The organism is Alterinioella sp., from assembly GCF_058343375.1.
In genome coordinates this window covers 1-55,775 of record NZ_JBTUJH010000039.1, presented here as the reverse complement: position 1 = coordinate 55,775, position 55,775 = coordinate 1, and the positions used below count along the sequence as shown (strand labels likewise).

The following is a 55,775-nucleotide window of genomic DNA, read 5'->3' as shown; positions in this document are numbered from 1 at the left end:
TGATGGTCAGCGTCGATTTTCGCGCTGTTGCCGGTGTGGCGCGTCAGCCCAGGGGCCTGCTGATCACGCTGGCAATCAACTGGTTGATCAAACCCTTCACCATGGCGCTGCTGGCGGTTCTGTTTTTCGATTACGTCTTTGCACCCTGGATCGCGCCCGAAGATGCGTCGCAATATATTGCCGGGCTGATCCTGTTGGGGGCCGCGCCCTGCACCGCGATGGTGTTTGTCTGGTCGCAACTGACGCGGGGCGATGCCACCTATACGCTGGTGCAGGTGTCGGTGAATGACGTCATCATGGTGGTGGCCTTCGCGCCGATCGTGGCCTTGCTGTTGGGGGTGACCGAAATATCGGTTCCGTGGCAGACGCTGGTGCTGGCCACGGTTCTCTACATTGTCCTGCCGCTGATGGCCGGGCTGGCGACCCGGCGCGTGCTGGGCAGCGCCGAGGCAATCGAACGATTTACGGCGCGGGTGAAGCCGTGGTCGATCATTGGCCTGATCACCACCGTGGTGATTCTGTTCGGCCTTCAGGGGGGGGCCATCCTGAACCGGCCCACGGTGATCTTGCTGATTGCGGTGCCGATCCTGATTCAGAGCTATGGCATCTTTGCGCTGGCCTATGGGGCCGCCTATGTCCTGCGGGTGCCGCACCGGATTGCCGCGCCTTGTGCGATGATCAGCACCTCGAATTTTTTTGAACTGGCGGTCGCGGTGGCAATCTCGCTGTTTGGTCTGTCCTCGGGCGCGGCGCTGGCGACAGTGGTCGGCGTGCTGGTCGAGGTGCCGGTGATGTTGTCGCTGGTCGCCTTTGCCAACCGGACCCGCAACCGGTTTCCCGAAGCGGCCTGATCGCACCCTGCGCCGCCCCGGACGGATCGGGGTGGCGCGGGGTCTTTGGCGGGGCTCTGGCGCGGTGTCAGAAATCCAGGTTTTCGACGTTCAGCGCGTTTTGCTGGATAAATTCGCGGCGTGGTTCGACCACATCGCCCATCAGCTTGGTGAAGATGTCATCGGCCTCGGCATAATCATCGACCGTGACCTGCAACAAGGTCCGCGCCTCCGGGTCCAGCGTGGTTTCCCAGAGCTGGCTGGGGTTCATTTCGCCCAGACCCTTGTAGCGTTGCAGGCTGAGCCCCTTGGCCCCTTCCTCCAGGACGGCCGCCAGCAATTCGGTCGGCCCGTGGATCAACTGTTCGCGGTCCTTGCGTGCCAGATGCGAGGGGTCGCGGTAGACGCTGCGGCTGTCTTCGCTGACATGGGCCAGCTTGCGCGCCTCGCCCGAGCGCAGGACCGCGCCATCGAGCGTGCGAATCTCTTCGACGCCGCGCAAGATGCGGGACAGGCGGATGCCGTGATCCTGGGTGATCCGGCCCTGCCAGCCGCGTTCATATTCCGCCGCCACAAGGTCCAGCCGTTTGGCCACATCATTGGCCACAAGCTGCAGATCAGCGTCGGCGCGGCCCGCATCAAAGGCACCGGCAATCGCGGCCTGTTCCAGAATATGGCGCGGATAATGGGTCGGGAAGGCATCGAGGATGCGTTTGAAGGAGCGCGCCGCATCGACCACGCGGGCCAGATCGGTGCCGGCGATCTCTTCGCCGGTCTGCAGGCGCAGGATGGCCCCTTCGATGCCCATCTGCACCAGATAATCCTCAAGCGCGGCTTGATCCTTGAGATAGACCTCGGATTTGCCGCGCGCGACTTTGTAAAGCGGCGGCTGCGCGATGTAGAGATAGCCGCCTTCGATGATCTCGGGCATCTGGCGGAAAAAGAAGGTCAGCAGCAGGGTGCGGATATGGGCCCCGTCAACATCGGCATCGGTCATGATGATGATCTTGTGGTAGCGCAGTTTCTTTATGTCGAACTCATCGCGCCCGATACCGGTACCAAGCGCGGTGATCAGGGTGCCGATTTCCTGTGATCCCAGCATCCGGTCAAAGCGGGCGCGTTCGACATTGAGGATCTTGCCGCGCAGCGGCAGCACCGCCTGATCATGGCGCGACCGGCCCTGTTTGGCAGAGCCGCCGGCGCTGTCGCCCTCGACGATGAAAATCTCGGATTTGGCGGGGTCTTTTTCCTGACAATCGGCCAGCTTTCCGGGCAGCGATGCAATATCCATGGCCGATTTGCGCCGGGTCAGTTCGCGCGCCTTGCGGGCCGCCTCGCGGGCCAGCGCCGCCTCGACGATCTTGCCGACCACCACCCTGGCCTGGGCCGGGTTTTCCTCGAACCATTCCTGCAGTTTTTCGTTCATCAGCCCCTCAACCGCGGGGCGAACCTCGGAGGAGACCAGTTTATCCTTGGTCTGTGAGGAAAATTTCGGGTCCGGCACCTTGATCGACAACACGCAGGTCAGACCTTCGCGCGCATCATCGCCGGTGAAGGTGACCTTTTCCTTTTTCGCCAGACCGCTGGAATTGGCATAAAGGTTGATCGTCCGCGTCAGGGCACCGCGAAACCCCGCCAGATGGGCCCCGCCATCGCGCTGCGGGATGTTGTTGGTGAAGGGCAGCACGGTTTCATGATAGCTGTCATTCCACCACATCGCGACCTCGATCTCGATATCGTCGCGGGTGCCGGTGATGTAGATCGGTTCTTCCATCATGCCGGTCTTGGACCGGTCGAGATATTTGACAAATTCCTTGACGCCGCCCTCATAGAACAGCTCGGATTTCAGCGCGTCGGCGGGGCGCAGATCCTCCAGAATGATGCGCACGCCGGAATTGAGGAAGGCAAGCTCGCGCAGCCGGTTCTCCAGCGTCTTGAAGACGTAATCCAGGTTCGAGAATGTCTTGGTCGAGGCCAGAAAGCGGACCTCGGTGCCCTTGCGGCCATTTGCATCCCCGACGACCTCGAGATGTTTGACCGTGAAACCGCCCTCGAACCGGGCGTAATGTTCCTTGCCGTCGCGCCAGATGCGCAGTTCGAGCCAATCCGACAGGGCATTGACCACAGAAACGCCGACGCCGTGCAACCCGCCCGAGACCTTGTAGGAATTATCGTCGAATTTGCCGCCGGCATGGAGCTGGGTCATGATGACTTCGGCCGCCGAAACGCCTTCGCCCTCATGGATGCCGACCGGAATGCCGCGGCCATTATCGCGGACGGAAACCGAATTATCGGCATGCAAAGTGACGGTGACGGCATCGGCATGACCGGCCAGCGCCTCATCAATTCCGTTATCGACGACCTCATAGACCATGTGATGCAGGCCGGAGCCGTCATCAGTGTCACCGATATACATGCCGGGGCGTTTACGAACCGCCTCCAAGCCTTTGAGAACCTTGATGGAATCTGCACCATATTCAGCGGGTGCCTGCGCGTGTTCGGTCATGGATGACCCCTGTTATTCTTGCTGCTGTTTTATACGGGGGATGGGCGGGATTGTCACCCTTATGCGCAAGAATAAAGGCCTCTGGCAGGGTGATGACAGGCCGTCAGGAAACCGCGATCACCATGGCGACGCAGATCAGCAGCACGCCCGCCACCCGGTTGATGCGTTCCAGCGGTCCTGGCTGCCGGGGCGGCATGGAAGGCGCGCGACCGGGCCATATCGGTCACCCCAAATGTGATCAGCGTGATTGTTATGGTTGCACTCCCTTGATGGCCGATACGCCATTGCTTTCGGTTATTTCAAACCGCTGCGCGCGGCGGCCAAGATCGGCAAACAGCTCGGCCCCGGTGCCGGTCATCCAGGCCTGCCCGCCAAGGCCGCAGATCTCTTCGAACAGGGCCGCGCGGCGGATATCATCCAGATGCGCCGCGACCTCATCGAGCAGCACCAGCGGCGCGGTGCCCGTGTCCTCCTTCAGGGCGCGCGCATTGGCCAGAATAAGCGAGATCAACAGCGCCTTCTGTTCGCCGGTGGAACAATGGCGCGCCTCGGCCTGCTTGGCCACATAGATCGCGCCCAGATCGCTGCGATGCGGGCCGATCAGGCTGCGCCCGGCCATCATGTCGCGCGGGCGCGACGCGGCATGGGCGCTGGCAAAGTCATCGGCGGTGGTCAGACCTTGGCTGCCCTCGGCCTCGATCAGGGTAAGTTCGGCGGCGGGAAAGGCGGTTTCTGCACCGTCCTGCGCCCGTCGCAACCGATCCACCGCCTGCGCGCGATAGGCCAGGATGCGGGCGGCGGCATCAGACATCTGCGCCTCGATCGCCTCATACCACATGGTATCGCGGATCTGATCCCTGAGCAGGCGGTTGCGTTCGCGCATGGATTTTTCATGCGCCAGCACCGCATCGCCATGGTCGGGGAAAAAGCTCATGGTGATGCGATCCAGAAACCGCCGCCGCCCGTCCGCGCCCTCGATCCAGAGCCGATCCTGCGCCGGAACAAGCCAGACGATCCGCGCCAGAGCTGTCAGGGCCAGTTGCGGTGCGGGCTTGCCGTCAATGCGCAGGGTGCGGGCCTGGCCCGGCTCGGCCCCGGTTTCGACCTCATGGTCGCGGTGGCGGCCCTTAAGGTCGGCCTTGACCTTCCAGCCAAGCGCCTCGGGCCTTCGCGCCATTTCATCGGCCGCCGCCCGGCGCAGCCCGCGCCCGGGCGATAGCAGCGATACCGCCTCGAGAATATTGGTCTTGCCGGCACCATTGGGACCAAACAGCGCCACCGGGCGGCCATCGAGGTCAAGCCGGCCAAGCCGATGCGACCGGAAATGCGACAGGGCGAGGTGCCGGAGATAGATTCCAGCCATCCCGTTCCCTTTCCCTTTCATCTTGGCAAAAATACCTCCGCCGGAGGCATCAAAGTCGCAGGCAGCGCGCGGCCTTGTTCAGACTCGCATCGGCATCACGACATAGACGGCAGAAGTATCATTGCCTTCGCGCATCAAGGTCGGATCGCCGGAGGAATTGAACATGAACACGGCATTCTCGCGATCTACCTGGCTGGCAATTTCCAGCAGGTATTTCGCGTTGAACCCGATCTCAAGCCGTTCGTCGGAATAGGCCACGGTCAGTTCTTCCTGCGCTGCGCCGCTGTCAGGGGCATTGACCGACAGGATCAGGCGATCCTCGTCCAGGGCCAGCTTGACGGCGCGCGACCGTTCCGAGGAGACCGTCGCCACCCGGTCCACGGCTTTGGCAAATTCGGCGGCATCAACTTCCAGCCGCCGCGTATTGCCGGTGGGAATGACGCGGGTGTAATCGGGGAAGGTGCCGTCGATGACCTTTGATGTCAGCGTGATATCGGGCGTGGCAAAGCGGATCTTGGTATCCGAGACCGACACTGCGATGGTCATGTCATCGTCATCCAGCAGCTTGCGCATCTCGCCCACCGTCTTGCGCGGCACGATCACGCCGGGCATGTTTTCGGCCCCCGGTGGCAGGGCGGCATCGACCCGGGCCAGGCGGTGGCCATCGGTGGCCACGCAGCGCAGCACCCGCCCGTTTTCGCCATCGGCCACATGCATGTAGACACCGTTGAGGTAATAGCGGGTTTCCTCGGTCGAGATGGCGAATTTCGATTTGTCGAACAGGCGGCGCAGCACGGTGGCGGGGGCCGAGAAATTGGCGCTGTATTCCGAGGTCGTCATGACCGGGAAATCTTCGCGCGGCAATGTGGCCAATGAGAAGGATGAGCGCCCGGCATTGACCTCCAGGCGCCCTGACATGCCGTCATCGGCCAGTTGCACCAGCGCGCCGTCGGGCAGTTTGCGCACGATCTCGTGCAGGGTGACGGCCGACACCGTGCTGGCCCCGGCGCGTTCGACCTGGGCCGGGGCCTTGTCGAGCACCTCGATATCGAGATCGGTGGCCCGGAAGCTGGCGGTATCGCCTTCGGCCTCGATCAGCACATTGGCCAGAATCGGAATGGTGTTGCGCCGTTCGACGACCGATTGCGCCTGCGAGACGGCCTTCAAGAGGGCGGCGCGTTCAATACTGAGTTTCATGTCCTGGCTCCGGCGATAGGCGGGGCGGCGAGCCTACCCGACCGGCAGTCACGCACAAGTGTTTTGTTGGAGTTTCTCGATAGCGGCGGCGGCGTCAATGGGCAAGCGGGTTGAAATCAGCTGTGTGGTGCGGCTAGCGCATGGTTTGGGCGGTATTGTGGGGCTTCGGGCCTGCGGCGCGCTACGGGCCGGTCCTGGTGGCGGCACCGCCCCATGGCGGGGGCGGCACTGTTTTGCGGCGGTGGATTTGAGTATTTGGACAAAGAAGAAGGGCAAGGGGTGCCCGTATTCAGGCCTCCAGCATCCGGCGTAGCAATTCGGCATCCTCGGCGATCTGGCTGTCCAGCGTGATCAGTTCCTCGATCTTGCGCACCCCATGCAGGATGGTGGTGTGATCACGGCCGCTGAATTTGCGCCCGATCTCGGGCAGGGACCGGGTGGTCAGCTTCTTGCACAGATACATCGCCATCTGGCGCGGCCGGGAGATATTGCGGGCGCGGCTCGGGCTCATCAGATCGGTCTGGCGCAGGTGATAATGTTCGCAGGTCTTTCTGATGATCTGATCCATCGTGACCTTGCGGTCGGTGGCGCGCAGGATATCGCTGAGGCATTCCTGTGCCATATCCATCGTGATCTCGCAGCCGATCAGGTCGGAGAAGGCGAAGAGGCGGGTCAGCGCGCCTTCGAGAACGCGGATATTGGAGGAGATGCGATGCGCAATGAATTCCAGCAGGCCCGGCGCGATTTTCAGATCCGGGTGGCGGTCGCGTTCGGTCTCGACCTTTTGTTGCAGGACGCCCAGGCGCAATTCGTAATCTGTGGGGTGCAGATCAACCACCAGCCCGCATTGCAGACGCGATGCGATGCGGTTGTCGAGCTTGTCCATATCCACCGGCGCACGATCGCCTGAAATGACGATCTGTTTGCCCAGTTCGATCAGCGCATTGAACGTGTGAAAGAATTCTTCTTGGGTGGAGTTCTTGCCCGCGATGAATTGCACATCGTCGATCATCAGCACGTCGATCGAGCGGAAGGTTTCCTTGAAGCTGATCGTATCCTGATCGCGCAGGGCGCGGATGAAGCGATACATGAATTGTTCGGCCGAGAGATAGACCACCTTGAGCAGCGGCTGACGTTGGCGCAATTCCCAGGCGATGGCATGCATGAGATGCGTTTTGCCAAGGCCGACGCCGCCATAGAGGAACAGCGGGTTGAACGACACGGTGCCGCCTTCGGCCACCCGCCGCGCGGCGGCATGGGCCAGTTCATTGGGTTTGCCAACCACGAAATTGGTGAAGGTCAGATTGGGGTTCAGCGTCGATTCCGGCATCTCACAGGCTGCGGTCCGCAGCGCTGGCGCGCCGGTTCTTGCCGGGGTTCTTGCCGGGGTCGGCATTTTGGTCGGGGCGGAATTGGCATTGACCGGAGCCAGGGGCCCGCTGTCTGCGTCAACGGCGAAATGCACCCGGTCAACCGACAGGCCGGCCGAGATCAGGTGACGCAGGATGACATCGGAAAAATGCTGCGTCACCCAGGTGCCGATGAAATTGGTGGGAACATGAAAATGTGCGGTGCGGTCTTTGACGGCGTTGAAAGTGATCGGTTCGATCCATGCCGAGAAGTTGTTCTTGCCAACCGATTTCAGCAATTCGCCCCGGACGTGAGCCCATGTATCTTGTGTCATTCTGTTCCCGTTTTTTCATTTGACGCTGACCCTGAACACCACAAGGCGGGCCGGCGCGAGCGATGCGTGCGCCGCCCTGGTTATACTTCTTCGTCACAGCTGGTCAGACAGTCATCGGGTCCGCGCGCCTGGCTTTTGTGCCGTTATCGACACGATTATTGCCCCGCCAGGAGCCGACCCGTGGGCAGGCTGTCCGGGTTGGGACAGCCTGAAAAACAATCACCATGGATACGTCATTGCCAGCCCCGGAACACGCAGATTCCGGAGTGATTGGGCACGACGCCTCGCAAGGCAATGGTCTTTGGACATTCGGAGCTTTGCCGGGCCGGACGTTATGCCCGACCACCGACAAACCGATATGACGTTGCGGGATGATCTTCTATCCCCGTCACTCATTTTCCGACTGCAGACGATTTGGCGGGTTTCCACCGATATGTCCGACCCGAATTTGCGGCATGGCAGCGCCTTGCGGGATCGGCAGATTTAATCGTGTCGCAGCGTTATGTCCCCCCAGACTATGTGAATCGCTAAGACCCAAGCTAGCGGGACTCTGGCGGGTCTCGCAATCAATCATTGCGCTTGACTCAGGGCTTGGCGGAAACGAATCCCGGACCGGCCTGATAACCCTGCTGAAGGACAGGGAATTTTCAGAAAAGAAAAAAGGCGCCCCGGATGGGACGCCTTGCAAACAAGGGGTTTGAACCGGTTTTCAGCTCGTCAAAGCCTTAACCCGTGCCGATAGGCGCGAAATTTTTCGTGCAACGGTGTTCTTGTGCAACACCCCCTTGGTGACGCCCCGCATCAGCTCGGGCTGAACCTCCCGCAGAGCCGTCTTGGCGGCGCCCTGGTCGCCGGATTCGATGGCTTCCTCGAGTTTGCGCAGATAGGTGCGGATGCGCGACCGGCGCGCCTTGTTGACGGCATAGCGGGCTTCGTTCTGGCGGGCGCGTTTTTTGGATTGGGGTGAATTGGCCATGGTCTTCAGCTTCCCTTTGTGGGGTTCATGTAAATGTCAGACGCGCGCGCGTTGCCCCACACCGGGTTTTGGAACCGGCCGAATCTGGTCAAAGCGGACCGCACACGCATGTATCGGGCGCATCTAAGCGATTACGCGGCGAAAGAAAACCCGAAAATTCGGGGGCCGGCCTACTTGTCGCGGAACTGTGCTTCGCGTTTTTCCAGAAAGGCGGCCATGCCTTCCTTTTGATCCTCGGTCGCAAAGAGCGAATGAAACACCCGCCGTTCAAAGAGCAGGCCCTCGCTCAGGGTTGTTTCATAGCTGCGATTGACCACTTCCTTGGCGGCCATGGTCGCTGCCATGGATTTCTCGGCGATCTTTGCGGCGGCCCCCATGGCTTCGTCCAGCAGCTTCTTGGCGGGAACCACGCGGCTGACCAGGCCGCTGCGCTCGGCCTCTTCGGCATCCATGAACCGGCCCGTCAGGTTCATGTCCATGGATTTCGATTTACCGACGAACCGGGTCAGGCGCTGGCTGCCGCCCATGCCCGCGATGACGCCCAGATTGATCTCGGGCTGGCCGAATTTGGCGTTATCGGCGGCGATGATGAAATCACAGGCCATCGCCAGTTCGCAGCCACCGCCAAGCGCGTAGCCCGCGACGGCGGCGATGATCGGCTTGCGGATCCCCATCAGGCGGTCACTGGAATCGGCAAACAGGTTTTCGGCAAAGACATCGACAAAGCTCTTGTCCGCCATTTCCTTGATATCCGCCCCGGCGGCAAAGGCCTTGTCAGATCCGGTAATGACGATGCAGCGCACCTTGTCATTGGCATCCGCAATCTCCAGCGCGGTGCATAATTCACCCAATAGCTGCGTGTTCAGCGCGTTCAGGGCATCGGGGCGATTGAGCTTGATCAGGCTGATATGGTCGCTGCTGTCGATGATCAGGGTTTCGTAGGCCATGTCGGTCCGTCCCGGTGCTGTTGTCCTCAGATCGGCAGGGTTAGCACCCCTATCGGTCGGTTCAAGCTATCTTTGACAGCTGGGGCAGTAAAAACTTGATCGCCCCGCCTGCACGATCCGGCGGATTTCCGCGCGGCACCCCGGCGTCAGGCAGGGCGCGGCTTGGCGGCCATATACCTGAAAACTATGCTGGAAATAACCCAGTTCGCCATCCGTCCGGCGGTAGTCGCGCAAGCTGGAACCGCCTGCGGCAATTGCGTCATTCAGGACATCGCGAATTATCGGAACCAGGGCGGCGGCACGGGCGGGCGCGATGCGACCGGCCAGCCGTTTGGGCGAAATCCGGGCGCGATAGAGCACTTCGCAGACATAGATATTGCCCAGACCGGCAACGATTCGCTGATCCAGCAGCGCCGATTTGATCGGTGTCCTGCGCCCGGCCAGCGCGCCCGCCAGATAGGGGCCATCAAAGGCATTGCCCAAGGGTTCGGGGCCGAGGCTGGCAAGCAGCGGGTGGCTGTCGGCCTGGGCGGTGGCGATCAGGTCCATCGCGCCAAAGCGGCGGGTATCGTTGAAGGTGATGCGGGTGCCGGGGTCCATATCCAGAACCACATGGTCATGTTTCGCAGGCTCCGGCAGCGCGTCGAAGAAGGCCGCGGCGGTTTGATCGGCGGCCCTGGTGGCGATCAGCATCCGGCCCGACATGCCAAGATGGATCAGCAGCGTTTCACCACTATCCAGATCGGCCAGGATATATTTCGAGCGCCGCCTGAGGCGGTGCACCCGCGCGCCGGTCAGCCGGCGGGCCATGTCCTTCGGAAATGGCCAGCGCAGATCGGGGCGGCGGATATCGGCCCGCAATATCCGCGCGCCTTCCATCACCGGGGCAAGCCCGCGGCGCACGGTTTCAACTTCGGGAAGTTCGGGCATCCGCCCCTCATCATTTGTGTCGCGCCGGATGCTGCCCCGGTTTGGCTCTGGCAACAAGGATTCGAACAGCGATGGCTGCGGCAATTGATGGTTTGCCCCTTCGGGTGCAAAGGTATACCTCCGATCTCGACCAAATCAGGGCGATCAGGTGATGAACGGCGACACAGGCAAGACAACGCATTTCGGGTTTCGGACCGTGGGCGAGGAGGAAAAGGCCGGCATGGTCCATGGCGTCTTTTCCAATGTCGCCTCGAACTATGATGTGATGAATGACGCCATGTCGATGGGCATTCACCGGATCTGGAAAGACGCGATGATGGATTGGCTGGCCCCGCGCGATGGCCAGCGCCTGCTGGATGTGGCGGGCGGCACCGGTGATATTTCGTTCCGGTTTCTGCGCCGCGCGCCGCAGGCCAAAGCCACCGTTCTGGACCTGACCGAACCGATGCTGATCGAGGGCCAGAAACGCGCCGAGGCGGAAAGTTTCGCCGACCGGCTGGATTGGGTGGTGGGCGACGCCATGGCGCTGCCATTCGAGTCGGGCAGTTTCGATGTCTATACGATCAGTTTCGGCATCCGCAACGTCACCCGCATTGCCGATGCGCTGGCGGAGGCGTTTCGCGTTCTGAAACCCGGTGGCCGGTTGATGGTGCTGGAGTTCAGCAAATTGCCCAATGCGGGGCTGCAAAGCCTGTATGATCTGTATTCGTTCAATGTGATTCCGCGCCTGGGGCAGGCGATTGCCGGCGATCGTGACAGTTATCAGTATCTTGTCGAAAGCATCCGCAATTTCCCCGATCAGGAGATCTTTGCCGGCATGATCCGCGAGGCCGGGTTCAGCCAGGTGAAATACCGCAATCTCAGCATGGGCATTGCCGCCCTGCATTCCGGCTGGAAGATCTGAGCGATGCGCGGCCCGCATAATATCTGGCGGCTGATCCGCACCGGGGCCACCTTTGAGCGCACCGGCGCGATGAAGGTCGCACTTGAGGCGATGAGCGCGCCGCCCGCGGTGCGGATCGGTGCGCGCATTCTGGGCTGGCCGTTCAAATGGCTGGGGCTGAAGGGCGATGTGGATCTGCCGCCCGTGACCCGCGCCCTGACCGCGCTTGGCCCGGCCTATATCAAATTCGGGCAGATCCTGTCGACGCGGCCCGATGTGGTGGGCGAGGAACTGGCAAACCAGTTGCGGGTATTGCAGGACAAGCTGCCGCCATTTGATACCGATGCCGCCAAACGCATGGTTGCGGCCGAACTGGAAGCGCCGCTGGAGGAGCTGTTTTCGGAGTTTTCCGAACCGGTTGCCGCCGCCTCGATCGCGCAGGTGCATCGGGCGCGGTTGCGCGAAACCGGGCAGGATATGGCGGTCAAGGTGCTGCGGCCCAATATCGAACGCGCCTTTCAGCGCGATATCGACGCGTTCTACCTGATTGCATGGGGGGTCGAGACGCTGTCGCCCGCGTCGCGCCGGTTGCGCCCGCATGATGTGGTTGAACATTTCGAGGGCGTGGTGCTGAAGGAGCTGGACCTGCGCATCGAAAGCTCTGCCGCGGGTGAATTCGCGTCCAATACGCAAGGGGATGAAGGGTTCACCGTGCCCGCCGTCAACTGGTTTCTGACCTCGCGCCGGGTGATGACCCTGGACTGGGCAGAGGGCGTATCCCTGGGCGATATCGCGGCGATTGATGCCGCCGGGCATGATCGGAGCGTGCTGGCGGAACGTGTGCTTCAGATGTTTTTGCGCCACGCGCTGCGCGATGGCTATTTCCATGCCGACATGCATCAGGGCAATCTGAAGGTGAATGCGGGTGGTGAGATCGTGGCGCTGGATTTCGGCATCATGGGGCGCTTGGATGAATATACCCGCCGGGTCTATGCCGAGATCCTGATGGGTTTTATCCGGCGCGATTACCGACGTGTGGCCGAGGTCCATTTCGAGGCCGGATATGTGCCCGCCGACCGTGATGTCGGGGAATTTGCACAGGCGCTCAGATCGGTGGGCGAGCCGATATTCGGCATGAATGCGACCCATATCTCGATGGCGCGGCTGCTGAGCTATCTGTTTGATGTGACAGAACAGTTTGGCATGGAAACCCGCACCGAGCTGATCTTGCTGCAACGCACCATGGTGGTGGTCGAGGGCGTGGCCCGCTCGCTCGATCCCAATATCAATATCTGGAAATCGGCCCGCCCGGTGGTTGAATCCTATATCACCGAGAACCTTGGCCCCAAGGCCATGTTGCGCGATCTGGCGCGCACGGCGCGGATTCTGTCGCGCTTTGGCCCGCGCCTGCCGCAAATGGCCGAGGCTGCGCTGCTGGGTCAGGCCAAGACCCTGCCGGCGCATCCCGGATCACGCATGCGCGACCGCATTGCGGGCCTTCTGGTCGGGGCCGCTCTGGCCGCTGCCGGCATTGCGCTGTGGAATTATTTCGGCTGACCCGACCGGGAGACCCCCATGACCGACCCCAATGCCGCGATGCGGGCTGACCTGATCCGGATCTTCATGGCGGGCGTTGCCGCCGCTGACCCTGTGGCCGCTGTCGACCGGGCGCTTCGTGAAAGGCCGCTGCCGGTGCCAACGGGCGGGCGGTTGATCTTGCTGGCGATCGGCAAGGCCGCGCATGGCATGTTGAAAGCGGCCCGCGCGCATGTGGCCGAGGGCGTTGCGCCGCTGTGCCTGGCGGTCACCAATTATGAGAACCATATCGAACTGGCCGGGGTGCAGTGTTTTGCAGCGGGCCACCCGGTGCCGGATGAAAACGGGCTGCGCGCGGGTGCGGCTGTGGCCCGGATCGTGGCCGATGCCGGCGCCGGCGATCATATCGTGGCGCTGATTTCGGGCGGCGGATCGGCGTTGTTGCCGGCCCCGGTCAATGGCATCACGCTGGATGACAAGGCGGCGGTGAACCGGCTGCTGCTGGCCTCGGGTGCCGATATCGAAGACACCAATATCGTGCGTCAGGCCCTGTCGGCCCTGAAAGGTGGCGGGCTGTTGCGGCTGGCGGCCCCGGCGACCCTGCGCAGCCTGATCCTGTCGGATGTGGTGGGGGATGATCTGCGCGTCATCGCCAGCGGCCCGACCATTGCCCCGATCAGCACCCGCGAAGGCGCGCGCGCGGTGCTACTGCGGCTTGGCATCTGGGATCAGATCCCGCAGGCGGCGAAAACCGTGCTGTTGCACGACCTGCCGCAAGCCCCGCTGCCCGACGCGGATGCAACCCTGATCGGATCGAACGCCATCAGCCTTGCGGCGATGGCCGCGGCGGCGGCTGACCGCGATATGGTGCAGGTTGCCAGGCCGCTGACCGGCCCGGTCGCGCAGGCCGCGCAAACCGTGTTGGATGCCGCGCGCAATCTGCCCCCTGGCACCGGCCTGCTGTTTGGCGGTGAAACCACCGTGATCCTGACCGGCGACGGGCGCGGCGGGCGCAATCAGGAACTGGCCCTGCGGGTTGCTCTTCTGGCCGAAGAACAGGGGTTTGACGGCAATTGGATGTTTCTGAGCGGCGGCACCGACGGGCGCGATGGCCCGACCGATGCGGCCGGCGCAGTGGTGGACCCGACCACATTGGCCCGGATGCGCGCCGCCGGGGCCGACCCGGTGGCGCATCTGGCAAATAGCGACAGCTACGCGGCGCTTGCGGCGTCAGATGATCTGTTGATCACCGGGGCCACCGGCACCAATGTGGCCGATCTGCAGATATTCTGGAAACTCTGAAAATTCCCCGAACAGTCCGGGCGCGGGAAAAAGCGGAAAAAAAGAGTCGGCGGCGGCGGTTTTTGAAGGCATAGTATCTCCAATAAATTTTGTATTAGGGAGTTTTCGCGTGCCGAAGCCGCTTGGTTTCAGGGCTATTTTGCTATCCCTCTTGCTGTCGTTTCTTGCAGGAATTGCCTTTGCGCAGAGCGATGGCGCGACGCGGGTGGCGCTGGTCATCGGCAATTCCGGCTATGACGCGAACCCGCTGATCAACCCGGTCAATGACGCGGTCGATATGGCCGCCCGCTTGCAGGAGATCGGGTATCAGATATATGGCGACGGCCCGATGCTGGAACAGGATCTGCGCGGCCTGCGCGTGGCGATCCGCGATTTCACCCGCAGCCTCAACCCCGGTGATCTGGCCGTGGTCTATTATTCGGGGCATGGCTTTGAATATAATGGCATAAATTACCTGATCCCGATTGATAACGCAGAGATCCAGTTTGCCGAAGACGTGCCTGACTGGTCCTATCCGACCCCCCGTTTGTTGCAGCGTATCGCGGCCACCGGGGCCACCGCTGTGATCATTCTGGATGCCTGCCGCAACAATCCGCTGCCGGATCGCGGCGGCGCGCGCGGGGCGGCGGGCGGCGGCGGGCTGGCCAGAATGGAAACCCCTGCCGGGGCCTCGGCCTTTATCATGTATTCGGCCGGCCCCGGGCAGACCGCCTCGGATGGTGAGGGCCGCAACGGGCTGTTTACCGCGGCCCTGCTTGCGGCGCTGGAGGATCCGTATCGGCGCATTGACGACATCATGTATGAGGTCTCGTTTTCGGTGCGCAATGCCACTCAGGGCCGTCAGGTGCCTTGGCTGGAATTTGCCTTTGCCGGTGAGATCCCGCCGCATCTGCAAACCGGCAATGACGCGGCTGGCCGCAATGATCTGCCCGAAGGCGGGCCAGGCGGCGGTAGCGGCAAGCCCGGGCGCGGCATTCTGTCGGCGGGCGTGCCGCTTTATGGAGCACTTGGCCTTGACGGCCCGCCGCCGCCGGGCGGGTTGCGAACCGATCTGTTGGCGGGCGGCTATGAGGATGCGGCGCAACTGGGCGGGGCCTGTCAGGGTTTTGTGGCCAGCAACCCCGATTTTCAGATGACCTGGACCAAAGCGATCGGCCCGGTCACCCTGAGATCCCAGAGCGATGCGCCGACAATGATGGTGATGTTTGGCCCCGATCAGGCCTGGACCTGCGCCACAGGCCCGCCGGATGGCAACCCGGCATCGCTGGTTCTGAACGGGGCTGCCGAAGGGGTGTATCGGATCTGGGTGGGCACGGTGCAGCAAACCGCTATTGCACCGGATGCGGTGCTGGTGATTGAAGCACTGGCACCGATAGCAGGCCCGATTGCCATGACGCTCAAAGATCGGGGTCAGGGCCGGAACAGGGCACCGGGTGAGGCCCGCGAGGATTTGAATTGACAAGGCTGGCGGTGGCCTGTGCACCGCCCGGCCAATTTTTATTGGGAGGCTGGAACATGCCATTTATACGGTTACTGGCCTTCCTGGGCGTTTTGGCAGCGCTCTGGGCCCTGCCCTCGGACCGCGCCGAAGCGCAGGAATTCTGTTCGGAAGCGCGGATCATGGGCGGCTGCAGGGTCGATATCAGTGATTTCCCCTGGATGGTGTCGCTGAACCGGGCCAATGCGCGCAGCCGGGTCGACGGCCATTTCTGCGGTGCCGCGATCATTGCCGAGCGCTGGGTTCTGACCGCTGCCCATTGCGTCGATTCCCTGTCGCCCAACAATCCGGTGGGGCTGGAGGTCTATGCCAATTCCGCCAGCCTTCAGGGCGGCGGCGTGGGTTTTGACGTGGATCGGATCTTTGTCCATGCCGGGTATCAGGGGGTGGGCATCAACGATATTGCCCTGCTGGAAACATCGCGCCCCATGGGCATCACGCCGGTGCGCCTGTCGCAGGGTCCCGCCACCGGGCCCGCCGAGGCCGTGGGGGGGCAGGCAGTGATCACCGGATGGGGCCTGACCCCGCCCCCGAATATCACCCGCGGGCAGGGCAACCTGACGGCGGCGGAACGGGCGGTGTCATCCGCGCCGAGCTCGTGGGACACCAGCCCGGTGCTGCTTGGCGCGGTGGTGCCCATCGTCGCCAACAATCTGTGCGATTCCGCGGCCGACGATACTGTCCTTTGCGCCGGGTTCTTCGAGGCGATTGCAGATGCCTGCCGCGGCGATAGCGGTGGGCCACTGCATGGCTATGACGCGCGGGGATATGTGCTGATCGGGTTGGTTTCGGGCGGCACTTACTGCCACCAGGATGGCGATCATTATGGCACCTATACCCGCATTTCCGCCTTTACGGGCTGGATCAGCGCCACCATGGCGGGCGAAACACCGCAGGTCGATCCGCGCGTCGAAACACCCGATTACACGCTGGCACCCACCTTTGGGTTCGTTCAGCTGGCTGCCGGGTTCCAGCCCGATCCGCATCGCCAGCAATTGCTGGCGGGGGGCAATCTGCTGGCCGCAAGCGTCGGGGTGGGATGCGCCGGATATGTTGCCGAGGCCCCCGATTTCCGGGTGCAGTATCAGGGCAGCGGCGCGCCGCTGAGCTTTACTGTGACCAGCCAGCAAGACACCACCTTGCTGATCAATGCGCCTGACGGGCAATGGTATTGCGACGATGACGGTGCCGGCAATCTGCAACCCAGCCTTGTCTGGGGTGCCCCGTTGCAGGGGCAATATGACATCTATGTCGGCACCTATGCGTCACCGGACGAGGTGGGTTTCCCGCCGGCCGAGCTGATCATCGGGGGCGGTGGTCAAACCGGCCCGGCCCCTGATCCGACCAAGTGATGCGTCAGTTGGAGAACCGGGGCAGGGGGCCGATGCGCCGCCTGCCCCCTGGTTCAGGTGCCGCCGCGCATCGCCTGAACCAGGTCTGAGCGGACCTGAACGCCGCCCGGCATCGACAGCCAGACCTCACCGTTCAGGATCTGCGCCTCGTTGATCTGGGCGTAGCCCTGCGCCGATTGGGTGCCAAGCGATACATCCTCGGCGAAATATTCCACCTCGAAACCATAGACCGCCGCAGGCAGCGGGCTGCCATCGGTGGTGACACCGGCCCATTCAAATGGCGTATCGCCGGATGGAATCGCCACACGTTGCAGCTCGGTTCCGGCAGCGTCGGTGACGATCAGTTCCATGCGATCGGCCAGCGTGCGGGCGGGGGCGAACAGCGTCAGCGGTTCCCCCTGAAAGGCCATCGGCATTTCAGCCCGGGCATCCATGCCGATCCAGTCGGCCATCTGGCCGATATTGCTCTGGCCCAGGCTTTGCTGCAGGGCGGCCAGCAGGTCATTGGTGCGCACCTGTTGCTCGACTCCTGAAAAGGTTGCCAGCTGGGTCGAAAATTCGGTGGAATCCATCGGGTTGAGCGGATCCTGGTTTCGCATCTGCGTGGTCAGCATGTTCAGGAAGGTCTGAAAATCCGAGTTGATCATGCCGTTATCGGGCTGATCTGCATTGGCAGGCGTGGCAGCGGCGTTGCGGGCGGCGTTGGAGGTTTGGGTGACATCCATGACGGGTCTCCTTCAGATCCGAATATCGAGGCTGGTGCCGTCGGAATGGTATGGGGTGGCCACGGGGCCGGTATCGGGCCCATTCTCGGGCGGGGCATTCACAGCTGCGTCCGGTGATGCATGGGCGGGGGCGGACTGGCCGCCATCGCGGCCGGAAAAGGTGAAGCCGGTATTGTCCAACCCCTGGCGCTGAAATTCATGGCTCAGCAGGCTGGCATGACGGCGCATCAGGTCCAGGGTTTCGGGGCGGTCGATGGTGACATTCAGCACGATCCCGTCATCGCCGCGGGTCACCGAAATGCGCAACCGCCCAAGTTCTGGCGGGTCCAATGCAATCTCAAGCGGGGCGGTGCGATCGGTGATGTTGGACGCGGCGCCCAGATGCGCGGTGATCTGCGCGGCGACCTGTTCGGCGCGGGCCGCGCCGGCGGGTGGCACAGCGGCCGGGGGCATCGAAACCTCTCGCAGGGGAGGGGCGGAAGGGGGCGGCGCATCGCTGATGCGTGTCGATTGGGCATCGCTGTCCCTGGCAATGTCGCGCGTCGGAAGGGGGGCGTCCTGCGCCGTGCCCGGACGCGTTATCTGCGGGCCCGGTCCGGTGCCAGGCTGCGATGTGCCGGCGGGCACCAGAGGCTGAGAGGGCGTGGCCCCGCCCGGGCCGGCTGATGCGAATTTGGCGTTTGGCGCAAGGGCCGGGCCGGGGGCTGGCGCGGGCTGGCCCGAGATCTGTGAAACGCCAGGCGTGATGGGCTGAGGGGCTGGAAGACTGGTCGCATTCGGAGACAGCGCCGCCGGGGCTGATTGCGGGGCTGGGCCCTGGCCGCCCGGGCTGGAGACAGGCACCGGTTGCGCTGTCATGGACGCGGGCGCGGGGCTGGGGGCTGGGACCGGCGCGGAGGATGCTGCCGGCTGGATTATGGGCCGGGCAAGCGAGGCTTCGGGTGCGGTGGCTTGCCGGATCGGGCCTGGTTCGGGCAATGGCTCGGATGCAACGACCGGGCGAATGGTGCGGGAAACGGACAATGGGTCGGATGGTGCGATCGGACCGATCATGCGCGGGCCAGGCAATTGCTCAGGCACCGCAACCGGACGCGCCGGGTTTGCGGCTGGTGATGGCTCAGATGCGCCAGGCTTGCGCGCCGCGGTCGGGGGAAGCAGCGGGTCGCCAGCGCCACCCGGGCCCAGAGAGGCCCTGGCACTGTCCGGCCGGGGGGCGTTTGGCCAAACTGGCGCGGGATCGGGTGCTTTGATCTGAGCGGCTGTATTGGCCGATGGGCCACCCAGAACGGCAATCGCCGCCGCGTTGGGGGCGCGCAGGGCAACTGGCGTCGTCGGGAATGCGTCGGTTGCTGTCACGGCTGCGGGCTTTGGCACCGGTCCTGTTTGCGGTGGTTTGAAAGCGGCCGGATCGGGCGCAGCGGCCTTTTGTGGCGTCGGTGAGGTGGCCAATATCGGCGACGGCGCATCAGATCGCAGAGCGGCTTGGGGCCGGCCCGCCAATGCAGGCATATCAGCGCCGGCCGATGCAAGCTGCAGGCCATCTGCGGAATGTGCGGGTTGATCTATCAATGCCGGAATTGGGGCCGATGGCGATGGCGCGACTTCTGCCAAAGCGGGCGCAGCCGGTGACATTTCGGGGCCATCCAAGGCGGGCTGACGCAATGGTTGCGGCGATGAATCTGCCACGCCGCCCGCCAGATCGGGCGCGCCGGGCAATAGGGGGTCGGTCCCGATCGGGGCATCTTGCAAGATTGCCACGGTGGGTGTTGCGGTGGGGCCCGGCCCGGATGTGTCAGGCGCTTGCTCTGCCTCAGGATGGTCGAATACGGGCCCCGGCAGGTCGAAAACAGGCCCCGGGAACGGTGCAACCATCAGGGGATCGCTGGTGATTGGCCCCGCCATCGCCCCCTGGTCGTTATTCGACGAAACGCCGGGGCGGTCCGGGGCCATCAGGGGCTGCGCCAGGGCTGGCGTCGGGCCGGACGCAAAAAACGCCAGGAAGCCCATGTCGGACACGGGTCGTGGGGCTGCTGTCGCGAAATCGGATCCTTGCGGGACCGAAACCGGATCAAGGGGGCTTGCGCCAGGGGCCATTTTCTCAACCGTCCAGAGTTCTTCCAGAATGAGCCGCAGATTTACCCAAAGAGCTTACCAATTCTTTACCACCGGCAGCGATAATCAGCGCAATTGAGGAGATATCCGATGACCAATCTGGTTGCGTTGCCTCAGGCCACGCCGCAGCCTTCGCCCGAACGGCGTGAACAATTGCGCGAGGTCGCGCGCGATCTGGAGGCGTCCTTTCTGGCTGAAATGCTGCGCTATGCCGGCTCGGCGCAGCCCCGCACCAGCTTTGGCGGCGGCGCTGGCGAGGAACAGTTCACCTCCTTTCTGCGCACCGAACAGGCCCGTGCGATGGCCGCAAGCGGCGGTATCGGCCTGGCCGAATCGCTGTTCAACGCCCTTGTCGCGCGCGATGGGGGCGGGTCATGACCCTGCTGGCCCGCGATCCGCTGACCGCGCTTGAGGCGGCGCTTGATCGCCAGCGCAGCAGCATCCTGAGCGGCGCGTTTGATACCCTGGCCGAGATTGAGGCCGCGCTTGAAGCCGCATTGTCGGCGTTGCGCATCTTGCCAACGGCCCCGGCACAGATGCATCGCCTGTCGGCGATCAAGGCGCAGGCGGCCCATCAGGGGCGGCTGTTGCAGGCCGCGCTGCGCGGCGTGCAGGATGCCCGCGGCGCGCGGGCCAGCGGCAAGGCCTTCACCAGCTATGACAGTGCGGGCCGCGCCGGGCAGATCGGCACGCCGCGCCCGCGATTCGAGCAGCGCAGCTAGAGCGTGCCATAGTCATAAGATGGCAGGCATTCACCCGCCCGGCCGAGGCAGCGTTTGCAACCCGGAACGCGTTCGGCCCGCCGCGGGGGCGATAAAACGCGACAGGCTCCGGGCTGCCGGGGACGACCCGCATCAAGGTGACGATAATTCCAATAAAATCCGCTGGAAAAACCATTTTTGCTTAGGGGCTTGTTAGAGCTTTGTGGCGAGAGTTGCCGGGCACCTGAGCAAGGTGGCGTAACGGGGCCCGCAAGGCACGTTGCAGGCGTCAGAAGGACGCTTCGGGTGAACCTGCGAAAGCGGGTTCGATCAGGGCGCGGAACCAAGCGCCAGGCAACTTGAAGGAAGGGCACACCATGTCCAGTATTCTGACCAACACCAGCGCAATGGTCGCGCTGCAAACACTCAAAAGCGTCAACGCAGACCTCACCAAGACGCAAAGCGAAATCTCGACCGGTAAAACGGTTGCAACGGCCAAGGACAATTCGGCCGTCTGGGCGATTTCCAAGGTGATGGAATCCGATGTGAAAGGGTTCAAAGGCATCTCCGAAAGCCTGTCTCTGGGCGAATCCACGGTCGCGGTGGCGCGCAACGCGTCCGAAACCGTGACCGACCTGCTGATCGAAATCAAAGGCAAGGTCGTTGCCGCGCAGGAAGAGAATGTTGATCGCGCCAAGATCCAGACCGACATTGTCGCGCTGCGCGACCAGATCAACTCGGTCGTGAATGCGGCGCAGTTCAACGGCCTGAACCTTGTGAAGGGCACCGATGACGTGAATGTCCTGTCATCGCTTGATCGGGCCGAAAACGGATCGGTCACCGCCAGCAACATCACAATCGCGCGGCAGGACATGACGTCCGAGGCCGGTGTCTACGGCTCTGGCGCGTCGCTTGCCACCAATATCACGGCAGGCGCTGCAAGCATTGACAGCACCGGCGCGGCCAATTCGGTTGCGCTGACCTATGCCAATACGTCCGGTTCCGATGCGCTGGAACTGACGGTTGGCGGCTCGACCATCACCGTGGCCTTCGACACGGACGCCGCGACGATGATCGACAATGCCGAGGCGCAGATCAACGCGCTTGGCCTGACCGGAATTTCGGCATCCTCGAACGGGTCCGGCGTGCTGACGCTCAGCAACACCAATTCCTTTGAGGAATTCAATGTTGCCTGGAACCCCGGCAATACCGACACGATCGCCATGGCCAATTCCGGCACCGGCGGTAGTGCGGCTGCTGCCACCGGATCCGCCAACACCACACTGACCTATCGTGCGGAAGAAGTTGCCCTGTCCACCCAAGTGACGGTGAATGAAGGCGACAGCTATCGCATCAGCGTGAACGGAAATGATTATGATTATATCGCAGGCCAGGGTGAGACGATGGAGGACGTGGCGCGCGGGTTGAAAACTGCAGTCGATGCAGGCGGTGAAACAGGTGTTTCGACACAGGTGACCGGCAATTCCACGGATGGCTGGAATGTTCTTGTCGATTATGACGGGTCGGACTCAACCGCCGGTGCAACCATGACGCTGACCGATAATGGTCAGGCTGGTGGCACCGCGTCCGGCGGGTTGTTCGGGCTCGACAATATCGACGTCACCTCCAATGCCGGCGCGGATTCGGCGCTTGAAAACGTCGAGACGCTGATCTCGAACTCGATCGACGCGGCGGCATCTTTTGGTTCGGCGCAGGGCCGGATCGAAACCCAGACCAACTTCATCGACTCGCTGGTCGATTCGCTGAAGGCCGGGATCGGGACATTGGTCGATACGAATATGGAGGAGGCTTCGGCCAAGCTCCAGGCGCTGCAGGTGCAGCAGCAATTGGCCACCCAGTCACTGTCGATCGCCAACCAGGCACCGCAGTCGATCCTTTCGCTCTTCCGGTAAGGGCAGGTCTCGGGCCGGGGCCGTTCCACGCCCTGGCCCGGCTTCTCCGCTAACCGGCAATGACCCCACTCGGAAGGATATTTCCCCGTGACCTCATCATTTCTTGCCAAATCGGCCTATAATTCGGTGAATTCCGCCGTCAGAACCGAACGTGGCACCGAACATGCCGCCTTTGAACGCGTCACGGCGCAATTGTCGCGCGCCGCCGGCCCCGATGCCAGCATGCTCGACCGCGCCACGGCCCTGCATGACAATCGCAGGCTCTGGACATTGATGGCCGCCAATGTGGCAGATGCCAATAATGCCCTGCCCCAGACGCTGCGGGCGCAGATCTTCTATCTGGCCGAATTCACCCTGCAACACAGCCGCAAGGCGCTGACCGACGGGCTGCCATTTACGCCCCTGATCGACATCAACACCGCCGTGATGCGCGGTTTGCGCGGGGAGGCGCAGGCAGCATGAGCGGTCTTGTCCTGAAACTGAGCCCGAAAGAACGGGTGCTGATCAACGGCGCGGTGGTTGAAAACGGGGATCGCCGGTCGCGGCTGTCGATCATGACGCCAAACGCCAATATCCTGCGCCTGCGCGACGCCATCCACCCTGATGAGGTGACGACGCCGGTCCGCCGGGTCTGCTATATCGCGCAGCTTGTCCTGTCGGGTGACGCCCAGGAAGAAGAGGCGCGGATGCAACTGCTGCGTGGCATCGAACAGCTGAGCCAGGTGTTCACCGATCCTGACAGCCGCAGCCAATTGGCGAGCGCAACCGATCACATGGTCAGCGGCAATGTCTATCAGGCATTGAAGGCCCTGCGGGCGCTGTTGCCGCGCGAGGAAAGGCTGATTGCGGCGCGTTCGTCGTGAGCTATTCGCCCGTCCTCCCGTTTGGCGGCTATTCCGGCTGGCAGTTTCTCAATCGCACGATCGAGGCCCAAAGCGCGGCCATGGCGGCCACGCCGGCACAGTCCCGCGATATGGCGTATTTCCGGGAAAACATCGGCAAGATCGACAGCGCCGAAGCGCTGGTCAGGGATTACCGCCTCTTGCGTGTGTCCCTGACCGCCTTCGGGTTGCAGGATGACCTGCCAAACAAGGCCTTTATCCAGCGTATTCTGGATGATGGCACCACCGATGATGATGCGCTGTCGAACCGGCTGGCCGACAAGCGCTACCGGGAATTTTCGCAGGCGTTCGGTTTTGGCACCGATCTGCCGCCGCTGTCGCGTCTGCCGGGGTTCGCTGACAAGATCCTCGACAGGTTTCAGGATCTCAGTTTCGAGCAGGCCGTGGGCGAGGTGAATGGCGACATGCGGCTGGCGCTGAATGCGGCGCGCGAATTGCCGGAGATGGCGGCGGGTGAAGGCAGCGAGGCCACCTTGTGGTTTCGGGTCATGGGCAACACGCCGTTGCGCAATGTTATGGAAACCGCGTTTGGCCTGCCTGCCTCGGTGGGCGCGCTGGATCTGGACCGGCAGTTGGAAATCTTTCAGGATCGCGCCGACAGTGTTCTGGGATCGGACAGCATCACCCAGTTTTCCGACCCGGAAAAGCTCGATGACCTGATCCGTCTCTTTTTGCTGAGGTCGCAATTGGCGCAGTTCAGCTTTGCCACCTCCTCGGCCTCGATTGCGCTGACCCTGCTGCGGGGTGGTTGAAGCTCTTCTCGGAAAGCTTGAGACAGGGCGTATCCCTTGACGCGTTGAAATCCTTGATTTCAGGCAGCGTCAAGGGGGTCAGGTTTTCCGGGAAGTGGCCTGATCGGCGGCGGCCAACACGGATTCCAGCGCCTCAAACCCGGCCTCGGGGCTGTCGCTATCTGCCGTCAGGAAAGCGTCCAATCCGGGCCAGACCTTGATGGCGGCGTCAATATTGGCATCCGACCCGCTGGTATAAAGCCCGGCCTGCAACATCAGTTCGGCCCGGTCATAGGCCCCAAGATGACGCCGCGCGGTGGCAATCTTCAGGTTCTGCTCGGCCGAGGCCGCACGGGGCAGGCTGCGCGACACCGACCGCAGCAGGTCAATCGCCGGGAACCGCCCGCGCTCGGCGATCTCACGGCTCAGCACCACATGCCCGTCCAGCACGCCGCGCAGCGTATCGGCCACCGGTTCCTCCATATCCGAGCCGGCAACCAGAACCGACAATATGGCCGTGATGTCGCCCTGTTCGGCGGTTCCCGGCCCGGCGCGTTCGCATAGCGACATCACCGCCTGCGCCATCGACGCCGGATAGCCGCGCAGCGCGGCCGGCTCGCCCGAGGCGACGGCCACCTCACGATGGGCCTGGGCAAAGCGGGTGATACTGTCGGCCAGCAACAGCACATGCGCGCCCTGATCGCGGAAATATTCCGCCACGCTCATCATGGTCCAGGCCGCGCGCTGGCGCACCAGCGGTGATCGGTCGGATGTGGCGGCGATGACGACCGAGCGTTTCAAACCCTCTTCGCCCAGAGTTTCTTCAACGAAATCACGCACTTCGCGGCCACGTTCCCCGATCAGGCCAATCACGATCACATCGGCGGCCACGCCGCGCGCCAGCCGTGACAGAAGATGCGACTTGCCGACGCCGGAGCCTGCGAAAAGACCAAGCCGCTGGCCCTGGACGATCGGCAAAAGCGTGTCGAACACGGCCAGCCCGGTTGGCAGACGCGCACCCATGGCGCGGCGCCGGGTGGCGGGCGGCGGGGCCGTCTGCAAGGCCCGTGGCGCGGGGCCGGGAAACAGCGCCCGCCCGTCCAGCGGCGCGCCGTCAGGGTCGATCACCCGCCCGATCCAATGCCCCCCCGGCGCGATCATCCGCGGCCCCAGATGGCGCGCGCTGTCGCCCAGGCGAAGACCTTCGACCTTGGCCTCGGGCAGAACCTGCGCCCGGCCTTGCGTCATGCGCACGATCTCGGCCCGGATGCCGTTCGCGATCTCGACCGCATCGCCAAGCGCCGCGACCCGGTTCAGCCCCTCGATCCAGAGACTGTCGGCCTGAAGCTCTACCACATGACCGATGGAATGGACCGCCCGCATGCCGCCGATCCGGGACAGCAGCGGCTCGAAAAGGGGCTGTGGCATGGCTGTCTCCGTCACTCTGCGAATCCGTCACTTACGGTTTCTAAAGGAATCAGGGTTAAGCCTTGGTGTAGTCAAATCGAGGGAGAAGCCCCGATGTTCAATAATCTGGAAATTCTGGGGCTTGCCCAGGCCCGTGCCCAACATGCGGCGGCGCGGCAGGTGCAGGTTGCCACGAATATCGCCAATGCCGATACGCCGGGATACCGGGCGCGCGATGTTGCGCCCTTTGACCAGGTGTTCCGGGCCGGGGGCGGCGACCCCGGCGACCATCTCACTATCAGAATAATCGATGCCGGGGGGCCTGAATCGCCCAATGGCAACACCGTCTCGCTAGAGGTGGAAATGGTCCGCTCGGTCGAGGCGCAGCGCGATCACGCAAGGGCGCTGTCGATCTATCGTTCCGCGATGAATGTTCTGCGCGCCGGTCTGGGCCGATAGGAGGAATGCGGGATGACTGATTTCAGCAGCGCCCTTGCCATTGCCGCCAGCGGCATGCGCAGTCAGACCACGCGGCTGACCCATGTATCGGAAAATATCGCCAATGCCGACACGCCCGGATATCGCCGCAAGCTGACCAGCTTTCAACCTGATCGCGACGCAGTCCCCGGTGCCGTCACCACCGGCCCGGTGCGGCTGGACCGGACGGCGCTGCCGCAGATATTCGACCCGTCGCACCCGCTGGCGGATGCGTCGGGATATTACAGCGGGTCCAATGTCGACCTGATCGTGGAAATTGCCGATGCGCGCCAGGCGCAACGCAGCTACGAGGCCAATCTGCGCGTCTTTGATCAGGTGCGCCAGATGTCATCCGAGCTGAACGATCTGCTGCGCCGGTAAGGAGGAATATGGATGGATATCAGAGCAACACTCGCGGCCCAGAGCTATGGCCAGGCCAGACAGGCCACCCAGATCGCGGCACCGCAGGCCGATGGCGATGCGGCCAATGCCTTTTCCGAGGCGATCCGCAACTTTACCGACACCGTGCAACGGGGCGAAAACATGGCCACCGCGGCGATGACCACCGGGGCCGACCCCTACGCATTGGTCACCGCGCTGGCGCAAACCGAACTGGCGGTCGAAACCGCCGTGACGGTGCGCGACAAGGTGGTCGAGGCCTATCAGGAAATCTTGCGGATGCCGGTCTGATGGATGAGATGATCTTTTTCGATACGCTTCGGCAAGGGCTATGGGTTGCCGTCAAGATATCCACCCCGATTCTGGCTGTGGCTCTGGTGGCAGGCCTTGCGGTGGGTCTGTTCCAGGCGCTGACCTCGATTCAGGAATTGTCGCTGACCTTCGTGCCGAAACTGGCCGCGATTCTGGCGGTTTTCTGGGCCTCGATGGGGTTCATGACCCAATCGCTGACCTCCTATTTCACCGATCAGCTGATCCCTTTGATGGCGGGCATGTGATGGACAGCTCGCTTTACACGACCTTGACCCGGCAATCCGGCCTGATGCGCGAAATGCAGAGCGTGGCCAATAATATTGCCAATCTCTCGACCACCGGGTTCCGCGCCGAAGGGGTGATCTTTGCCGAATATGTCGCTGAACTGGAAGGTGCCAGTGGTGGCAGCCTGTCGATGGCGAACGCGTCGGGGCGGCTGGTGCAGATGCGCCAGGGCGACCTTGATCCGACCGGCGGAAATTTCGATTTTGCCATTGAAGGCGATGGGTTTTTCCTGCTGCAAACGCCCGATGGCGAAAGCCTGACCCGGGCCGGCAGCTTCATGCCGGGGGCCACCGGTGAATTGGTAAACTCTGACGGGTATCTGTTGCTTGATGCCGGCGGCGCGCCGATTTTCGTGCCGCCCGATGCGCAAAGCATCAGCCTGGCGCGCGATGGCACGCTGTCTGCCGATGGCCGGCCGCTGGCGCTGCTTGGGCTGTGGCAGCCGGTTGACCCCGGCGACCTGGCCCACCGCGACGGCGTGCGCTTTGCGGTCGAGGGTGAGATGGAGCCGGTGCTGGAAGCCACGATTCTGCAAGGATTTCTGGAAAGCTCCAACGTTGATCCGGTGGGCCAGATCGCCCGCATGATCGAAGTGCAGCGCGCCTATGAGATGGGCCAGGGTTTCCTGGAACGCGAAGATGAACGGGTGCGCGGCTTCCTGCGCACGGTCGGAGCCCAAGTTTAACGAAAGGAGGCCGCGATGCGCGCCTTGATGATTGCAGCAACGGGCATGAGCGCCCAACAGATGCGGGTGGAGGTGATCTCCAACAACCTCGCCAATATGAACACCACCGGCTACAATGCACGCCGGGCCGATTTTGTTGATCTGATGTATCAGCAGCAGACCCGGGCCGGAACCATCAGCGCCTCGGATGGGTCAGTGGTGCCCGCCGGCGTGCAGCTTGGTCTGGGCGTGCGGCCGTCGGCGGTGTCGATGAATGTGGCGCAAGGCAGTCTCAGCCAGACCGGCGGCGATCTTGATGTCGCCATCGAAGGGCGCGGCTATCTGGAAGTGACCCTGCCCTCGGGCCTGCCCGCCTATACCCGCGACGGCAGCCTGAACCGGACCGGAGACGGGCTTATCGTCACCTCGGAAGGGTTTGCCGTGGCCCCCGGCATCACCGTGCCCGACGATGCCCGCAGCATCTCGATCAACGCCCAGGGCGAGGTCTATGCCTATTTCAACGACCGGGTCGAACCTGAATTGCTTGGCCAGTTTTCGCTGGTGAATTTCTCCAATGATCGCGGGTTGGAGGCGATGGGGTCGAACATGTTCATCGAAACCGCCGCCTCAGGCCCCGCCATTCTTGGCGATCCCGGTGAGGATGGGCTGGGCACGCTCAGGCAAGGCTATCTGGAGGACAGCTCGGTCGATGCGGTGCGTGAGATTACCGACCTGATCGAGGCGCAGCGCGGCTATGAGCTGAACGCCAAGGTCATCACGGCGGCCGATCAGATGCTCGGTGCCACGACGCAGATCCGCTGATATGCGGGTTCTGGTCGTGTTCTTGTTTCTGACCGCCCCGGCGCTGGCGGAAACGGTGGTTGCCAATGGCACCATCCGCTCGATGGCCGTGATCGGCCCCGCCGATGTGCGCCTGATCGAAGACGACACGCCCGGTGCCCTGGCCGAGCTGGCGGCCGCCATCGGCATGGAGGCACGGGTCAATCTTTACCCCGGTCGCCCCATTCGCCCCGGCGATCTGCGCCAGCCCGCGGTCATTAACCGCAATGAAATCATCACCCTGCAATATAGCGGCAACGGGATTCTGATCGTGACCGAAGGGCGCGCGCTGGATCGTGCGGGCATCGGGGAACGGCTCAGGGTGCTCAACCTCGCGTCTCGCACAACTGTCACTGCAACGGTTCTGGAAGCAGGAACAGCTTCCGTCGGCCCCACTCGATAATGAGGTTTCCCATGCGATATCATACCGTTCTTGCCATCGGCCTGATGGTCGTCGCAACATTTCTGGCCGGGTGCGGGCGAATGGCCGATGTCGGACGGCGCCCTGATTTCAACCCGGTCACCGATGGCAATGAATTCTATGCGATGAGCGTCATGCCAATGCCGGTTTCGCTTCAGCAGGAGGAGCCAGGTGCCGCATCCTCGCTCTGGTCGGGCGGGCGCCAGTCGCTGTTGGGCGACCGGCGCGCGGTGCAGCGCGGCGATATCCTGACCGTGGTGATCGAAATTGACGAAAGCGCCGAGATATCCAATTCCTCGAACCGGTCCCGGTCCGGGTCTGAACAGATGGGTGTGCCCAATTTCTTTGGCATTCCGCAACGCATTGACCGGGATCTGCCCGATGGTGCCAGCATGGGCAACGCGGTTGATCTCAGCTCGTCGGGGCAATCTGCGGGCCAGGGATCGGTGCGGCGCAACGAAGAGCTGACGCTGCGCATCGCGGCCACCGTCACCGATGTGTTGCCCAATGGTGTGATGCGGATCGAAGGGTCGCAGGAAGTGCGGGTCAATTTCGAATTGCGCGAACTGCTGGTCAGCGGCTATGTCCGCCCCGCCGATATCTCGCGCCAGAATGAAATCACCTATGACAAGATCGCCTCGGCCCGCATTTCCTATGGCGGGCGCGGGCAGATCACCGATGTGCAGCAGCCGCGCTATGGGCAACAGGTTGCCGATATTCTTTTGCCATTCTGAGGCCCCGCCATGCTGCGTATCCTGCTCCCCGTTCTGCTGTTGCTTGCCGGTCTCGGCGGCGGCGTCGCTGCGGGCAGAATGCTGTCCGGGGGGGGGGATGCTGCGGCCACCGAAGGCGATGCGGATGCCGGATATGGCGAGGATGAGACCGACGGGTCCGAGACTGACGCATATGGCAGCAGCGATGGCTATGGCGATGCGGCTGATCCATCCAGCCCCTATGAATATGTTCGCCTCAACAACCAGTTCATCGTGCCGGTCATCCGTCATGGCTCGGTGCGGTCGCTGGTTGTCCTGTCGCTGACCGTTGAGGTCCTGAATGGCGAAAACACCCTGGTCTATGATCGCGAACCGCGCCTGCGCGATGCCTTTCTGAGGGTCATGTTCAGCCATGCCAATGTCGGTGGCTTCGATGGCAGCTTTACCACGGTCGAAGCCATGGCCCCGCTGCGCAGCGGGTTGCTGGAAGCGGCGCGGCAGGTTCTGGGTGAGGTGGTGAATGATGTGCTGATCGTTGATATTGTCCGTCAGGACGCCTGATCCCCGAGCTTTGCCAGAACCTGTCTGCGGCCCTCCTCGAACCGGGCGGCCTCGCGCGCGGTTTCGGCCCCGACCCTGGCGCGTGCGGCCTCTGCCGACAAGGCCTGCATCCTGATCTCGAACCCTGCCATCCAGCGTGCCGTCTGGGCCGCGGTCGCGGGATCGAGCAGGCCGGGCTGCACGCGGCATTTCTTCTGCAAGATATCAGACCGCTGGGTTTCCAGCGCGTGCAGGTGGCGCAACCGGGTGGCGGCGGCGGCTTTTGCGCGGGTCGCCTTGATCTCGGCGATCTGGGTCAGCAGGGCCAGGCGCTTGGCGTCGATGCGTTTCATGTCAGGGCCCCGGCGATCTTGCGCATCCGATCGGCAAATCGGATGGCGGCTGCAACGGCGCGGTAGTGATCCTGGGCGATCCCCTGGCCCAGCTCGACCGAGGCAAAAAGCGCCCGCGCGGTGGGCGGGTCGCTGAAGATGGGCACGCCGGCCTCGGCCGCGACCTCGCGGATGCGCGCCGCGCCATGATCGACCGCCTTGGCCACGCAGACGGGCACCTCGCCCTTGTCACGGTTCCATTTCAGCGCGACGGCGTAATGCGTCGGGTTGACCACAACCACATCGGCCTCGGGCACCTCTGTCAGCATCTTGTTCAGCGCGATGTTGATCCCCTTCTCACGCCGCTGCTGTTTCATATGGGGATCGCCATCGCTTTTCTTGGTTTCATCCACCAGTTCCTGCCGGTCCATCCGGTGTTTGCGATGATGCGCGCCGATCTGCCAGAAATAATCGATCACCGCCAGCAGCGCCGCCAGCATGGTCACGGCGGTCAGAAATTCAAGCGTCAGGCGGCCAAGCTCTCCGGTGATCTGCCCGGCCGAGGCATAGTTCATGCCCAGGATCCGATCCCGCCGGATCCAGAGCACCCAGGCCAGAAGAGCACCATATATCATCAGTTTGGCACCGGATTTCGCGAATTCGAACAGACCGTTACGACCAAATTTGTTCTTGGCATTGGCAAGCATCGAAATGCGCGAAGCCTTGGGCACCACCTTGGTCGGTGTAAACAGAATGGCGCGTTGCGCGAATAGCGACAGGATCAACAACGCACTTGGCACCACCAGGATGGTGCCCACCGGAACGGCCAGGCTGATCAGCAACGGGCCCGATACCGCCTGCCCGCCGGGCGACAGCATCACCTGCGACAGTTCCGGCGCCTGATCCAGCAAAATCGACAGGGTGGTTCCGAGCGACGACCCGATGGCCGGGCCAAACAACGTCAGAACCAGGAGAAACCCGCCATAGGTGATGGCAGCGTTCAAATCGGTCGACCGGACGATCTCGCCCTTTTTTCGGGCCTCTTCCAGGCGGGTGGGGGTTGGGTCATATGGCTTGTCGCCGGGGGAAGTATCCTCGCTCATGGCGGTATGCTCATGGGTGCGGCAAGCGTGGCCTGCATCATCTGCATCCAGGCCGGCAGAAGGAAAGGTGTCGACAGAAACAACAAGAAGAGCCCGCCAAAGGTGATCGCGGGCGCGCCGACAAAGGCCACCAATAGCTGTGGCATGGCCTTGTTGATGACGCCAAGCGCCACATTGTAAAGCACCGACGCAATCAGAAACGGGGCCGCCAGCGAAAACGCCAGCCGAAAGGCCGCAGCCACGCGCGCCGTGCCCCAGGCCCCGATGTCGCCGGCCAGCGGCACCTGGCCTGCGGGCAGAACGTCATAGCTGGCGATCAGCATCCGCGCGACAAGAATGTGAAAGCCCGACATCACCGCCAGCGTCATCCCTGCCAGCATCAGGAAATTCGCCATTGCCGGTTGCGGCTCGGGGGCGGCACCGCCTGCGATTTGTGACAGCGATGTCGACTGCGCGGCCATGGAGCCTGCAATCTGCAACGCGTGAACCACGAACCGGACGGACAGGCCGATCAGCAGGCCCGCCAAGGGCTCGGTCAGGAAATATACCGCGTTCAGCGTCGCCGCGCTGCGGGTCAGTTGCGGGGCCAGCGCCGGGGCCAAAAGGGCCGTCATCGCCAGGGCCGCGCCCAGGCGGACCCGCGGCGGGATAAACTGTTCGGCCAGCGTGGGCAGAACCAGGAAACAGGCCCCGACGCGTAGAAAAACCAGGATCGCCATCATCAGCCAGCTCTGCGAGGTGCCCAGGATCTCGGCCAGCGGCAGGGTCATGGGGCCGCCACGCCAACCAGGGCCGGTTTGGCCTCCAGCCCGATTTCTTCAAATGACAACACCGGGTTGAGGATGCCGCGCGACAACAGCACCGTGCGCAGAAACCGGCGCCGCAGCGATGACGTGACGATGGCCGGATAGGTGCCGTTTTCGCCCGCCTGCGCGACCTTGTCGCCAACGGCCTTTGCCAGCGTGTTGAAAATCTCGGGTGGCAGCGCCACCTCGGGCTGGCCGCCCTCACCATTCATCTGGTGCTCGGCAAAGATGTCCTCCCATTGGCCGGCCAGTTGCACCATCGGCAGCGTGCCATCGTCGCGCTTCAACTCGGATACCAGTTGAAAGCCAAGCCGCTGGCGGACATGTTCGCAGATGAGGTTGGGTTGTTTCAGGGACGGGTGCGCCTCGGCGATCGCCTCGAGGATCAGGGGCAGATTGCGGATCGAGACCTGTTCCGCCAGCAACAGCCGCAAGACGGAATGCAAGATATCCATCGGAACCTTGTCGGGGACAAGCTCGTTCAGAAGGCGGCGGTTGCCTTCGGATCGGGTCGGATCCGACAGTTCCACAAACGCATCGAGCTGGCGTTGCAGCGCCTTGAACGTCAAAAGCCGCGACAGGTTTTTCTTCAGTGTTTCCATCAGATGGGTGGCCAGAACTTCGCCTGGCGCAACCACGGTGGCCCCGGTCAGCGTGGCCCTGTCACGGTCTTGCGGGGCGATCCAGCGGGCCGGCGCGCCATAGACGGGCTCAGAGACATCGCGCCCCGGCGGCAGGGCGGTTTCATCGCCGGATTTCAACAGCAGGAGCCCGTCAATATCCAGTTCCGATCGGGCATGTTCAACGCCCTGAATGCGAATCGAATAGGTGCCCGGCGGCAGGTCATCGCGGTCAGTCAGGCGGATCTCGGGCAGGATCAGGCCAAAGCTGCGCGCGATGTGGTCGCGCATATTGCGGATGCGGGCATCAAGCCCGTTGGCCGGATCGAGCGCCATGGCAACCAGATCGGGTGCGAATTCGACGTGAATATCGTCCAGTTCCAGGACATCGCCGATGCGCTCGGTGGTCTCGGGCGTGTCAGCTTGCGCCCCTTTGGCGGTGTCTTCTGCCTCTTTGTGGATCGTCGCAGACCGGAAATATGCGGCCGTCGCCAGACCCCCGGCCGCCAGCATGAAGGGCAGAAAGGGCAGGCCGGGCACGACCGCGAACACCGCCATCAGGGCCGCAACGGTCGCCAGCGCGGTGGGGTGGCGGCCAAGCTGCGTAAACAGCGCCACATCGGTCGCCCCCGACGTGCCGCCGCGCGCCAGCAAAAGGGCCGAGGCAATGGCGATGATGACGGCGGGAATTTGCGAGACCAGACCATCGCCGACGGTCAGAACCGCGTAGGTTTCAAACGCCTGTTTCAGTGGCATGCCGTGCATCACGGTTCCGAAAATCAGCCCCATGACAAGATTCAAAAGAGTGATCAACAGCCCCGCGACCGCATCGCCCTTGACGAATTTCGAGGCCCCGTCCAGCGAGCCGAAAAACGTGGTCTCGGCCTGTTCGCGTTCGCGCCGTGCTTTTGCCTCGGCATGGTCGATGGCCCCGGCCGACATGTCACTGTCGATGGCCAATTGGCGCCCGGGCATGCCATCAAGGGCAAACCGCGCGCCAACCTCGGCCATGCGGGCGGCCCCTTTGTTGATCACGATAAAATTCACGATCAGCAAAACGCCAAAAACCACCAGCCCCATCACGACATTGCCGCCCATCACGAAATTGGCGAAGCCTTCGATCACGTCGCCGGCGGCATTGGTGCCGGTATGGCCATTGCCAATGATGAGCTTGGTGGAGGAGACATTGAGCGAGAGCCGCAGCATGAGCGAGGCCAGCAGCACCGTCGGGAAGGCAGAGAAATCCAGCGGGCGTTCGATGAAAAGCGTGACGGTGAAAATCAGGATTGCCAGCCCGAAGGACATGGCAAGACCAATGTCCAGCACCCAGGACGGCACCGGCAGGATCATCATCACGATGACCGACATCAGCGCGAATGCAAACAGGATCGTGGGCTGGAAGATATCCCGAATGCTCATGTTGCCCTGGCCTTTCTGACCACAGCGCACCCTGCTGGCTGCGCCGATTCCAAACCCAATCAAATGATTTATAATTTCAGAGGGTTACCAATTTCTTAGCTGCCCGGAATTGCAGGTCTCAGCAGATTTTCAACCGCCGCCCGCATGTCGCGGCTCCGGGTCAGCAACGCGGTGATCTCAGCGGCGCTGCTGGCGGCGGCGGGCGCGGCCATGTCAGCGAAGATGGCGGCAGGCTCAGCCTCGGAACTGGTCGTCATATCGCGGTTGATCCGGTCGAAGGCGGCGCTCAGTATCTCGCGATCCGGGGCCCGGTCGGAGCCGCCCGCCATGATGATTTCCCGGGTCAGATCGGGCAGGCCGCGGGCCAGAAAATAACTGGCGACCTGACGGCGGTAGGCGGGCGACGGGAACTGCCCGAACTGGTCAATCTCGGGTGAGGACAGCAAAATCAAAAGCTGCGCCGTCTGACCCTGATCCATCAGGATATCGATGACATCGGTAAAGATCGGCATGGCGGCCGAGGCATCGCTGCCCATCGCCGCGTTCAGGCGTTGCAGGATGGGGTCAAGATTGCCGGCCAGCGCATGGGCCAGCGCGGTGACATGGACCAGGCCATTCACATCGGGCGGCGGGTCGGTCTCAAAGATCAACGCCTCAGCGGCCAGAAGATCGGCGGGCCGGGCCCGGCCTTCGGTGGCAATCTGGGCGCGCAGGCGGTGCGTCATGGCCGCGACGGTATTGACGCTGCTGACATGGGCCGGCGGCGCAGAGGCATTGGCGCGCAAGGCGGCGTTGTCGGGTGCGGCCTCTGCCAGATCGAGGTCGAGAAGCGCCAGCGTTTCACGCCCAAGGCGGCCGCCACGGTTCAGATTTGCCCGAACCTCCAGCGCCGCGGCCTCGGCACCAAGGGTGATAAAATTGCGCGCCAGGGTGGGGCCGAAAAGGTCGCGCAGCGTCGCGGGCAAGGCAAAGAAACCGGCCAGGATGCGGGCGCTGGTCTCAGCGTCCGGGCGGTCCTGGCCGGGGCCGGTGAGAAAAAGCCAGAATGTCATTGCCGCATCACAACCCTCGCGCGCGTCAAAATCGCCAAGCCAGCCATGGGTTCCGTATTCCACATACATCGCCAGCCCGCTGAAAAATGGCGACGGGCGGTCCATCTGGTCCAGCCAGAACGCAGCCTCGGCCCCGAACCCGTAATACAGGTAGAACTCCGCCAGCAATGCCGCACGCGCCGGCACCAGCTGGCCGCGATCATCGTAAAGCCCGACCCTGAGCGCCCCGACGCCGTTGGCAAAGCTCATCCCGTCGGACCATTCCGCGGCGGGACGGGCGGGCGGGTTGATGCAGGACGCGGAGGGTTGCGGTTGCAGCCGTCCGGGCCGGGTGTTGGCCCGCAGATCGAACGCGTTGGCGATGTCCAGAGGCGGTGGATCTTGCGCGGGTGGCACCGCCATATCGGGCATTTGCGGCATGGCTTCGGCTGTCTCGGGCGCGGTGTCGGGGGTGGTGTCGGGCACGGCCGGGACCGGATCACCAGCCTCAAATGACATGCCGGGAGCCACATCCAGCAAGCCGGCGGCGGTGGCGCGGGCCAATTGCTCGGCCAGGGCGTTTCCGGCATCGCTCACGTCGATACCCGGCCCGGTGTCGCCCATTGCACGAAAGGGCGGTGCCAATGGTGATGGGGCCAATTCGGGCAATACCGGTGCCGCCCGCGTGCCGGCAAAAAGCGGCAGGTCGAGGGGGGGGTCGGGTGGCAATGCGGCCACGGGTTCGGGCGGCGGGTCAGGAATATAGGGCGTGTCGTCGATATCAATGACGGCGTAATCACCCTGAAACCGCTCGATCCTGACCGTGCAGGGGCAGGCGAGGCTCAGATGCAGCCCATCCTCGGACCTGATCGCGGACAGCCGGGTGCGCCCGATCATCTCAAAGACGCGCGAGACGTCAAAATCGGGCGTGTCGGGCGAAAAGCGAATGATAACCCCCGCCTCATCGCGGGTTACCTGCCAATTCCGGTCGGCCCCGATGCGCGCCACCAGACGGGTAAAGCCGTCATGTTCGCCCGATTGAACCGGCACGCTCTGAGCCGCGGCAAGGTTGCCGGTAAACGCGAAAAGCAGCGCCGCAATGCCCGCAAGCAGCCTCATGCCGCCGCCTGTCTTAGCCCCTTCAGGGCATCCTCAAGATCGTTGAAGGACGGACGGTTGCGCCCCGGTGTATTCTGACGCCCGACCTCGATACAGATATTCGTTGCATGGTTGTGCAGATTGGCGACCAGAACCTCGCGGATAAGGCCGTAAAAACTGTGCTCCTCCTCGACCACGGATTTTACGCGGGCTGCAAACGGGCCCACCAGGCCATAGGCCAGGAACACGCCCAGAAACGTCCCGACCAACGCGCCGCCGATAAGTTTGCCCAGAACTTCAGGAGGTTGATCAATCGAGCTCATGGTCTTGATCACGCCCAAAACGGCGGCAACAATACCAAGCGCCGGCAAGCCATCGGCGATGGTCTGCAACGCATGCGAGGAATGCATCGCGTGGTGCAGATTGCTCTCCAGCCGTTTCTCCAGCACATCTTCAACCTGATGCGGATCGTCGAAATTGAGCGAGGCCGCACGCAGCGTGTCGCAAATCAGATCCACCGCTTCCGCATCGGACAGGATCCTGGGATAGGTGCTGAAAATGGACGATTCGGCCGGGTTTTCGGTGTGTTCCTCCAACGCGACCGCGTTTTCGCGACCAAGCCGGATCAGCTCGTAGAGCAGACAGAGCAGATCGCGGTAATCGTCAAGCTTCCATTTCGGTCCCTTGAAAACCTTGACCACATCCTTGACCGTGTGTTTCACGCCAGCGAAATCGTTGGACAGCATGAAGGCCCCCACCGCGGCCCCACCGATCATCGTGATCTCATAGGGCAATGTGTAGAGGATGATTTCAAGCTTCCCGCCCGAGGCGAGGTAGCCACCGAAGACCATGCCGAAAATCACGATTATGCCGATAATTCCTACCATGCTGAACCTTTTCCCCTATCTGACATGTCAGGGTTGCGCGTTGGCTGCGGCGGCGGATGACATCGGTGCAGATGCGTTGCGCGTCGCCAGCAGAACCGAGATCGAATAGGCAATCGGCGGGTCAAGCTCAGCCAGAACGCCCGCAGCAGCCTCCGATTGCATGCGGCCCAGAAATCCGGCGGCAAAACTGGGGTCCATCTGCGAAAACAGCGCCGCCGCGTCACTGGAATCCATGGTTTCATACATATCGGTCAGGAGTTCGAGATCGGATTCAGCGGCCGAATCAGACAATGAAAGAAGCGCTTCCAGCCGGGCCTCGGTTTCTTCCAGGGCGGCCAATTGGCCGGCAACCATCGCCTCGGCCTCTTCGACCACCCGTTCGCGCGCGGCGATCAATGCTTCGCGTTCATCCAGCGCCTCGGCGCGCCCCACCACCCGCGCCAGCGCCAGTTCCAGCGATTCCAGCGACGTGCCCTGGGACATGTCCCGCGACATGGCCGGCGTCTCGGGCGTTGGCTCGGGCGCATCGCCGGCCGAGGCGAAGGCGAGGTCGAGGGTGCCTATGCGCAAAATTCCCGAGGCCATGAAAAGCATGAAAAAGGCGATCAGGCCAATGCGTTGCCAGGGGCCGCGACGCGACGTATTCTTACGTGCTGGTTTCATTGCCCTACCCCTGACCCGCCAGCCGCGACGTTGATTTCAGAAACATCGGCACCGGGCCCTCTTGGGTGTCTTTTGCCGCGTGCCTGCGAGAGCCGAACATGATCACAGGCTCTGCTTCGGGGGCTGCCTCAGGTTCAGCCGGTTCCTGCCGGGGCGCATCCGTGGCAGCCATGGCTTCGGTGGCGGTCGGTGGGGCCTCACCGACATCGTGGCAGGCCGACAGCATCAACTCCAATTCCTCCAGCAGGGTCCGGGCATCGGCGTTCAGTTTCTCCAATCGGGTGGCGGACCCTTCCGAGCCTGATCTGGTCTCGGCCAGCGCCTTGCTCATGTCGTCAACCTGCGCCGACAGCACCGCAATCGCCCCGCCCAACCCGTTATCGATGCGCGACAACCGGGTCAGGCGGCGCGACAGAATCAGGCAGAAAAACCCCGCCCCGAGGGTCGCTGCAATCAGCAGAATATCGGAGACATTGCTCAGGATCATATCCATTCAGTTCACCACGAATTCAGTTACAAGAAGGTCGCGCACCAGCACGTCGCCGGTGACGATCTGGACCCGGCGCAACAGTTGCGCACGCAGACGGACAAGGGTGCGGGGGTCGTTCAGCTCCTGCATGTCGATCACCCGAAGATAGCTGTTGAGCACGTCCAGCACGCGCGGCAGCAGGTTGGCCACCGCTTCGGCATCATCGGGCGCGACCTCAAGTTCGGCGGTGAACAGAAGCTGGCGGCCCTGTGCGCCAGAGCCGATCGTGATCACCATCGGGTTCAGCGGGACAAAGGCCACTTCTTCAAGCTCGGGCCGGATATAGGTGGCGGCCTCTTCGTCATCGCCGCCTTCGTGGCCGCTGCCCTGGTCATCATCATATCCGGCGCTTTCCGCAGATCCGCCAAGCGGGCCGCTGGTCGCCGCCCAATAGCCGCCCGCAGCGCCGGCGATGGCAAGCACCAGGCCGAAAATCAACGGAATCAGCATGCCCTTTTTCTTTGGGGTTGGGTCCGCACCGGGCTCAATCTCTGCCACCTTCCGCACCTCCTGCGCTTTTTTTGGCTTCCCGACCATAAGCCGATCAGCACTAACCAAATCTTAAGCGAGCTGCGTTTTGATCGGCGCTGTCAGGCCAGAACGGCTGAGAGGAGAAATTACCGGTGCAGCAGCTCATTGATACCTGGGGGGGCCTTGATATCCGGCGACGTGCAACCCTTGTCGGCGGGATCGCGGGGTTGCTGACGGTGCTGTTTCTGTTGTCCCGGATGGCGATGGCCCCCAGTTACGCCCTGCTCTATTCCGGGCTTGATCCGGCCGCCGCGGGAGAGGTGATTTCAGCGCTAGAGGCACGTGGCGTGCGCTATCAGGTGCGCGGTGATTCGATCCATGTCGAGCAGATCAACCGCGATGCCCTGCGCATGTCGCTGGCCGGCGAAGGTCTGCCTGCATTGGGCGCACAGGGCTATGAGCTGCTTGATTCGCTGTCCGGGTTCGGCACCACGTCGCAGATGTTCGATGCCGCCTATTGGCGCGCCCGCGAGGGCGAGCTGGCCCGCACAATCGCCGCCAGCCCGCGCATTCGGGCGGCTCGGGTGCTGCTGGCAACCTCCGGCAACAACCCGTTCCAGCCGCAGACCGAGCCGTCGGCCTCGGTCAGTATCCGTCCGGTATCGGGTGGAATCTCGGCCAGCCACGGACAGGCCCTGCGCTATCTGGTGGCCGCTGCCGTGCCGGGCCTGCTGCCCGAAAACGTCACCATCATCGATTCGGAATCGGGCCGTGTATTGGCCGGAGAGGATTCGCCAAATGGCAGCTCGGATGCCTCCGGGCAGGCCGAACAGCACCGCCGGAACATCGAACGGCTGCTGAATGCGCGGGTCGGGCCCGGCAATGCCGTGGTTGAGGTCAGCGTCGAGCTGGTCAGATCGCGCGAAACCGTGCTGGAACGCCGGATCGACCCCGACAGCCGTGTCGTTATCGGCACCGAAACCGAAGAAATGACCAACAGCTCCATCGAAAGAGGCGATGGGGCGGTCACGGTGGCCTCGAATTTGCCCGAAGGCGATGCAGCCGGTGGTGGTGGCGGCAATTCCTCGCTGCAAAACACGCAAACGCGCGAACGCATCACCTATGATGTCTCCGAGATTCAGCGCGAGATCGAAAACGGGCCCGGTGCCATCCGGCGCATCAGCGTGGCGGTTCTGGTCAACGCCGTGCCGGTGGCGGGCCCGGACGGGATCCTGCAACCGCAGCCGCGCGACGCGGCCGAGCTTGAAGCGCTGCAAACGCTGGTTCAGTCGGCCATCGGTTTTGACGCGGAGCGCGGTGATATCGTGACGATCCAGTCGATGGCGTTCGAGCCGCTGCCGGATCAGGGTCTGGAGGACGCCGCCGGGGCCGGGATATTCGCGCGGCTCGATATCATGACGCTGCTGCAATTGCTGGGGCTTGTCGTGGTCGCTCTGGCGGTGGCGTTCGGCGTCATCCGCCCCTTGTTGATGCAGCGCGCGGCAGTTGAGGCCGCGTCGTCGCCGGGGCGCATGTCGCTGCCCGTCCCGGCGCTTGGTCTGGCAGGCCCACAAGCGGCCACCGCCGCGCCAGCCAATGCCGCCACCGCTGATGCGCCGATGCCGCCACAGACCGCCACAGGGGCTTTGCCGGAAAACGTGCCGGCATTGACCGGTGAACCAGCGCCAGACCCGGCGCAAGTTCCCGCTCTGATACCAGACGAGACCGCCGACCCGGTTGCCCGCCTGCGCCGCCTGATCGAGGAGCGCGAGGAAGAAACGGTGGAAATCTTGCGCTCCTGGATGGCCGAGGATGAGGAGGCGACATGACCCTGAGAGCCCTGAAACTGGAAGTGTTCGGATCCGACCCGATCGCCGCGGGTGCCGCGCCCATTGCCGGTGACGATTCCGAGGAAATGCGCCTGAACGCCTATGAGGCCGGTTACAAATCCGGCTGGGAGGATGCGACTGCCGAGCGGGAGAAATCCGATCAGCTTATCGCCGCCGATCTTGAGCGCAACCTGCGCGATATTTCGTTTTCCTATTCCGAGGCGCGGGCCGAAGTGCTGAACGGGTTTGGCGGGCTCATCAGATCCATCGTGACCAGTTTCCTGCCCGCAATCGCGGCCGAGGCCGTGCTGCCCCTGGTCAATGCTGAACTGGAGGAGCTGTTGCGCAATCTGGGTGACCAGCGCTGCGAGCTGTTGGCCTCTCCGCGCACGGCGGCACAGCTTGAATGGCTGATCAGCCGGCATCTGGAGGCCGATCTTCACATTATTCCCGAACCGGCCTTTGCCGATGGCCGCGTGTCGCTGCGCTTTGGCGGTGAAGAACGTGAGGTCGACCTGTCTGGCATGGTTACAACCATGACGGCTGCGATCCGGGATTTTACTGAAACCGAAACCGAAACCTATATCGAGGAGCGGCAGAATGCCTGACCCGACCCCCCCCCAAGGCGCAGGCCAGAACCGGCTGCGATCTGTGCCTGTGGAAATTCGCGTCTCGGTGGGCCATGCCCGCCCGACCGTGGCCGAACTGCTCGACCTGCGCCAGGACGCGGTCTTGCCGCTCGACCGTCGCATCGAAGACCCGGTGGAGCTTTATGTCGGCGACCGCCTGGTCGCTTATGGTGAACTGGTCGAATCCGATGGCGGCGGCCCCGGTGCGCTTGGCGTCCGACTGACCGAGCTTGTGGATGGCGGCGCGGGGTGATCGGGATGATGCGCCGCGCGCTGTCTCTTGCCCTCTTTCTGGGCCTGATCCTTGCGGCACCTGCCGCCGCCCAGGAGATCGCGATTGATTTCGGCGAAGGCGGGTCGCTGACCGCGCGGACATTGCAGATCATCGCGCTGATCACCGTGCTCAGCCTGGCACCGGGGCTGGCGATCATGATCACCTGCTTTCCTTTTGTGGTGACGGTGCTGTCGATCCTGCGCCAGGCGATCGGCCTGCAGCAATCGCCGCCAAACATGCTGATCGTGAGCCTGGCACTGTTTCTGACCTATTTCGTGATGTCGCCGGTATTCGAGGCGGCCTATCAGGCCGGAATCGGCCCGCTGATGGAGGGCGAGATGGAAACCATGGACGCGCTGGCCGCGGCCTATGAACCCTTCCGCCTCTTCATGCTGGCGCGCGTCGACCCTGAAACGCTGCAAGTGATGTCCAGCTTGCGCGATGGTGTGCCCGATGCGGTTCCCGATCCGTCGGTGCTGATCCCGTCCTTCATGCTGAGCGAAGTTGAACGCGCCTTTCAGATCGGGTTCCTGGTATTTCTGCCCTTCCTGATCATTGATCTGGTGGTGGCTGCGATCCTCATGTCGATGGGCATGATGATGGTGCCGCCCGCGATCGTATCGCTGCCGTTCAAGCTCGCCTTCTTTGTGGTGGCGGATGGATGGGCCTTGGTCACCGGCGCGTTGGTGCGCAGCTATTTCTGAAACGGAGGATGCCCATGCCAGGCGAAGCCCTGAAACCCCAGACCCCGAAACACTCGGAAAGTTTCACCCGCAAAGCGCGTGTTCTGCTGGAGCTGTTTGGCCCCAACGGCCTGGAACGTCTTGAGGGCGCGGGATTGGCCCCCGGCATCATGAAAGCGATTGAAGAGGCGGCAGATGCCGCACCGGGGCCGGGTGGCGATCTGCATTCGGGGCGTGACGGATTGCTGCACCGGTTTCGGGAACGCGGCCTGCTGGAGCGCGCCGCAAGTGACCCCGCGCCCGCCGCCGCCGCGCCCCGTGCCACCGCCCCGCTCGGCGATATCAGGTCAGCCGTCGGCCATCGCATCGCGGCCCATTTGAACGATGGGGATCTGGAAAAGGAAAACCCGGCGGTTATCGCCCTGGTCCTGAAATCACAGCCGAAATCCGTGCAGGCGCGGGTGTTGCGCGCCCTGCCCGGGGCCTGCGCGCGGGCCACGATCCGGCATATGAAACGCTGAGACCGGAAAAACCCCGGCCAATTTCGGACCGGGGTTTTCCATCGCTGTGATTTCCTATCGAACGATCAGTTCCGCATGCAATGCGCCCGAGGCGTTGATCGCATTCAGAATGTCGATCATATCGCCCGGTGAAACACCCAGAGCATTGAGGCCGGAGATGACCTCGGACAAGGACGTGCCGTCGGCTATTTCGGCCAGCCCGGTGCCCGCCTCTTCGTCAATCGCGGCCTCGGTGCGTGGCACGATCACGGTTTCGCCTTGCGAGAACGGGTTGGGTTGAACCGCGATCGGGCGTTCCTCGATGCGCAGCGTCAGGTTGCCCTGCGCCACGGCGACGCGCGAAATGCGCACATCCTCGCCCATCACAATCGTGCCCGACCGCTGATCGACCACGACCCGGGCGCGGCTTTCGGGCTCGACCCGGAGGTTTTCGATGCGATAGACCGAATGGGCCGGTGACAGGTCTCGCATGGCGGTCAGATCCAGCGCCACGGTGCCCGCATCCAGCATCCGCGCCACGGGGCGGTTGTAAAGCCCGTTGATGGCGGCCTCGATCCGCGCGGCGGTGGTAAAATCGGGCGTGCGCAGGGCCAGGCGCATGGTATCCAGACTGTCCAGTTCAAACTCGACCTCGCGTTCGATCCGGGCACCTGACGGCACGATGCCCGCGGTCGGCACACCTTCGACGACACTGGCCGCGTCGCCCGCCACCGAGGCCCCGCCCGCGATGATACTGCCCTGGGCCACGGCGTAGATCTCACCATCGGCGGCGGTCAGCGGCGTCATGACCAGCGTCCCGCCCATCAGACTGTCGCTGTCGCCAATGGCCGAGACCGTGATGTCGATCTGGCTGCCGGCCCGGGCAAAGGCGGGCAGGGTGGCGGTGACAATCACCGCAGCCACATTTTGCGGGCGAAACTGTTCGCCGGTCACATTGACCCCGAGCCGTTCAAGGATGTTGATCATGATCTCTTCGGTAAAGGGGGAATTGCGGATGCCATCGCCGGTGCCATTCAGGCCGACGACCAGGCCATAGCCGATCAGGTCATTGCCGCGCACGCCGTCAAATTCGACCAGATCCTTGATCCGGATCGGGGTGGCCGCGGCCGCCATGGCTGTGAACAGCATGGCCAGGGCCAGGAAAAATCGGATCATCACATATACTCCGTCAGGCTGAGACGCGACAGCCGGGTGGTAAGAAGATAGAGGCTTTCGAGGCGGATCTGCGCCTCCTGCAACTCGGTGGCGACAGTGAACGGGTCGATGCCGGTCAGCGCGTTGCGCTCAAGCTCCAGAAAGCCGCGCGCGGTGTCATTGCGCACCATCGCGGATTCAATGCGCGCCTCGACATCGCCAAGCCCGGCGCGCAGATCGGTGACACCTTCGTTGCCCTCAAGCATCTGCAAGGCGGCGGCTTCCAGCAATTGCTGTTTGTCGGCCTCGGTGGCGGGGCCTTGCCCCCGGGTCACCAGGCTGGCAAGCGCCATCCCCATCAGGGCCTTGCGCAGGGCTGGGTCCAGCGCGCTCAGCGGGTTGCCGACGATCTCGCCTTCGGCCACCGAAAACCCCGCCGCCGGCGCGGTGCTGCCTTGATAGGCAAGGGTCTCAAAGCCGCCGCCCGGATCCATGAACCAGGCGTCCAGCGTGGCGATCAGATCGGTCGCATCAACGGCCCCGGCGGCCAGCGGTGCCAATTGCGCAAGCAGGGCGTCGGCGCTGATCAGCGGCTGGGTATCGGTGGCGGTGCCGGAAAACAGCGCCCGCCCGGCAACCTGTTGATTGAGCATCGCAATCGATGTGCTCAGCCGATCCTCGGCACCGGCGGCCACGATCTCCATCTGATTGCCGGCCCCGGTGCTCGTGGCCGCCAACAGCGCTGGCCCGATCTCGAACAATTGGTCCTGAATGGTGCCAAGTGCGGCCTGCGCGGCAGAGGTGGTCAGCGCCGCCTCGGCCCCCGAATTGCGATAGGCATCAAACAGGCGCAGGCTGCGTTCGATGCCGGACAGCGCCGTGAAATCCCCGCGCAGGGACTTCGACAGATCGCTGGTCTGACCACTGGCCAGTTCCCGGGTCAGGCGGCTCAGGTCGGTTTTGACCTGAGCCTGGTTCTGGCGCAGGAAAAAGCTGCGGGCCTGATCGGCGACAGAGGTAATGGCCATGGCTCAGATCCTCATCAACTGATCAAGCATCTCTTCGACGGCGGTAATGATGCGGGCATTGGCGGCATAGGCGGTCTCGATCTGCAGCAGGCGCTGCAATTCCTGATCGGTATCGACACCGCCGCGCAGTTCCGATTCGCGCAGAGCACCATAGCGGCCCGCCGCCTGGCTGAGATCGGCTTCGGCAAACTGGCGATCGGTGGCTGTCAGCGACAGGAAATCACCGGCCAGTTCGCTCATCGAGCGGCTGGTGCCGGAAAAACTGACCGAGGTGGTTGGCCGGTTGGCCTGCAGCGCCTCCAGCGTGGCCTGCAACAGCAGCGGATCACCGGCATTGCCCTCAGACACCGCGCCGATGCCATCGCGCAGCCGCCAGACCGCGCCGCCCTGGGCCGGATCGACCAGCGCATTGACGCGCAGCCGGGCGGCCAGGCCGGTTTCATTGGCCGCCGTCGCCAGGCTGCCGGCATCGGTGAAAAGGCCCGGATCGGTCAGCGCGCGGGTCGGGTCCAGGGCCGGGTCATCCAGGCGCGCGGTCAGGTCCAGCGCGACGCCGTCAAGCTGCGCCTGCGCCTTGACACCGATGCTGTCGCGGACCTCGAAAAGCGCCGCCAGCCGCCCGCCCTGAAGCGAGGCATAGCTGCCGCCAAGCGTGATCGGGCGCCCATTCACGCTGAGCCCGGAAAGGTCGCCATTCTGATAGCTCATATCGGCGGCAATGGCGGCGGTGGGCGTGAAGCCGAACTGCGCCGGGCGCCCATCCAGAAGCGCAAGCCCGTCACCGGTAAAGAGCGAGACCATGCCGCTTTCATTGCGCATCTCGCGAATCGGAACCAGATCCGAGACAGAGTCGATCAGCGCCTGCTGCTGGTCCTGCAACCCCAGAGCATCCTCGCCCCGGGCCACGGCATTGCGGATGGAAATATTCAGATCATGGATCGCGGAGAGGGAACGGTTCAGCGTCTCGACATTGGTGCCGATCTGGCTGTCGGCCTCGCGTCTTATGGTCTGCACCCCCTCCGAAATGCTGTTCAGGCGCGCGGCCAGACGCCCGGCGCTTTGCAAGACGCTTTCCAGCCGCGACTGGCTGTCGGGGCCGCTGGCGGCGCTTACCAGCCGGGATTCGAAATCGTTGAAACTGCCCGACAGGCTGCCCGGGTCGCCCGGGGTGCCGATCAGGGCCTCGATCCGGGCCAGAAACCCGGCCCGGGTATCGGCCTGACCCTGGGCCGCCTCCGCACCGCGACGTTCGCCAAGCAAGATCGGGTCGACATTGCGGGTGACACCGATGACGCGCACCCCTGCGCCGGCGCCCTGAACCAGCGGCGACAGGGACAGGCGGCGCACGCCATAGCCGTCGGTATTGGCATTGGCGATGTTCGAGGACACCACCGCGGCCGCCCGACTGCTGGCGGTCAGCCCGGTCAGGGCGGCGGTCAATGCGCTGGATATGGTCATGGGTCAACCCCGCCCTATCAAGCGATCAGCGCTTGATATTGGTGGTTTCCTGAAGCATTTCATCGACGGTCTGAATGATTTTTGCGTTCGAGGAATAGGCCCGTTGCGTCTGGATCAACTGCGTCAGTTCACCCGCGACATCGGTGGTCGATTCTTCGCGCGCAAATCCGATCACCTCGCCGGTTGGCCCGTCACCGGCATCCCACATGAAGAAGGATCCGCTGTCAGGCGAGATCTGATAGGCCTGATTGTTCACAGCGATCAGCCCATTGGGGTTGGGCACGTCGATCACCGGCACCTGATAGATGACGCGGGTAAAGCCGCTGTCATAGATGGCATGGACCATGCCCTCGGGATCGACTTCGACCGAAGTGAGGTTGCCCACCGGAGAGCCATCCTTGACCACCGGCGCAAACGAGAATGTATCGGAAAGCTGCGTCAGCCCGGACGGATCGCCAATTGCGCCGATCTCGACCTCAAGCGGGCCACCATCGACCGTGATCGACATCGACCCCGTTGTCGCATTATAGGCCCCGCCAGAGATCGTGGTGACCGATGCCAGATTGCCGCCATTGCCGCGCGCGGTATCGAATGTGACGGTATATTCGCCCACCACCGCATTGCCCGAGGCGGAATCGCGGATTGTCATGGTCCATTCATTGGATGATCCGCTGGCCGGGATGGTCGGGGTATAGGTCACCTCCAGCACCTGGCTGGTGCCCAGATTGTCGAAATATTCGGTCGACATCACCAGGGCATTGCCGGATTGTCCGGTCGCCGTGGCCGTTGCGGGCAGATTGACGGTCAGTTCCATCTGGGTTGTCGGATCCCCGGCAAATTGCCCGGTATTGGCGCGAATCGGTTCAAGCGCTGCTGTCGTGTCGCGCGGAAAGGTCGGCACGGTGCCATCGGCATCAGCCGGCCAGCCCATCAGGACCAGGCCTGTTTCCGTGGTCAGATAGCCATCGGCATCGGGGCGGAACGACCCGGTGGTGACCAGCATCACCGGGCTGCTTCCGGCCGGGTCATTCAGCGAACTGGCCGTGGTGACCGGCATCATGCCGCGCCCGCCAATGGCCAGATCGGTGGGGTTGTTGGTGGTGATGAGCGTGCCGCGCTGATCGACCAGGCGATCGGTGATGACGCGCACGCCGCCGGCCGAATAGCTGCCGCGCCCCTGCCCGATCACCATGGACTGGAAATCGGTCACGGCGCGTTTGTAGCCATAGGTGTTGGAATTAGCGATGTTATCGGAAATCGAGGCAAGTCGGCTGGCATTCACGTTGAGGCCGGCGACGCCCGCATTGAGCGAGGAGGAAATGGTCATTAATGCGCCTTTCTGCTGCATCTCGTCGTATCACCTGCAAAGGAACCACAGCAGGGTTTAACGCTGGCCTAACAGTTCAAATTGAACATAGTTTTCGGCCTATAGCGCGTCGCGCCTGATCGGATTCGAGCATTCATCACCCGGACCGAGGCAGCGTTCGCGCAATCGAATGCGTTCGGGTCGGCCGGTGAATTCGATTTGGCGCGACGCGCTCTAAAAACCTGATCTCAAAAGGATAATTTCCACACGATCATTGCGCACCGCCATCGGATCATCGGTCACCGGGCTGCGATCGGCATGGCCGACAACCCGCCGGAACCGCCGCGGAGAAACGCCCGCCTCCTCAAGCGTTCGGCGCAGTATCTGGGCCTGCATCATGGACCGGTCCCACCGGGTCTCCCGGGCCACGACGATAGGTTCCGCGCGCACATAGGCCCCCACGGCTATGGCATTGGAAACCGTGCCGAAAAGTTCGGCCATGATGCCGGTAAATTCGGTCAGCCAGGGTTGCAGCGTGGTGCCATCTTCTGAAAACAGCGGCGCGCCGGGGCGCGCAAACACCTCGATCACCAGGCCGATATCGGTCAGCCGGGTCTGAACCTGGGTGAGCGCGTCTTCGCTGATCCGCGAATCGCCGGCGGCGTTCAGACTGTCCTCAAGGCTCTCCAGCGCGGCCTGCTCCAACGCCCGGGAGCTGTAATCGGTGCCCGAGATGCCCATGGCCTGGCGCCCCTCGGTCGGAAATTCCGAACTTGCGCCAGTGCCGCTTTGGGCCAGGTTTTCCTCGGAAAACGGGCTGTCGCCGCCAAAGGCCCCGGTGCCGCCGCCCGAGATTCGCGCCACCGGAATGGTGGGCGTGAAATAATCGGCCAGGCCTTTTCTCTGCTGTTCGGTGGTGGCATTCAGCAGCCACATCAGCATGAAGAACGCCATCATCGCGGTCACGAAATCGGCATAGGCCACCTTCCAGGCGCCGCCGTGATGGCCGCCGGCGACGATGACCTTCTTTTTCTTGATGATGATCGGGCGCAGCGAATTCTTTGCGTCCATGGCGGGCCTCGGCAATTTGCGATCTGCCGGAACGCTAGCAGCGACCTCTGAACAAGGGCTTAAAGCGTCACCGCCTGCCCGGATCGGGCCGATTTCTGCGCCGCCATTCCCATCCGCACCGCAATCGCCCCGTCCTGCAGGGACACCGCCGCAGATGCGCCCGCCCGCAACGCCCGGGCAAATAGTTGATGCTGATAAAAGGTTGCCCCATTGTGGTCACCCGCCGCCAGCAGCGCGGGATCGACCGGGATGGCATGGTCCACCGGGCCTTTCGGGGCGCGCGGGCTGGTGATCAACCGGGCCACCGGCGGCGCACCCAGATGATCGGGCCAGAACCGCCCCGGGCCGGGAACCTTCGCCTCGATCATGCCAACCGGGCCGATGGCGCTGATTTCTTCCTGATAGCGCGCGCCTTCGGCGAACATGCACAGCTCCAGCATGGCCCGCGCGCCGTTTGCGAAATCAACGATCACATAGCCATTGTCCCAGATATCGGGGGTGGCACCGCCGTAGCGTTCCTCCAGATGGTTCACCGATTGGCTGGCCGATGCCATCACGCGCAGCGGTTCAGACCCGATGGCCAGCCGCATAAGATCAAAGAAATGGCAGCATTTTTCCACCAGAGTGCCGCCGGTTCTGGCGTTGAACCGGTTCCAGTCGCCAGTTTTCTGCAAAAACGGAAACCGGTGCTCGCGGATCGTCAGCATCTGAATGCCGCCGGTGGCTGCCTGCACCTGATCCAGAAAAGCGGCAATCGGCGGCATGTAGCGATATTCCATCGCCACCCAGATCAGCGCCGGATAACTGTCGGCCAGGCGGGCAATGCGGCTGGCATCCTCGGGTGTGGTATAGAGAGGTTTTTCGATAAGAACGGGCAGGGCACGCGTGCGGGCAATTTCTTCCAGATGATCGACATGCAAGTCGTTGGGCGACGCGATCAGCAGCGTGTTCACCGCCTCAACGGCCAGCAGCGCGGCAATCGTATCAACCACCTGCAATCCCGGCACCAATGCCCGCGCCGCCGCTTGCATTGCGGCATCGGGGTCGCAGATCGCGACCACCTCGGCCCCGTCCAGCAATGCGATATTGCGGATATGTTCCTGGCCCATCATGCCGCAGCCGATGATGCCATAGCGCAGGTCGGTAAGCATGTCGTGTTACCTCATTCGGGCGACATAGCGCGCCACGTCGCTGTCAAACCAGTTGCGCGAAACCTCGGCAACCCCGCCATCGCGGGCATGGCTGTGGCGCTCGATACATCCGCACACCGTCCCGGGGGCGGGGCCAAACTCGGCCGGGCTCCAATCGGGGGCTTCCCCGACGCCCACACGATCCTCGAACCCGGTGATCCAAAGCCCCAACGCCTCGCGGTAATACAAGTAAAGCGATTGCGAGATCTGATCGGGATCCAGCCGGTCGGCATAGCTGCCATCGAGCCAGATTTCCTCGACCGAGGCAGGCTGGCCGCCCAGATAACGCAGCCGGCGTATCCTGTGGCCCTGGGTTGATGCCCCGAATTCGGGGAGGCCCTCCGGCTTGGGCAAACGCTCGATATCCAGGATCCGCGCCGTGGGCAGACCGCCGCCGGCCAGCAATTCCAACCGGTAAAGCGCATAGATCCCTTCGGGTGCCGATGACCCTTTGACATAATTCCCGGAGCCTTGCCGCCGCTCCAGCAGCCCGCGCCTTTCCAGCTCGGCAAGCGATTTGCGCAGCGTGCCGACCGAAGTTCCAAGCGACCGCGCCATATCGCGCTCCGGCGGCAGGCGGGTGCCCGTGGCCAGGCGTCCGGCCGCAATATCGCGGATCAGCATCTCGCTGATCTGCAGATAAAGCGGCAAGGCACCGGCGGGCGGGATCGGAGGCATATCAGGCGGCCTGAAAAATTGATACACTATTGATCTACAGGTTTCGCAATGTTACGCAAGAGAAAAACAGCGAACACCCAGCGGGAGAATTCCATGCCCATCGTTCCCATCACCTCGCCCGATCTGGCGGCGGCGGAAGTCTCGTGGTTCGCTGCGCTCTGCTCGGATGATTACCAGTTTCTCGGCGTGCCCGATGGCGATCTGCGCTCAAGCTGGGATCATTGTTCAAACATCGTGACAGAGGCCGAGCATCAGGGCTTTCGCAATATCCTGTGCCCGTCCTCCTATCAGGTCGGGCAGGATACGCTCAGCTTCGTGGCCGGCTGCGCCCCGATCACCGACCGGATCAACATGCTGGCCGCGGTGCGCTGTGGCGAGATGCAGCCGATCATGCTGGCGCGCACCATTGCCACGCTGGACCACATGCTGAAGGGGCGGCTGACGGTCAATATCATCAGCTCGGATTTCCCCGGCGAACTGGCCGATAGCCGCCTGCGATATCAACGCTCGCGCGAGGTGGTCGAGATCCTGAAACAGGCCTGGACCCAGGATGAGATCACCCACAAGGGCGAGGTCTATGAATTCGAGGGTCTGACCACCGACCCCGCGAAACCCTATCAGACCGGCGGGCCGCTGCTGTATTTCGGAGGCTATTCACTGCCCGCGCTGGAACTTTGCGGCCAGCATTGCGATGTCTATCTGATGTGGCCCGAGCCAATCGAACAACTGGCCGAAAGGATGCGCGCCGTGAACGCGGTGGCCGAACGCTACAATCGCACCCTGGATTACGGGCTGCGCGTCCATGTCATCGTGCGCGACACCGAGATTGAGGCCCGCGACTATGCCGAATACCTGACCAGCAGGCTGGATGACGAATATGGCAAACTGATCCGTGACCGGGCGCATGACAGTATCTCGCTTGGCGTGGCGCATCAGGCTAGGGCGCGCGAACTGGCCGACAGATACGGCTATGTCGAGCCGCATCTATGGACCGGAGTGGGCCGGGCGCGGTCAGGCTGCGGCGCGGCCTTGGTCGGCTCCACTGATCAAGTGCTGTCAAAGATCGAGGCGTATCGGAAAATGGGCCTGCGCGCCTTCATCTTTTCTGGCTATCCGCATCTCGATGAATGCCGCCATTTCGGAGAAAAAATCATGCCGCATCTGACCACCTGTTCCCTGCCGCATGAATATGGCCGGGTGCCCGCACAGACGCCCATGACCCCGCTGGGTGCAGGAGACCGCAGATGACCGAACGCCTGTCCCTGTCCGGCCAGATCGAGATCTCGCGCCTTGTCTATGGCATGTGGCGCGTGGCCGATGATGACAACACCACGCCCGCCCATGTCCAGGCCAAGATCGAGGCCTGCCTGGCGCAAGGCATCACCACCATGGATCAGGCCGATATCTACGGCGATTACGGGGCCGAGGCGGTGTTTGGCGCGGCGCTGAAATCCGCGCCGCATCTGCGCGACGCGGTCGAGATCGTCACCAAATGCGACATCGTTGCGCCGGTTGGCAAATACGCCGACCGGCGGTTGACATATTACGACACATCCGCCGCCCATATCACCGCCTCGGTCGAGGCATCGCTGAGCAATATGGCGACCGACCGGCTTGACCTGCTGCTGATCCACCGGCCCGATCCGTTCATGGACCATGCCGAAACCGGCCGCGTGCTGGATGATCTGGTGGCCGCGGGCAAGACCCGCGCCGTGGGGGTGTCAAATTTCAAACGGCATGACTGGACGCTGCTGCAATCGGCCATGTCGGTGCCGCTTTGCACCAATCAGATAGAGCTCAGCGCGCTGCATGTGGACCCGTTCATGGATGGTGACATTGCCTGGATGCAGGAACATGATATTTGCCCGATGGCCTGGTCGCCGCTTGGCGGCGGGCGTGTTTTCGGCCCCGATGGCGCGCCGGTGCGCCGCGTTCTGGCGCGTGTGGCCAGCGAACAGGGTGTCGACATCGCGGCCGTCGCGGTGGCCTGGCTGCTGGCCCATCCCATCCGCATGGCCCCGGTTCTGGGCACCAACAACCTGACCCGGATCGCGGCCATATCTGACGCCGCAAAGGTGCAGATCGACCGGCAAACCTGGTTTGAGGTGCTGACAGCGGCAATCGGGGCCGAAATGCCATGACTGCGCAGCGACAGATGGAGCATTTCAGCCCCGGCCCCGAGATGGGCCGCCAGTTGCGCGCGGCCCTGTCGCGGTTCGGAACAGGCGTTACGGTGGTCACGGCGCAATCCGATTGCGGGCCGATCGGCATCACCGCCAACAGCTTTTCCTCGGTCTCGCTGGACCCGCCGCTGGTGCTGTGGTCGGCGGCCAAGGCCTCCAGCAGATTCACCCATTTTTCCCGCGCCGACCATATGGCGATTCACGTTCTGGAACAGACCCAGATGCCGGTTTGCAAGGCTTTTGCCGCCTCGGCGAAGGGGTTTGATCAGACCAAATGGCGCAAGGGCAGCCATGATCTGCCCTTGATCCGTGGCTGTCTGGCGCGGTTCGAATGTGAACGCTACGCCGAATATGACGGCGGCGATCACGCGATCATCGTGGCGCGGGTGCTGCGCGCCTCGGTGCGCCACGGCGCGCCTTTGCTGTTCTTCGACGGCCGGTTCGGCAATTTCGCGGCGACGGGATAGGCCATGCCGGATCGCGCAGGGCTGGCAGACCTCTTGGGGCCGGGCTTTCCGGGATCGGATTTCACCGGCGTGACGCAGAACAGTGCCAGCAACTTTCACGGCTGGCTGCTGGAGGATCTGACATTCCACAGCAGGGCCGAGGATATCCCGGCCCTCTTCCTGCGCCCGCCCGAGGGTCATGCGCCGCTGCCCGCCATCCTTTACTGCCATGCGCATGGCAATGAGTATACTTTTGGCCGCGATGAGCTGACCCAGGGCAGGCCCGCGCTTGTCGCGCCCTATGCAAGCGATCTGATGGCGCTTGGCTGCGCGGTCTTGTGCCTTGAGATGCCCTGTTTCGGGGCCCGTCAGATGCCATCTGAACCGGCCCGCGCCAAAGCGCATCTCTGGGCCGGATCGACGCTGTTTGGTCAGATGCTGGCGGAACTGCGCGCCGGTGTGTCCTTCCTTGCCAGCCATTCCACCGTGGATAGCGACCGCATCGGCGCGCTTGGGCTGTCCATGGGCAGCACACATGCCTTTTGGCTGGCAGCGCTTGATCCGCGGATCCGGGCGGCCTCGGCCCTGTGCAGTTTTGCCGATCTCGAGGCGCTGATCGAAGCCGGCGGCCATGACGGCCATGGCATCTACATGATTGTGCCCGGCCTTGTTGCGGCTTTCAGCACCGGCCAGATTGCGGGCCTCGCCGCGCCGCGCGCCTTGCAGATCGCGGTTGGCCTCAAGGATTGGTCAACGCCGCCCGCGCCCTTCGCCAAAGCGCAAGCCGATCTGCGCGCGGCCTATGACGCGGCCGGGGCGACAGGCAGGCTGCGGTTTCATATCGAGCCCGATCTGGGCCATGCGGAAACCCCCGCCATGCGCCGCGCCGTGCTGGATTTTCTGCGTCAGGAACTGGTGGTGTAACCATCAACCGCCGCCGCAATCACCGCCCCAAGCGCATCTGCTCTGTCGCCCAGCCCGATCGCGCGCGCCACAGCCGCCGCCATGTCCGGGGTGCAGGTCGGCCCATCAATCAGCCCGATCAGCATCGCTGCATTCGGGTCGGCAATGGCGCGCCCCTGTGCAACCGCGCGGCGCAGATATGCGATCCAGGCCGCAATGGTCGCCACGGCCTGCGGGGCCTCGCCCGTGGTCTCCAGGATGATCGGCACCAGCCTTTCGCGCATCTTCAGGCTGCCATCCATGGCGATCTGGGTCAGTTCATGCTGCATCTGGGGCACTGAAAAGCGCGCGATCAGGGCGGCGCGATAGGCGGGCAGGGTAGGGGCCAGATCAGCAGGCAGGCTGCGCCCGGCCTCATCCCAGAGCGCCTCCACACCGGCGCGCAGCCCGGGATCGGCCATTGCCTGATGCACATATCTGTGCCCGGCCAATTGCCCTTCATAGGCCAGACAGGAATGCGCCGCGTTCAGCAGCCGCAGCTTGCGCATCTCGAACGGGGCCACATCGGGCACGATCTCGACCCCGACCCGGTGCCAGTCGGGGCGCGGGCCTGCAAAACGATCCTCGATCACCCATTCGCTGAAGGCCTCGGTGATGACAGGGGCCGCGTCGGCCCGGCCACAGGCGGCCTCGATCTCGGCCGCCAGGTCGGGGCTGGTGGCGGGCGTGATCCGGTCCACCATGGTGTCGGGAAAGGTGGTCCGTTGATCTGCGCTGAGGCCGCATTGGTGCAGGAAATCGGCAATCGCTGCGGCCAGTTTTGCGCCATTGCCGGAGATGTTGTCGCAGCTTAGCACGCTCAGCGGACCGCCATTCTGTGCCGCCCGCAAGGCCAGACCTCGGGCCAGCAGGCCAATCGCGGTTCGCGGCAGGTCGTGGGCCAGATCGGCTGCAATTTCAGGCGCGCTCAGATCCAGCCGCCCGGTGCCAGCATTCAGATAGTATCCCTTCTCGGTCACCGTCAGCGTGATGATCTGCGTCTCAGGGGCGGCGATGGCGTTCAGCACCGCGCCGGGATCTTCCGCTGCCACCAGCAGCCGGTCATGGATCGCCAGCCGCTCGACCCGCAGCCCCCGGGCCCCGCGAATGCCAAGCGCATATCGGTTGCCCTGCCGCGCCAGCGCATCGCGCAACCCGGTCGATCGCATCGCCACGCCGGTGATGGCCCATTGCGGCGCGTCCGGATCCAGCGCATTGGCGCGCGCGCAATACCAGGCCTGATGCGCGCGGTGGAAATTGCCCAACCCCAGATGCACGATACGCGGCATCCTCACGCC

Annotated in this window: 57 protein-coding genes (1 of these 57 running past the window's edge); 30 read left to right on the top strand and 27 right to left on the bottom strand. The window is 63.3% G+C overall.

Annotated features, from left to right (window positions below; translation table 11 throughout):
- A protein-coding gene (gene arsB / locus ACW8PS_RS06810) for an ACR3 family arsenite efflux transporter (protein WP_491526580.1) crosses the window boundary here: on the top strand, positions 1-851 show its 3' portion. It extends 166 nt beyond the left edge of the window; 851 of the gene's 1,017 nt are visible here — the last part of the coding sequence; its start codon lies beyond the left edge, outside the window; the stop codon is at positions 849-851.
- Positions 852-918: 67 nt separating this feature from the next.
- Here arsB and gyrB read toward each other — a convergent pair whose 3' ends face one another.
- The 7 genes from gyrB to mutM all read right to left on the bottom strand — a co-directional run bounded on the left by gyrB (position 919) and on the right by mutM (position 10,433).
- On the bottom strand, positions 919-3,336 hold the full coding sequence (gene gyrB / locus ACW8PS_RS06805) for a DNA topoisomerase (ATP-hydrolyzing) subunit B (RefSeq protein ID WP_491526575.1): 2,418 nt from the start codon (positions 3,334-3,336) through the stop codon (positions 919-921).
- 250 nt (positions 3,337-3,586) lie between these two features.
- Positions 3,587-4,699, bottom strand: coding sequence for a DNA replication/repair protein RecF (gene recF, locus ACW8PS_RS06800; protein WP_491526574.1), 1,113 nt, complete (start codon positions 4,697-4,699; stop codon positions 3,587-3,589).
- Positions 4,700-4,777: 78 nt separating this feature from the next.
- Entirely contained in the window at positions 4,778-5,896 is a 1,119-nt protein-coding gene (gene dnaN / locus ACW8PS_RS06795) for a DNA polymerase III subunit beta (RefSeq protein WP_491526572.1), read from the bottom strand.
- 289 nt (positions 5,897-6,185) lie between these two features.
- Positions 6,186-7,580 carry a chromosomal replication initiator protein DnaA gene (dnaA, locus tag ACW8PS_RS06790; protein WP_491526571.1) on the bottom strand — a complete coding sequence of 465 codons (1,395 nt, stop codon included), beginning with the start codon at positions 7,578-7,580 and terminating at the stop codon, positions 6,186-6,188.
- Positions 7,581-8,289: 709 nt separating this feature from the next.
- Complete coding sequence (rpsT, locus tag ACW8PS_RS06785) at positions 8,290-8,556, bottom strand: 30S ribosomal protein S20 (protein WP_491526570.1); 267 nt, start codon at positions 8,554-8,556, stop codon at positions 8,290-8,292.
- A gap of 170 nt (positions 8,557-8,726) precedes the next feature.
- The gene (gene acuK, locus ACW8PS_RS06780; protein WP_491526569.1) at positions 8,727-9,503 is read right to left on the bottom strand and encodes an acryloyl-CoA hydratase; all 777 of its coding nucleotides are present in this window, start codon (positions 9,501-9,503) and stop codon (positions 8,727-8,729) included.
- Positions 9,504-9,569: 66 nt separating this feature from the next.
- Positions 9,570-10,433, bottom strand: a complete 864-nt coding sequence (gene mutM / locus ACW8PS_RS06775) for a bifunctional DNA-formamidopyrimidine glycosylase/DNA-(apurinic or apyrimidinic site) lyase (protein WP_491526568.1) — start codon at positions 10,431-10,433, stop codon at positions 9,570-9,572.
- A 151-nt stretch (positions 10,434-10,584) separates the two neighbouring features.
- Here mutM and ubiE point away from each other — a divergent pair, with 151 nt between their 5' ends.
- The 5 genes from ubiE (at position 10,585) to ACW8PS_RS06750 (ending at position 17,004) form a co-directional block, all read left to right on the top strand.
- Entirely contained in the window at positions 10,585-11,337 is a 753-nt protein-coding gene (ubiE, locus tag ACW8PS_RS06770) for a bifunctional demethylmenaquinone methyltransferase/2-methoxy-6-polyprenyl-1,4-benzoquinol methylase UbiE (protein WP_491526567.1), read from the top strand.
- Positions 11,338-11,340: 3 nt separating this feature from the next.
- Positions 11,341-12,873: a 2-polyprenylphenol 6-hydroxylase gene (gene ubiB, locus ACW8PS_RS06765; protein WP_491526566.1), complete on the top strand. Its 1,533-nt coding sequence runs from the start codon at positions 11,341-11,343 to the stop codon at positions 12,871-12,873.
- A gap of 18 nt (positions 12,874-12,891) precedes the next feature.
- Positions 12,892-14,154: a glycerate kinase type-2 family protein gene (locus ACW8PS_RS06760; RefSeq protein WP_491526565.1), complete on the top strand. Its 1,263-nt coding sequence runs from the start codon at positions 12,892-12,894 to the stop codon at positions 14,152-14,154.
- Between the two features lie 109 nt (positions 14,155-14,263).
- Positions 14,264-15,613 (top strand): caspase family protein, encoded by a 1,350-nt coding sequence (locus ACW8PS_RS06755; RefSeq protein WP_491526564.1) that lies wholly within the window; start codon positions 14,264-14,266, stop codon positions 15,611-15,613.
- Positions 15,614-15,669: 56 nt separating this feature from the next.
- A complete protein-coding gene (locus tag ACW8PS_RS06750; RefSeq protein WP_491526563.1) occupies positions 15,670-17,004 on the top strand; it encodes a serine protease in 1,335 nt (444 codons plus the stop codon).
- Between the two features lie 53 nt (positions 17,005-17,057).
- Here the strand turns inward: ACW8PS_RS06750 and ACW8PS_RS06745 are convergent, their stop codons facing one another.
- Positions 17,058-17,729: a flagellar hook capping FlgD N-terminal domain-containing protein gene (locus ACW8PS_RS06745; protein WP_491526562.1), complete on the bottom strand. Its 672-nt coding sequence runs from the start codon at positions 17,727-17,729 to the stop codon at positions 17,058-17,060.
- Positions 17,730-17,741: 12 nt separating this feature from the next.
- Positions 17,742-18,182 carry a flagellar hook-length control protein FliK gene (gene fliK / locus ACW8PS_RS06740; RefSeq protein ID WP_491526561.1) on the bottom strand — a complete coding sequence of 147 codons (441 nt, stop codon included), beginning with the start codon at positions 18,180-18,182 and terminating at the stop codon, positions 17,742-17,744.
- A 1,749-nt stretch (positions 18,183-19,931) separates the two neighbouring features.
- Here fliK and ACW8PS_RS06735 point away from each other — a divergent pair.
- From ACW8PS_RS06735 to ACW8PS_RS06710, 6 genes are all read left to right on the top strand, one after another.
- Positions 19,932-20,219 (top strand): rod-binding protein, encoded by a 288-nt coding sequence (locus ACW8PS_RS06735; protein ID WP_491526560.1) that lies wholly within the window; start codon positions 19,932-19,934, stop codon positions 20,217-20,219.
- On the top strand, positions 20,216-20,563 hold the full coding sequence (locus ACW8PS_RS06730) for a hypothetical protein (RefSeq protein WP_491526559.1): 348 nt from the start codon (positions 20,216-20,218) through the stop codon (positions 20,561-20,563). The genes ACW8PS_RS06735 and ACW8PS_RS06730 overlap by 4 nt, the downstream gene beginning before the upstream one ends.
- A 356-nt stretch (positions 20,564-20,919) precedes the next feature.
- Entirely contained in the window at positions 20,920-22,455 is a 1,536-nt protein-coding gene (locus ACW8PS_RS06725) for a flagellin N-terminal helical domain-containing protein (RefSeq protein ID WP_491526558.1), read from the top strand.
- Between the two features lie 87 nt (positions 22,456-22,542).
- Positions 22,543-22,917: a flagellar biosynthesis regulator FlaF gene (gene flaF / locus ACW8PS_RS06720; RefSeq protein WP_491526557.1), complete on the top strand. Its 375-nt coding sequence runs from the start codon at positions 22,543-22,545 to the stop codon at positions 22,915-22,917.
- Positions 22,914-23,318, top strand: a complete 405-nt coding sequence (flbT, locus tag ACW8PS_RS06715) for a flagellar biosynthesis repressor FlbT (RefSeq protein WP_491526556.1) — start codon at positions 22,914-22,916, stop codon at positions 23,316-23,318. Before flaF ends, flbT begins: the two co-directional genes overlap by 4 nt.
- Entirely contained in the window at positions 23,315-24,109 is a 795-nt protein-coding gene (locus ACW8PS_RS06710) for a DUF1217 domain-containing protein (RefSeq protein ID WP_491526555.1), read from the top strand. The genes flbT and ACW8PS_RS06710 overlap by 4 nt, the downstream gene beginning before the upstream one ends.
- 78 nt (positions 24,110-24,187) lie before the next feature.
- On the opposite strand, the gene ACW8PS_RS06705 is transcribed toward ACW8PS_RS06710, so the two are convergent.
- On the bottom strand, positions 24,188-25,516 hold the full coding sequence (locus tag ACW8PS_RS06705; RefSeq protein WP_491526554.1) for a FliI/YscN family ATPase: 1,329 nt from the start codon (positions 25,514-25,516) through the stop codon (positions 24,188-24,190).
- Positions 25,517-25,609: 93 nt separating this feature from the next.
- Between ACW8PS_RS06705 and ACW8PS_RS06700 the strand changes: the two genes are divergently transcribed.
- The 9 genes from ACW8PS_RS06700 to ACW8PS_RS06660 are packed head-to-tail and all read left to right on the top strand — an operon-like array spanning position 25,610 to position 30,167.
- Positions 25,610-25,954 carry a FlgB family protein gene (locus tag ACW8PS_RS06700; protein WP_491526553.1) on the top strand — a complete coding sequence of 115 codons (345 nt, stop codon included), beginning with the start codon at positions 25,610-25,612 and terminating at the stop codon, positions 25,952-25,954.
- 12 nt (positions 25,955-25,966) lie between these two features.
- Positions 25,967-26,353, top strand: coding sequence for a flagellar basal body rod protein FlgC (gene flgC, locus ACW8PS_RS06695; protein WP_491526551.1), 387 nt, complete (start codon positions 25,967-25,969; stop codon positions 26,351-26,353).
- 12 nt (positions 26,354-26,365) lie between these two features.
- Entirely contained in the window at positions 26,366-26,662 is a 297-nt protein-coding gene (gene fliE, locus ACW8PS_RS06690; protein ID WP_491526550.1) for a flagellar hook-basal body complex protein FliE, read from the top strand.
- Complete coding sequence (locus ACW8PS_RS06685) at positions 26,662-26,928, top strand: flagellar biosynthetic protein FliQ (RefSeq protein WP_491526549.1); 267 nt, start codon at positions 26,662-26,664, stop codon at positions 26,926-26,928. The genes fliE and ACW8PS_RS06685 overlap by 1 nt, the downstream gene beginning before the upstream one ends.
- Entirely contained in the window at positions 26,928-27,653 is a 726-nt protein-coding gene (locus ACW8PS_RS06680) for a flagellar hook-basal body complex protein (RefSeq protein WP_491526548.1), read from the top strand. Before ACW8PS_RS06685 ends, ACW8PS_RS06680 begins: the two co-directional genes overlap by 1 nt.
- Before the next feature lie 15 nt (positions 27,654-27,668).
- Complete coding sequence (flgG, locus tag ACW8PS_RS06675) at positions 27,669-28,454, top strand: flagellar basal-body rod protein FlgG (RefSeq protein ID WP_491526547.1); 786 nt, start codon at positions 27,669-27,671, stop codon at positions 28,452-28,454.
- 1 nt (position 28,455) lies between these two features.
- Positions 28,456-28,875, top strand: a complete 420-nt coding sequence (gene flgA / locus ACW8PS_RS06670; RefSeq protein ID WP_491526545.1) for a flagellar basal body P-ring formation chaperone FlgA — start codon at positions 28,456-28,458, stop codon at positions 28,873-28,875.
- An 11-nt stretch (positions 28,876-28,886) separates the two neighbouring features.
- Complete coding sequence (gene flgH, locus ACW8PS_RS06665) at positions 28,887-29,627, top strand: flagellar basal body L-ring protein FlgH (RefSeq protein ID WP_491526544.1); 741 nt, start codon at positions 28,887-28,889, stop codon at positions 29,625-29,627.
- 9 nt (positions 29,628-29,636) lie between these two features.
- Positions 29,637-30,167: a flagellar basal body-associated FliL family protein gene (locus tag ACW8PS_RS06660; RefSeq protein ID WP_491526543.1), complete on the top strand. Its 531-nt coding sequence runs from the start codon at positions 29,637-29,639 to the stop codon at positions 30,165-30,167.
- Here the strand turns inward: ACW8PS_RS06660 and ACW8PS_RS06655 are convergent.
- The 9 genes from ACW8PS_RS06655 to ACW8PS_RS06615 all read right to left on the bottom strand — a co-directional run bounded on the left by ACW8PS_RS06655 (position 30,155) and on the right by ACW8PS_RS06615 (position 39,084).
- The gene (locus ACW8PS_RS06655) at positions 30,155-30,499 is read right to left on the bottom strand and encodes a hypothetical protein (protein WP_491526542.1); all 345 of its coding nucleotides are present in this window, start codon (positions 30,497-30,499) and stop codon (positions 30,155-30,157) included. The two genes, ACW8PS_RS06660 and ACW8PS_RS06655, sit on opposite strands and share 13 nt — an antisense overlap.
- The gene (gene flhB, locus ACW8PS_RS06650) at positions 30,496-31,581 is read right to left on the bottom strand and encodes a flagellar type III secretion system protein FlhB (RefSeq protein WP_491526541.1); all 1,086 of its coding nucleotides are present in this window, start codon (positions 31,579-31,581) and stop codon (positions 30,496-30,498) included. The genes ACW8PS_RS06655 and flhB overlap by 4 nt, the downstream gene beginning before the upstream one ends.
- Positions 31,578-32,351 carry a flagellar biosynthetic protein FliR gene (locus ACW8PS_RS06645; protein WP_491526540.1) on the bottom strand — a complete coding sequence of 258 codons (774 nt, stop codon included), beginning with the start codon at positions 32,349-32,351 and terminating at the stop codon, positions 31,578-31,580. The genes flhB and ACW8PS_RS06645 overlap by 4 nt, the downstream gene beginning before the upstream one ends.
- Complete coding sequence (flhA, locus tag ACW8PS_RS06640; RefSeq protein ID WP_491526539.1) at positions 32,348-34,426, bottom strand: flagellar biosynthesis protein FlhA; 2,079 nt, start codon at positions 34,424-34,426, stop codon at positions 32,348-32,350. The genes ACW8PS_RS06645 and flhA overlap by 4 nt, the downstream gene beginning before the upstream one ends.
- Positions 34,427-34,521: 95 nt before the next feature.
- Positions 34,522-36,576, bottom strand: a complete 2,055-nt coding sequence (locus ACW8PS_RS06635; protein ID WP_491526538.1) for a hypothetical protein — start codon at positions 36,574-36,576, stop codon at positions 34,522-34,524.
- Positions 36,573-37,442, bottom strand: coding sequence for a flagellar motor stator protein MotA (gene motA, locus ACW8PS_RS06630; protein WP_491526537.1), 870 nt, complete (start codon positions 37,440-37,442; stop codon positions 36,573-36,575). Before motA ends, ACW8PS_RS06635 begins: the two co-directional genes overlap by 4 nt.
- A gap of 27 nt (positions 37,443-37,469) precedes the next feature.
- Positions 37,470-38,105, bottom strand: coding sequence for a MotE family protein (locus ACW8PS_RS06625; protein WP_491526536.1), 636 nt, complete (start codon positions 38,103-38,105; stop codon positions 37,470-37,472).
- A gap of 4 nt (positions 38,106-38,109) precedes the next feature.
- The gene (locus tag ACW8PS_RS06620) at positions 38,110-38,598 is read right to left on the bottom strand and encodes a DUF6468 domain-containing protein (RefSeq protein WP_491526535.1); all 489 of its coding nucleotides are present in this window, start codon (positions 38,596-38,598) and stop codon (positions 38,110-38,112) included.
- Positions 38,599-39,084: a flagellar basal body-associated FliL family protein gene (locus ACW8PS_RS06615; protein WP_491526534.1), complete on the bottom strand. Its 486-nt coding sequence runs from the start codon at positions 39,082-39,084 to the stop codon at positions 38,599-38,601. It abuts the gene before it with no gap.
- Positions 39,085-39,257: 173 nt separating this feature from the next.
- Here ACW8PS_RS06615 and fliF point away from each other — a divergent pair, with 173 nt between their 5' ends.
- Genes fliF through ACW8PS_RS06590 form a run of 5 tightly spaced genes read left to right on the top strand, consistent with a single transcriptional unit; the run spans position 39,258 to position 43,041 of the window.
- Positions 39,258-40,934, top strand: coding sequence for a flagellar basal-body MS-ring/collar protein FliF (gene fliF / locus ACW8PS_RS06610; protein ID WP_491526533.1), 1,677 nt, complete (start codon positions 39,258-39,260; stop codon positions 40,932-40,934).
- Positions 40,931-41,542 carry a hypothetical protein gene (locus tag ACW8PS_RS06605; RefSeq protein ID WP_491526532.1) on the top strand — a complete coding sequence of 204 codons (612 nt, stop codon included), beginning with the start codon at positions 40,931-40,933 and terminating at the stop codon, positions 41,540-41,542. Before fliF ends, ACW8PS_RS06605 begins: the two co-directional genes overlap by 4 nt.
- Complete coding sequence (locus ACW8PS_RS06600) at positions 41,535-41,816, top strand: FliM/FliN family flagellar motor switch protein (protein WP_491526531.1); 282 nt, start codon at positions 41,535-41,537, stop codon at positions 41,814-41,816. The genes ACW8PS_RS06605 and ACW8PS_RS06600 overlap by 8 nt, the downstream gene beginning before the upstream one ends.
- An 8-nt stretch (positions 41,817-41,824) precedes the next feature.
- Positions 41,825-42,541 carry a flagellar type III secretion system pore protein FliP gene (fliP, locus tag ACW8PS_RS06595; RefSeq protein ID WP_491526579.1) on the top strand — a complete coding sequence of 239 codons (717 nt, stop codon included), beginning with the start codon at positions 41,825-41,827 and terminating at the stop codon, positions 42,539-42,541.
- Between the two features lie 14 nt (positions 42,542-42,555).
- Positions 42,556-43,041 carry a hypothetical protein gene (locus ACW8PS_RS06590; RefSeq protein WP_491526530.1) on the top strand — a complete coding sequence of 162 codons (486 nt, stop codon included), beginning with the start codon at positions 42,556-42,558 and terminating at the stop codon, positions 43,039-43,041.
- Positions 43,042-43,095: 54 nt separating this feature from the next.
- On the opposite strand, the gene ACW8PS_RS06585 is transcribed toward ACW8PS_RS06590, so the two are convergent.
- The 7 genes from ACW8PS_RS06585 to ACW8PS_RS06555 form a co-directional block, all read right to left on the bottom strand.
- Positions 43,096-44,196: a flagellar basal body P-ring protein FlgI gene (locus ACW8PS_RS06585; protein WP_491526529.1), complete on the bottom strand. Its 1,101-nt coding sequence runs from the start codon at positions 44,194-44,196 to the stop codon at positions 43,096-43,098.
- Positions 44,196-45,203 (bottom strand): flagellin, encoded by a 1,008-nt coding sequence (locus ACW8PS_RS06580; RefSeq protein ID WP_491526528.1) that lies wholly within the window; start codon positions 45,201-45,203, stop codon positions 44,196-44,198. Before ACW8PS_RS06580 ends, ACW8PS_RS06585 begins: the two co-directional genes overlap by 1 nt.
- A gap of 3 nt (positions 45,204-45,206) precedes the next feature.
- Positions 45,207-46,661 carry a flagellar hook-associated protein FlgK gene (gene flgK, locus ACW8PS_RS06575; protein WP_491526527.1) on the bottom strand — a complete coding sequence of 485 codons (1,455 nt, stop codon included), beginning with the start codon at positions 46,659-46,661 and terminating at the stop codon, positions 45,207-45,209.
- A 25-nt stretch (positions 46,662-46,686) separates the two neighbouring features.
- Positions 46,687-47,988, bottom strand: a complete 1,302-nt coding sequence (locus tag ACW8PS_RS06570; protein WP_491526526.1) for a flagellar hook protein FlgE — start codon at positions 47,986-47,988, stop codon at positions 46,687-46,689.
- 213 nt (positions 47,989-48,201) lie between these two features.
- A complete protein-coding gene (locus tag ACW8PS_RS06565; RefSeq protein ID WP_491526525.1) occupies positions 48,202-49,038 on the bottom strand; it encodes a flagellar motor protein MotB in 837 nt (278 codons plus the stop codon).
- 59 nt (positions 49,039-49,097) lie between these two features.
- Complete coding sequence (locus ACW8PS_RS06560; protein ID WP_491526524.1) at positions 49,098-50,189, bottom strand: Gfo/Idh/MocA family protein; 1,092 nt, start codon at positions 50,187-50,189, stop codon at positions 49,098-49,100.
- A 6-nt stretch (positions 50,190-50,195) separates the two neighbouring features.
- Positions 50,196-50,906 (bottom strand): GntR family transcriptional regulator, encoded by a 711-nt coding sequence (locus ACW8PS_RS06555; protein ID WP_491526523.1) that lies wholly within the window; start codon positions 50,904-50,906, stop codon positions 50,196-50,198.
- 93 nt (positions 50,907-50,999) lie between these two features.
- Here ACW8PS_RS06555 and ACW8PS_RS06550 point away from each other — a divergent pair, with 93 nt between their 5' ends.
- The 4 genes from ACW8PS_RS06550 to ACW8PS_RS06535 are packed head-to-tail and all read left to right on the top strand — an operon-like array spanning position 51,000 to position 54,459.
- A complete protein-coding gene (locus tag ACW8PS_RS06550) occupies positions 51,000-52,154 on the top strand; it encodes an LLM class flavin-dependent oxidoreductase (protein WP_491526522.1) in 1,155 nt (384 codons plus the stop codon).
- Positions 52,151-53,047: an aldo/keto reductase gene (locus ACW8PS_RS06545; RefSeq protein ID WP_491526521.1), complete on the top strand. Its 897-nt coding sequence runs from the start codon at positions 52,151-52,153 to the stop codon at positions 53,045-53,047. The genes ACW8PS_RS06550 and ACW8PS_RS06545 overlap by 4 nt, the downstream gene beginning before the upstream one ends.
- On the top strand, positions 53,044-53,556 hold the full coding sequence (locus ACW8PS_RS06540; RefSeq protein ID WP_491526520.1) for a flavin reductase family protein: 513 nt from the start codon (positions 53,044-53,046) through the stop codon (positions 53,554-53,556). Before ACW8PS_RS06545 ends, ACW8PS_RS06540 begins: the two co-directional genes overlap by 4 nt.
- A 3-nt stretch (positions 53,557-53,559) precedes the next feature.
- Positions 53,560-54,459: an alpha/beta hydrolase family protein gene (locus ACW8PS_RS06535; protein WP_491526519.1), complete on the top strand. Its 900-nt coding sequence runs from the start codon at positions 53,560-53,562 to the stop codon at positions 54,457-54,459.
- Here ACW8PS_RS06535 and ACW8PS_RS06530 read toward each other — a convergent pair.
- The coding region (locus ACW8PS_RS06530) for a mannitol dehydrogenase family protein (protein WP_491526517.1) at positions 54,441-55,775 on the bottom strand (1,335 nt) is incomplete at its 5' end. The two genes, ACW8PS_RS06535 and ACW8PS_RS06530, sit on opposite strands and share 19 nt — an antisense overlap.

Bases quoted from the DNA above. Each gene is read 5' to 3' on its own strand.
- gyrB (WP_491526575.1), bottom strand. From the start codon at position 3,336: ATGACCGAACACGCGCAGGCACCCGCTGAATATGGTGCAGATTCCATC.
- recF (WP_491526574.1), bottom strand. From the start codon at position 4,699: ATGGCTGGAATCTATCTCCGGCACCTCGCCCTGTCGCATTTCCGGTCG.
- dnaN (WP_491526572.1), bottom strand. From the start codon at position 5,896: ATGAAACTCAGTATTGAACGCGCCGCCCTCTTGAAGGCCGTCTCGCAG.
- dnaA (WP_491526571.1), bottom strand. From the start codon at position 7,580: ATGACACAAGATACATGGGCTCACGTCCGGGGCGAATTGCTGAAATCG.
- rpsT (WP_491526570.1), bottom strand. From the start codon at position 8,556: ATGGCCAATTCACCCCAATCCAAAAAACGCGCCCGCCAGAACGAAGCC.
- acuK (WP_491526569.1), bottom strand. From the start codon at position 9,503: ATGGCCTACGAAACCCTGATCATCGACAGCAGCGACCATATCAGCCTG.
- mutM (WP_491526568.1), bottom strand. From the start codon at position 10,433: ATGCCCGAACTTCCCGAAGTTGAAACCGTGCGCCGCGGGCTTGCCCCG.
- ubiE (WP_491526567.1), top strand. From the start codon at position 10,585: ATGAACGGCGACACAGGCAAGACAACGCATTTCGGGTTTCGGACCGTG.
- ubiB (WP_491526566.1), top strand. From the start codon at position 11,341: ATGCGCGGCCCGCATAATATCTGGCGGCTGATCCGCACCGGGGCCACC.
- ACW8PS_RS06760 (WP_491526565.1), top strand. From the start codon at position 12,892: ATGACCGACCCCAATGCCGCGATGCGGGCTGACCTGATCCGGATCTTC.
- ACW8PS_RS06750 (WP_491526563.1), top strand. From the start codon at position 15,670: ATGCCATTTATACGGTTACTGGCCTTCCTGGGCGTTTTGGCAGCGCTC.
- ACW8PS_RS06745 (WP_491526562.1), bottom strand. From the start codon at position 17,729: ATGGATGTCACCCAAACCTCCAACGCCGCCCGCAACGCCGCTGCCACG.
- fliK (WP_491526561.1), bottom strand. From the start codon at position 18,182: ATGCCCCCGGCCGCTGTGCCACCCGCCGGCGCGGCCCGCGCCGAACAG.
- ACW8PS_RS06735 (WP_491526560.1), top strand. From the start codon at position 19,932: ATGACCAATCTGGTTGCGTTGCCTCAGGCCACGCCGCAGCCTTCGCCC.
- ACW8PS_RS06730 (WP_491526559.1), top strand. From the start codon at position 20,216: ATGACCCTGCTGGCCCGCGATCCGCTGACCGCGCTTGAGGCGGCGCTT.
- ACW8PS_RS06725 (WP_491526558.1), top strand. From the start codon at position 20,920: ATGTCCAGTATTCTGACCAACACCAGCGCAATGGTCGCGCTGCAAACA.
- flbT (WP_491526556.1), top strand. From the start codon at position 22,914: ATGAGCGGTCTTGTCCTGAAACTGAGCCCGAAAGAACGGGTGCTGATC.
- ACW8PS_RS06705 (WP_491526554.1), bottom strand. From the start codon at position 25,516: ATGCCACAGCCCCTTTTCGAGCCGCTGCTGTCCCGGATCGGCGGCATG.
- ACW8PS_RS06700 (WP_491526553.1), top strand. From the start codon at position 25,610: ATGTTCAATAATCTGGAAATTCTGGGGCTTGCCCAGGCCCGTGCCCAA.
- flgC (WP_491526551.1), top strand. From the start codon at position 25,967: ATGACTGATTTCAGCAGCGCCCTTGCCATTGCCGCCAGCGGCATGCGC.
- fliE (WP_491526550.1), top strand. From the start codon at position 26,366: ATGGATATCAGAGCAACACTCGCGGCCCAGAGCTATGGCCAGGCCAGA.
- ACW8PS_RS06685 (WP_491526549.1), top strand. From the start codon at position 26,662: ATGGATGAGATGATCTTTTTCGATACGCTTCGGCAAGGGCTATGGGTT.
- ACW8PS_RS06680 (WP_491526548.1), top strand. From the start codon at position 26,928: ATGGACAGCTCGCTTTACACGACCTTGACCCGGCAATCCGGCCTGATG.
- flgG (WP_491526547.1), top strand. From the start codon at position 27,669: ATGCGCGCCTTGATGATTGCAGCAACGGGCATGAGCGCCCAACAGATG.
- flgA (WP_491526545.1), top strand. From the start codon at position 28,456: ATGCGGGTTCTGGTCGTGTTCTTGTTTCTGACCGCCCCGGCGCTGGCG.
- flgH (WP_491526544.1), top strand. From the start codon at position 28,887: ATGCGATATCATACCGTTCTTGCCATCGGCCTGATGGTCGTCGCAACA.
- ACW8PS_RS06660 (WP_491526543.1), top strand. From the start codon at position 29,637: ATGCTGCGTATCCTGCTCCCCGTTCTGCTGTTGCTTGCCGGTCTCGGC.
- ACW8PS_RS06655 (WP_491526542.1), bottom strand. From the start codon at position 30,499: ATGAAACGCATCGACGCCAAGCGCCTGGCCCTGCTGACCCAGATCGCC.
- flhB (WP_491526541.1), bottom strand. From the start codon at position 31,581: ATGAGCGAGGATACTTCCCCCGGCGACAAGCCATATGACCCAACCCCC.
- ACW8PS_RS06645 (WP_491526540.1), bottom strand. From the start codon at position 32,351: ATGACCCTGCCGCTGGCCGAGATCCTGGGCACCTCGCAGAGCTGGCTG.
- flhA (WP_491526539.1), bottom strand. From the start codon at position 34,426: ATGAGCATTCGGGATATCTTCCAGCCCACGATCCTGTTTGCATTCGCG.
- ACW8PS_RS06635 (WP_491526538.1), bottom strand. From the start codon at position 36,576: ATGAGGCTGCTTGCGGGCATTGCGGCGCTGCTTTTCGCGTTTACCGGC.
- motA (WP_491526537.1), bottom strand. From the start codon at position 37,442: ATGGTAGGAATTATCGGCATAATCGTGATTTTCGGCATGGTCTTCGGT.
- ACW8PS_RS06625 (WP_491526536.1), bottom strand. From the start codon at position 38,105: ATGAAACCAGCACGTAAGAATACGTCGCGTCGCGGCCCCTGGCAACGC.
- ACW8PS_RS06620 (WP_491526535.1), bottom strand. From the start codon at position 38,598: ATGGATATGATCCTGAGCAATGTCTCCGATATTCTGCTGATTGCAGCG.
- ACW8PS_RS06615 (WP_491526534.1), bottom strand. From the start codon at position 39,084: ATGCTGATTCCGTTGATTTTCGGCCTGGTGCTTGCCATCGCCGGCGCT.
- ACW8PS_RS06605 (WP_491526532.1), top strand. From the start codon at position 40,931: ATGACCCTGAGAGCCCTGAAACTGGAAGTGTTCGGATCCGACCCGATC.
- ACW8PS_RS06600 (WP_491526531.1), top strand. From the start codon at position 41,535: ATGCCTGACCCGACCCCCCCCCAAGGCGCAGGCCAGAACCGGCTGCGA.
- fliP (WP_491526579.1), top strand. From the start codon at position 41,825: ATGCGCCGCGCGCTGTCTCTTGCCCTCTTTCTGGGCCTGATCCTTGCG.
- ACW8PS_RS06590 (WP_491526530.1), top strand. From the start codon at position 42,556: ATGCCAGGCGAAGCCCTGAAACCCCAGACCCCGAAACACTCGGAAAGT.
- ACW8PS_RS06585 (WP_491526529.1), bottom strand. From the start codon at position 44,196: ATGATCCGATTTTTCCTGGCCCTGGCCATGCTGTTCACAGCCATGGCG.
- ACW8PS_RS06580 (WP_491526528.1), bottom strand. From the start codon at position 45,203: ATGGCCATTACCTCTGTCGCCGATCAGGCCCGCAGCTTTTTCCTGCGC.
- flgK (WP_491526527.1), bottom strand. From the start codon at position 46,661: ATGACCATATCCAGCGCATTGACCGCCGCCCTGACCGGGCTGACCGCC.
- ACW8PS_RS06570 (WP_491526526.1), bottom strand. From the start codon at position 47,988: ATGACCATTTCCTCCTCGCTCAATGCGGGCGTCGCCGGCCTCAACGTG.
- ACW8PS_RS06565 (WP_491526525.1), bottom strand. From the start codon at position 49,038: ATGGACGCAAAGAATTCGCTGCGCCCGATCATCATCAAGAAAAAGAAG.
- ACW8PS_RS06560 (WP_491526524.1), bottom strand. From the start codon at position 50,189: ATGCTTACCGACCTGCGCTATGGCATCATCGGCTGCGGCATGATGGGC.
- ACW8PS_RS06555 (WP_491526523.1), bottom strand. From the start codon at position 50,906: ATGCCTCCGATCCCGCCCGCCGGTGCCTTGCCGCTTTATCTGCAGATC.
- ACW8PS_RS06550 (WP_491526522.1), top strand. From the start codon at position 51,000: ATGCCCATCGTTCCCATCACCTCGCCCGATCTGGCGGCGGCGGAAGTC.
- ACW8PS_RS06545 (WP_491526521.1), top strand. From the start codon at position 52,151: ATGACCGAACGCCTGTCCCTGTCCGGCCAGATCGAGATCTCGCGCCTT.
- ACW8PS_RS06540 (WP_491526520.1), top strand. From the start codon at position 53,044: ATGACTGCGCAGCGACAGATGGAGCATTTCAGCCCCGGCCCCGAGATG.
- ACW8PS_RS06535 (WP_491526519.1), top strand. From the start codon at position 53,560: ATGCCGGATCGCGCAGGGCTGGCAGACCTCTTGGGGCCGGGCTTTCCG.